Source organism: Streptomyces sp. NPDC033221, assembly GCF_055577005.1.
On the sequence record NZ_JBVIQN010000041.1, the window covers coordinates 1 to 57,671 of the forward strand.

Sequence of the window (57,671 nt, forward strand, 5' to 3'; positions counted from 1 at the left end):
AAGAAGACAGATAACCAACCAAACCCCCCCCCCCCCCCCCCCCCCCCCCCCCCCCCCCCCCCCCCCCCCCCCCCCCCCCCCCCCCCCCCCCCCCCCCCCCCCACCGGTGGACGTACGGGCCCGAACACGCCACGCCCGCGTGTTCGGGCCCGTACGTCGTCAGGGCCCCGTGGCGCCGGTGAGCCTGCGCTCACAGCGAACAGTTGACAATGCGGGATGGCGCCCGCCGACCAGCGCGTTAGGGTCCGTAGATACGAGGGCAGGGGAGTAGCCGTAACGGCGCCGGCGGAGCACGCCGCGCCCTCCCCGCGCCCCAGAAGACGACGCTGAGACGGCCCTGGGCCGTCCGACAACGAGCAGGTGGACACGTGACGATCCCGATGCCTTCCGCCGCCGCTGAGCCGACCTTCGGTGGCCTCGGCGACCAGGTCTACAACCGGCTGCTCGGCGAGCGGATCATCTTCCTCGGCCAGCCGGTCGACGACGACATCGCCAACAAGATCACCGCGCAGCTGCTGCTCCTCGCCGCTGACCCGGACAAGGACATCTTCCTTTACATCAACAGCCCGGGCGGCTCGATCTCGGCCGGCATGGCGATCTACGACACCATGCAGTACATCAAGAACGACGTGGTCACCATCGCCATGGGCCTCGCCGCCTCGATGGGCCAGTTCCTGCTGAGTGCCGGCACCCCGGGCAAGCGCTTCGCGCTGCCGAACGCCGAGATCCTCATCCACCAGCCCTCCGCGGGCCTGGCGGGCTCCGCGTCGGACATCAAGATCCACGCCGAGCGGCTGCTGCACACCAAGAAGCGCATGGCCGAGCTGACCGCCCAGCACACCGGTCAGACCGTCGAGCAGATCACCCGCGACTCCGACCGGGACCGCTGGTTCGACCCGCAGGAGGCCAAGGCGTACGGCCTCATCGACGACGTGATGACCACGGCGGCCGGCGTTCCGGGCGGAGGCGGCACCGGGGCCTGAGCCCCGGACGACTCGCCACCCAGCCGACTCCAGCCCCTTTGACCGCCACCAGGACGGTGAACCTCCAGATGAACAACTTCCCCGGCCGTAGCCTCTACGAGCGCCCGGACGCCCCGCAGGCAGAGTTCCAGGGCCAGCCCGCCGAGTCCCGCTACATCGTTCCGCGCTTCGTCGAGCGCACCTCGCAGGGCGTGCGCGAGTACGACCCGTACGCGAAGCTCTTCGAAGAGCGCGTGATCTTCCTCGGCGTGCAGATCGACGACGCGTCGGCCAACGACGTCATGGCGCAGCTGCTGTGCCTGGAGTCGATGGACCCCGACCGGGACATCTCGATCTACATCAACTCGCCCGGCGGCTCCTTCACGGCGCTGACCGCGATCTACGACACGATGCAGTTCGTCAAGCCCGACGTCCAGACGGTCTGCATGGGCCAGGCGGCCTCCGCCGCGGCCGTGCTGCTCGCCGCCGGCACCCCCGGCAAGCGGATGGCGCTGCCCAACGCCCGCGTGCTGATCCACCAGCCGTACAGCGAGACCGGCCGCGGCCAGGTGTCCGACCTGGAGATCGCCGCCAACGAGATCCTCCGCATGCGGACGCAGCTGGAGGACATGCTGGCCAAGCACTCCACCACGCCGATCGAGAAGATCCGCGACGACATCGAGCGCGACAAGATCCTGACCGCCGAGGAGTCCCTCGCGTACGGTCTGGTCGACCAGATCGTCTCGACCCGTAAGACGGCCGCCTCGGTCTGATCGCGTACCGTCCAGAAGTGAGCCGGACACAACGCCCCCTTGGACCGGGTTGACCGAGTCGGTCCAAGGGGGGCCCGTACGGGGGGCCCGGCAAGGTACCGTCGATAGGCAAGCACCCGGGTCCGCGGAGCAATGCGGATCCCAGGCGAAGGGGAAGCACCTCGTGGCACGCATCGGTGACGGCGGCGACCTGCTCAAGTGCTCGTTCTGCGGGAAGAGTCAGAAGCAGGTGAAGAAGCTCATCGCGGGACCTGGTGTGTACATCTGCGACGAGTGCATCGACCTCTGCAACGAGATCATCGAGGAGGAGCTCGCCGAGACCTCCGAGGTCCGCTGGGAAGAACTGCCCAAGCCCCGGGAGATCTACGAGTTCCTGGAGAGCTACGTCGTAGGCCAGGAGCCCGCCAAGAAGGCGCTCTCGGTCGCCGTCTACAACCACTACAAGCGGGTCCAGGCGGGTGAGAACGGTGGCGCGCGCGGCGGCGACGACGGCATCGAACTCGGCAAGTCCAACATCCTGCTGCTCGGCCCCACCGGCTCCGGCAAGACGCTGCTCGCGCAGACGCTCGCCCGGATGCTCAACGTCCCGTTCGCCTTCGCCGACGCGACGGCGCTGACGGAGGCCGGCTATGTCGGCGAGGACGTCGAGAACATCCTCCTCAAGCTGATCCAGGCCGCGGACTTCGACATCAAGAAGGCCGAGACCGGCATCATCTACATCGACGAGATCGACAAGGTCGCCCGCAAGAGCGAAAACCCGTCGATCACCCGTGACGTCTCCGGCGAGGGCGTCCAGCAGGCCCTGCTGAAGATCCTGGAGGGCACCACCGCCTCGGTGCCCCCGCAGGGCGGCCGCAAGCATCCGCACCAGGAATTCATCCAGATCGACACGACGAACGTGCTGTTCATCGTGGGCGGTGCGTTCGCCGGCCTGGAGAAGATCATCGAGGCCCGGTCCGGCGCCAAGGGCATCGGCTTCGGCGCCAACATCCGCTCCAAGCGGGAGATCGAGTCCAAGGACCAGCTCCAGGACGTCATGCCCGAGGACCTGGTGAAGTTCGGGATGATCCCGGAGTTCATCGGCCGGCTGCCCGTGCTGACCTCGGTGCACAACCTGGACCGCGAGGCGCTTCTGCAGATCCTGCTGGAGCCGCGCAACGCGCTCGTCAAGCAGTACCAGCGCCTGTTCGAACTGGACGGCGTGGAGCTGGACTTCGACCGTCCGGCCCTGGAGGCCATCGCCGACCAGGCCATCCTGCGCGGCACCGGCGCGCGCGGCCTGCGCGCCATCATGGAGGAGGTCCTCCAGTCGGTGATGTACGAAGTCCCGTCCCGCAAGGACGTGGCCCGCGTCGTCATCACCGAGGACGTCGTTCACTCCAACGTGAATCCCACGCTGGTGCCCCGCAACCGCGGCGGCGAGTCCGGCGAGCACCACGAGAAGAGCGCATAAGCCGCCCGTTCCCCCCGCACGGACGGCTGGGGCCGCCCCGCGACCACCGGTCGCGAGGCGGCCCTCGTGTTTGCCCCCGGCCCCCGGCTACTGCGCGGTACGGGTCTCGCCGCGTACGACGGCGGTGGTGTCCGCGTACTGCGCCAGGTTGATGTCCGAGGAGGAGCGCAGCGCGCCGTTCATGTACAGCAGCACCGCGGCGGTCGAGCCGTCGGCCCAGCCGCACACCGGCGCGTAGCCGAACTTCGCGTTCTTCACGACCTCACAGTCGATCGTGACGCCGCCGGCCTTGCCGGGCCGGAACGTCTCGCGCTGCCGCACCACGGTCGTCTCGCCGTCGCTGGTCACCCCGGTGAACATGCCGTCCACCACACGGTCCGGATCGGGGATGGTGCCGTAGCCACCGGAGATCATCAGGGCGGTGCCGCGGCTGTCGCGGGCGCCCCGGTAGCGGCCGATCTCCTGCGTCATCCCGGGCGGCGGCGAGCCCAGCCTCAGGCCCTCGCGCTGCAGCGCCGCCTTGTCCTTCTCCAGCGTGTACGCGCCGTCGTCGACCGTCCTGGGCGTCGTCAGCCGCATCCGCTCCCCGCCGTCCTCCTCGGACGGCTTCGCGTCGGACGAGCCGGGGCGGCCGGAACCGGTCGTGGGCGCGGGGGAGTTACCGCCGCCGCGGGCCCGCACGGGATCGCCGTTGTCACCGCCCGAGGTGAGCATCACGACCCCGCCGATGATGGCGCCCACCAGCACGACACCGGCGGCCACCCCCGCGATGATCTTCCCGGTGCTGCTGCCACCGGGCGGCCCGGGCGGCCCCGGGGGACCGGGCGGGGGGAACTGCGGCGGCTGCATGGGCTGCTGCGGGGCCTGCGGCTGCTGCGGAGCGCCGTACCCGTACGGGCCGGGCGGCGGTCCCTGAGGGGAACCTTGGGGCGGTCCCTGGGGCGGCCCCTGGGGCGGTCCGAAACCCCCGCCCTGCTGCGGCGGCTGCCCACTCCCCCCGTACGGCCCCTGCGGCGGCTGCCCGCTGCTCCCGTACGGGCCCGGCGGCGGTTGGCTGAAGCTCATTGCGTGTCCCCCCTGGGACGGTCGGTACGGTCGCGGCGGTTACTTCTCGTGGCGCACCGCGTCACGGATCTGGCGGGTCTTCTCGGAGAACTCCTGGGCCGAGAAGGCGGCGCCGGTGGACTTGCCGGGCGACTCCACCCCGCTGTTGATGGCGATGCCGACCGCGCTGGAGTCGCCCCATACGCACCACGTCACCGTGCTCGTCGCGGTGAGGCCGCTCTGCGACAGGGTGGCCTTGACCGCCTTGCACTTCATGACCGAGCCGTCGAAGCCGTCCGGTGAGAACTCCGTCACCGGGGTGACGGTCTCCACCTTGGCACCCCGGGTGTTGCTCTTCTCCGACTTCTCCTCGATCCCGGCGATCATCTTGTTCACCGTGCTCTTGGGGTCGGCGACCTTGCCGTAGACACCGGTGAGGGTCAGCGGCTGCCCCTTGCCGTTCGCGTAGGTGCCCTGGACGCCGGTGCCCTCGGTGATGCCCAGGGCCTTGGTCTTCGGGTCGGCGGACTCGTCCTTCTTCGTGTCCTTGCCCTCCGCCTTCTTGAACGTACCGTCGAGCAGCTCGGACGGCATGGAGATCGTGTACGGCTGCACGTCCCCGCCCGGCCCGAAGGCGTAGTACGCGCCCACGCCGATGCCCGCCACGGCCGCCACCGCCAGGATGCCGAGGGTGATCTTCACGCCCTTGCCCTTGCCGCCGTTCTGCGGCTGCTGCCCGTAACCGGGCTGCTGGCCGTAGGGCGCCTGCGGCTGCTGGGGATAGCCGGGCTGGGGAGCCTGCTGCGGGTAGCCGTACGGCTGCTGCGGGGGAACCTGGCCGCCCTGCTGCGGGTAGCCGCCGTACCCGGGCTGCCCGACCGGCTGCTGCGGCGGCTGCCCGTACGGAGCGGGCTGCTGCGGCGGCTGGCCGTACGGGCCGGGAGGCGGCTGGTGGTAGCTCATTGGGCGGGTTCCCCTCGTGGCAACTGACGGCGCCCGATGACGCCCGTCACAGTTGATGTCTGTGCGTCGCCAACATCCTGTACGACGCCACTGTCAGCCGGTCCTCCGGGGGCCAAACCGATTCGAGACTGCGACATCCGCGCCCGTACACTGAGCGTCGTGACCGAGAACACTCAGCAGAGCCCCCGAGACGGCGGGCCGAACAGCAGCCCCACTGAACTGCCGACCCAGTACGCGCCGGCCGAGGTAGAGGGGCCGCTGTACGAGCGCTGGGTGGAGCGGGGGTACTTCGAAGCGGACGAGAAGAGCGACAAGCCGCCGTACACGATCGTCATTCCCCCGCCGAACGTCACCGGATCGCTCCACCTCGGGCACGCCTTCGAGCACACCCTCATCGACGCCCTCACCCGCCGGAAGCGGATGCAGGGCTACGAGACGCTGTGGCAGCCCGGTATGGACCACGCCGGCATCGCCACCCAGAACGTCGTCGAGCGCGAGCTGGCCAAGGAGGGCGTCTCGCGCCACGACCTGGGCCGGGAGGCGTTCGTCGAGCGGGTGTGGCGCTGGAAGGGCGAGTCCGGCGGGCAGATCTCCGGGCAGATGAAGCGCCTGGGTGACGGCGTCGCGTGGTCGCGCGAGCGGTTCACGATGGACGAGGGCCTGTCCAAGGCCGTCCAGACGATCTTCAAGCGGCTCTACGACGACGAGCTGATCTACCGCGCCGAGCGCATCATCAACTGGTGCCCGCGCTGCCTGACCGCCATCTCGGACATCGAGGTGGAGTACCAGGACGACGAGGGCGAGCTGGTCTCGATCCGGTACGGCGAGGGGGAGGCGTCCATCGTCGTCGCCACCACCCGCGCCGAGACGATGCTCGGTGACACCGCTGTCGCGGTCCACCCCGAGGACGAGCGCTACCGCCACCTGGTCGGCACGGAGATCGAGCTGCCGCTGACCGGCCGCCGTATCCCGGTCGTCGCCGACGAGCACGTCGACCCGGAGTTCGGCACCGGCGCGGTCAAGGTCACCCCGGCCCACGACCCGAACGACTTCGAGATCGGCCGCCGGCACGACCTGCCCAACCTCGCGGTGCTGGACGAGCGCGGCGTGATCACCGCGCACGGCCCCTTCGAGGGCCTGGACCGCTTCGAGGCCCGCTCCGCGATCGTCGCCGCGCTGCGCGCCGAGGGCCGCATCGTGGCCGAGAAGCGCCCGTACACCCACTCGGTCGGCCACTGCTCGCGCTGCAAGACCACCATCGAGCCCCGGCTGTCCATGCAGTGGTGGGTCAAGGTCGGCCCGCTCGCGCAGGCCGCCGGTGACGCGGTCCGCGACGGCAAGGTGGACATCCATCCCAAGGAGATGGAGTCCCGCTACTTCGGCTGGGTCGACAACCTCCACGACTGGTGCATCTCGCGCCAGCTGTGGTGGGGCCACCGCATCCCGGTCTGGTACGGCCCGAACGGCGAGGTCGTCTGCGTCGGCCCGGACGACGAGGTGCCGACGGGCGACGGCTGGACGCAGGACACGGACGTCCTGGACACCTGGTTCTCGTCCGGCCTGTGGCCGTTCTCCACCCTCGGCTGGCCGGAGAAGACCGCGGGCGTCGAGAAGTTCTACCCGAACTCGGTGCTGGTCACCGGCTACGACATCCTCTTCTTCTGGGTCGCCCGGATGATGATGTTCGGCCTGTACGCGATGGACGGCACCCCGCCGTTCAAGACCATCGCCCTGCACGGCATGGTCCGCGACGAGCGCGGCAAGAAGATGTCGAAGTCCTTCGGCAACGCGGTCAACCCGCTGGACTGGATGGACAAGTACGGCTCGGACGCCGTCCGCTTCACCCTGGCCCGCGGCGCCAACCCGGGTACGGACGTGCCGATCGGCGAGGACTGGGTCCAGGGCTCGCGCAACTTCGCCAACAAGATCTGGAACGCCACCCGCTTCGCACTGATGAACGGCGCGACGGTCGAGGGCGAGCTGCCCCCGGCCGAGCGGATGTCGGCGACCGACCGGTGGATCCTCTCCCGGCTCAACACGGTCGTCGCCGAGGTGGACGCGTACTACGACGATTACCAGTTCGCCAAGCTGTCGGACACCCTCTTCCACTTCGCCTGGGACGAGGTCTTCGACTGGTACGTCGAGCTGTCCAAGACGACCTTCATGGCGGGCGGCCCGGCCGCCGACGCCTCGCGCCGGGTGCTCGGCGAGGTCCTGGACGTCACCCTGCGTCTCCTCCACCCGGTCGTGCCGTTCGTCACGGAGACGCTGTGGACGACGCTGACCGGCCGTGAGTCCCTGGTGATCGCCGAGTGGCCGGCTGACAGCGGCTTCCGTGACGCGGCGGCCGAGCGGGAGATCGAGACCGTTCAGCAGGTCGTCACCGAGGTCCGCCGCTTCCGGTCCGACCAGGGCCTCCAGCCGGGCCAGAAGGTTCCGGCGCAGCTGGAGCTGGCCGGTACGCAGCTCGCCGCCCACGAGGCCGCGATGCGGTCGCTGCTGCGCCTCCAGCCCGCGGGCGAGGACTTCACCGCCACCGCGTCGCTCCCGGTCGCGGGCGCGACGGTGGCGCTGGACCTGTCGGGCGCCATCGACGTGGAGGCCGAGCGCAAGCGGCTGTCGAAGGACCTGGCCGCCGCCGAGAAGGAGAAGGCGCAGGCCAACGGGAAGCTCGGCAACGAGGCGTTCCTGGGCAAGGCCCCGGAACACGTCGTCGCCAAGATCCGTACGCGGCTGGAGACGGCCGAGGCCGACATCGTGCGCATCAGTGCGCAGCTGGAGGCCCTGCCCAAGGCGTGACGCCGGGCGCCGGGGCGGTCCCCGGCGCGTGGCTCTCCGCAGGCCCCTCGTCCTTACAGGCGGGGGGCCTGCGCCGTCCCGAGCCGCGCCGGTCGCCGCGTTCCCGTACCGGCCACAGCAGGACGTACGCCGTCGACACGGCCACGAACGCCAGCCGGATCAGGCCGCGCGCCGAGTCGTCGGGCACCACGAAGACGCTGCCGTACAGGATCAGCAGCGCCAGCCAGCTCCACCAGGGCACCAGTCGTCGCTGGCCGATGACGTCCCACAGCAGCGTGCCGAGCAGTACGGACGCGGTGTAGTACGTGTAGACGCTGGGGTCCAGGACGATACGGGCGTTGGCGCCCAGCAGGACGACCGCGGCCCAGCGTCCCCGCCACACCGCCAGGCAGCCCAGCAGCAGGCCCAGCGCGAACTGCGCCGGACGGTCCCAGCCGGGCGTCTCCGGGTCGGCCACGCCCAGCCAGCGCAGCGCGGATGCCGGATGGTTGGGGATGGCGAACTTGGCCGCCGAGAACGAATGGAGGTCACCGACGAAGAACGGCAGCCAGGCCACCGCGACCAGGCCCGCCATCCACAGCCCCGCGCGCAGCCACTTCTCCTTCGGCAGCGCGAGCAGCAGCGGCACGAAGGCCAGCGCGGTCGGCTTGGAGTCCATCGCGAGGGCCAGGAAGGCACCGGTCAGCGCGGCGTTGCCGCGGGTCACCGACCGTACGGCCAGGGCCGTGAAGAACAGGGCGAGGACGTCGTCCAGGTGCCCGAAGCGGACCGAGACCTCGATCCACATGGGGATGAAGGCCAGCCCGGCTATCAGGACGCGCTGCCGCAGCCGCTGGTGGTTGGTGCCGGTGCCCAGGAAGTGCCAGGCGGCGCTGCGGCCGGCCAGCACCACGATCACCAGGCCGAGCAGCGACATCAGGGCCGCGGCCAGGAACTGGCCGGTGTGCTCGGGGAACGGGTTGAACAGGCCGGCCACCAGGAAGCTGACCGGGCCCATCTGGAGTTCGGGGTGGTGGGCGTAGAGGTTGAGGCCGCCGGTGCCGTCACCGGAGGAGCCCTGGTAGATCAGCTCGCCGCCGGTGCGCAGGTAGTGCCAGGAGAATCCCCCGTTCGGCTCGACCACGACGAACCACAGCACGGTCCACGCGGTGAGCAGCACCAAGTGCATCCGCTGACTGATGGCCGGGACACGCACGTTCTTCAGCTCCTGACCCTGCCCGGCGGCCCGGTGGCCGTACGCCGCCGCCCCCGGGACCCGTTTCTTCCGGATTTCTTCGATCTTCGTGTCGGTCAAGGCTCACAGAGCCCGCCGGGGAAGATGCGGGCAGGGGGGTGGTGCGTTGCCCCGGGACGGCGATCAGAGGCGTGCGTCACGGTGGGCGGCGGCCGCCGGGTTCTCATCCGCCTCTCATCGAGACGGTGGACCATGGGCCCGCAAACGGGAGCGAAACGTACGTATCCAGCCGCATGCGCCGTCCAGCGACGAGGAGCCGCGCCACCCATGAACAAACCCCTGCGCCGTGTCTCGGTCTTCTGCATCCTGCTGATCCTCGCGCTGCTGGCGTGGGTCACCTGGCTGCAGGGCGCCAAGGCATCCACGTTCTCGGACGATCCGCATAATCCACGCGTTTCCATAGCCAAGTACGCGAATCCGCTGGGCAACATCCTCGTCGACGGACAGCCGGTGACCGGCTCCACCGCCACCGACGGCACCCTCAAGAACAAGCGGACGTACCGGAACGGCCCGCTCTACGCCCCCGTCACCGGCTTCACCTCGCAGATCTTCGGCAGCAACCAGCTGGAGAGTCTGTACGGCGACCTCCTCGACGGCTCGGACAGCCGCCTGCAGACCCCGGGCGACGCGCTGACCCGCCAGCGGCCCAAGGGCGGCGACGTGGCCACCACCATCGACTCCAAGGTGCAGAAGGCCGGTTACGACGCACTCGGGAACAAGACCGGTGCGGCGGTCGCCCTCGACCCGGCCACCGGCAAGATCCTCGGCATGGTCAGCACGCCCTCGTACGACCCGGGCAAGTTCGCCGGCTCCGGCAGCGGCGACCAGAAGGCGTGGAAGGACCTGTCGGGCGACAAGAACCACCCGGAGATCAACCGCGCGCTGCGGCAGCCGCTGCCGCCCGGCTCCACCTTCAAGCTCGTCGTCGCGGCGGCCGCGCTGGAGAACGGCCTCTACTCCTCCGTCGACGAGGCCACCGACAGCCCCGACCCGTACGTCCTCCCCCACACGCACACCACGCTGAAGAACGAGAGCGCCTCCGCGCCCTGCAAGAACGCGAACATCCGCACCGCGCTTCAGTACTCCTGCAACACCGTCTTCGCCAAGATGGCCGCCGACCTGGGCCAGGACAAGGTCCGCGCGCAGGCCGAGAAGTTCGGCTTCAACGACGGCAAGCTGGACACCCCGGTACGGGCCGGCAAGAGCCTCTACCCGCAGGGCATGGACAAGGCGCAGACCGCGCTCTCCGGCATCGGCCAGTTCGACGACACCGCGACGCCGCTCCAGATGGCCATGGTCTCCGGTGCCATCGCCAACGGCGGCGAACTCCAGAAGCCGCAGATGGTCGACAAGCTCACCGACAGCGGCGGCAACACCCTCCAGCAGTACGAGCCCGAGAAGTACGGCAAGGCGATCTCGCAGCGCACCGCCGAGCAGCTCCAGTCGTCCATGCGGACCGTGGTCGACGAGGGCACCGGCTCCAAGGCCAAGATCGACGGCCTGACGGTCGGCGGCAAGACCGGCACCGCCCAGCACGGCGTGGACAACGAGGGCACCCCGTACGCCTGGTTCGTCTCCTACGCCAAGGACGCCAAGGGCCACCAGGTGGCCGTCGCCGTCATGGTCGAGGACAGTGACGCGGCCCGCAGCGAGATCTCGGGCGGCGGGCTGGCGGGCCCGGTGGCCAAGGCGATGATGAAGGCGGCGCTGTCGTAGCGGCACCGGCCGCGGGCCGTCGCGGCACCGGCCGCAGGCCGCCACCGACCCGTGTCGGTGGTGGCTCGTAGACTGGAGCCGTGAGCGACGACCGCCCCCGAAACGACGACCCCGACCCGATCCCCGGCCCGGACGGCCAGGCCGACCCCTTCGAGGAGATGGTGGAGGCCGAGACCGGCAGGGATCCCGACCTCGCAGTGATCGAGGCCGGCAGCCGCACCCTGCGCGCGCAGGCCGGTCCGCCCCAGGGGGACGGCATTCCCGCCCGCCCCGAGGACCCTGAGGTGGACCGCGCGCTGCGCGAGGTGGAGGCCGAGCTGGCCGGCCGCTGGGGCGAGACCAAGCTGGACCCCTCGGTACAGCGCATCGAGGCCCTGATGGACGTCCTCGGTTCGCCGCAGCGCGGGTACCCGTCCATCCACATCACCGGCACCAACGGCAAGACCAGCACCGCCCGCATGATCGAGGCCCTGCTGACCGCCTTCGACCTGCGTACCGGCCGGTACACGAGCCCGCACGTGCAGTCCGTCACCGAGCGGATCAGCCTGGACGGCGCCCCCATCCCGGCCGAGCGCTTCATCGAGACGTACCGGGACATCGCGCCGTACGTGCAGATGGTCGACGAGCAGCAGCAGTACCGCCTCTCCTTCTTCGAGGTGCTCACCGCCATGGCGTACGCGGCGTTCGCGGACGCCCCGGTGGACGTCGCCGTCGTCGAGGTCGGCATGGGCGGCACCTGGGACGCCACGAACGTGATCGACGCGGACGTCGCCGTCGTCACGCCCATCTCGCTGGACCACACCGACCGCCTGGGCGATACGCCCGAGCAGATCGCGGGCGAGAAGTCCGGGATCATCAAGAAGGACGCCACCGTCGTCCTGGCGCAGCAGCCGGTGGACGCGGCGTCCGTGATGCTCAAGCACGCGGTCGAGGTAGACGCCACGGTCGCCCGCGAGGGCATGGAGTTCGGCGTGATCGGCCGCGAGGTGGCGGTCGGCGGCCAGCTGCTGACGCTGCGCGGCCTGGGCGGTGAGTACGAAGGCATCTTCCTGCCGCTGTACGGCGCCCACCAGGCGCACAACGCCGCGGTGGCACTCGCCGCGGTGGAGGCGTTCTTCGGCATCGGCTCCGAGCACGCCCGCACCCTGGACATCGACACCATCCGCACCGCGTTCGCCGCGGTGGCCTCGCCCGGCCGCCTGGAGGTCGTACGCAACAGCCCGACCGTCATCCTGGACGCGGCGCACAACCCGGCGGGCGCGCGGGCCGCGTCCGAGGCGGTCACCGAGGCGTTCGGTTTCAGCCGACTCGTCGGGGTCGTCGGCGCGAGCGCGGACAAGGACGTGCGGGGCGTCCTCGAAGCTTTCGAGCCGATCTTCGCCGAGATCGTGGTGACCCGTAACTCCAGCCACCGCGCCATGGACCCGGACGAGCTGGCGGCCGTCGCGGTGGAGGTCTTCGGCACCGAGCGGGTGCAGGTCGAGCCCCGGCTCGACGACGCCCTGGAGGCGGCGATCACCCTCGCGGAGGAGGAGGGCGAGTACTCCGGAGCCGGCGTGCTGGTCACCGGCTCCGTGATCACGGTCGGCGAGGCCCGGCTGCTCCTGGGAAGGAACTGACCATGCGCACGCTGTGTGCGAGCACGCTGATCGGCGAGTTCTTCGTGATCGGGTTCGCCGGTCTGGTCGCGATGCAGACCTCGGGGCACTCCACGGCCACGGTCTGGACGGTCAGCGGTGTCGCGATGGTGCTGTGCGTCCTGCTGTGCGGCGTACTCACCCGCCCCGGCGGCGTGCAGCTCGGCTGGGCCCTCCAGGTGGCGCTGATCGCCAGCGGCTTCGTGGTGGGCACGATGTTCTTCCTCGGGGCGGTCTTCGCCGCGCTGTGGTGGGCGTCGGTGCACTTCGGCCGCAAGATCGACGAGGCGAAGGCCCGCTGGGCGGCCCAGGCCGAGGAGGGGCCGCAGCCGGGCACGGCGTAGCCACGGCTTCCGGCCCGGACCGGCCCTGGGCACCCGCCGATCGGTCACACGTACGAAAACCGCCCCCGCGTCACCCGTTCGGCCCTCCGGCCGGCTTCGGTACCGCGTACGGCGCAACACCTTCACCCATGTAGCCTCAGGGCACCCGACGTCTGTCGCCCGCACCCCAAGGAGCCCCTCCCGTGAGCCAGCGCACGCTCGTCCTCCTCAAGCCCGACGCGGTCCGCCGCGGCCTGGTCGGTGAGATTCTCGGCCGTATCGAGCGCAAGGCGGGCTGGACGATCAGCGCGCTGGAGCTGCGCACCCTGGACCGCGCGATCCTGGAGCAGCACTACGCCGAGCACGTCGGCCGGGACTTCTACGAGCCGTTGGTGCAGTTCATGTCGTCGGGCCCGGTGGTCAGCCTGGTCGTCGAGGGTGAGCGGGTCATCGAGGGCGTACGGGCGCTGGCCGGACCCACCGACCCGATCAAGGCGCCCGGCGGTTCGATCCGCGGCGACTTCGGGACCATCACCCGGGAGAACCTCGTCCACGCCTCGGACTCGCCGGAGTCGGCGGAGCGTGAAATCAAGATTTTCTTCCCGGGTCTTTCCTGACGTCCGGTCGCCGGAACCCCCGGTGACCAGGGGCGACCGGCCGACCGCCGGTCGCCCTGTCGGTTTTCCGCACTCCCAACGGGGGAACGCTTCGGCGCGACACGACGTCCCCATTGAGGGGGGCGGGTCGGTGTTCCGCCGACAATGGCGAAGGAACCCCGCACCGCGTTCGAGCGGTGGGGACTTCGTGACTACGATGGAGCTTCCGCGCCCCGGCGCACCACACCTGCCGACCTCAAGTAAGCATTCGCTCCAGTTGGGAAGGCCAGACGTATCCTCATGGGGAACAACATGTCGTTCATCGGCCGTGACATGGCTGTCGACCTCGGGACCGCCAACACGCTGGTGTACGTCAGGGGTCGAGGGATCGTTCTCAACGAGCCGTCGGTCGTGGCCATCAACACCAACACCGGCGGCATCCTGGCCGTCGGGGCCGAGGCGAAGAAGATGATCGGCCGCACCCCCGGCAACATCGTCGCGGTGCGTCCCCTGAAGGACGGCGTGATCGCCGACTTCGAGATCACCGAGCGGATGCTCCGCTACTTCATCCTCAAGATCCACAAGCGCCGCTACCTGGCCCGCCCGCGCGTGGTCGTCTGTGTCCCCTCCGGCATCACCGGAGTCGAGCGCCGCGCGGTCATCGAGGCGTCCACCCAGGCCGGCGCCCGCCAGGTGCACATCATCGAGGAGCCGATGGCCGCCGCGATCGGCTCCGGCCTGCCGGTCCACGAGGCCACCGGCAACATGGTCGTGGACATCGGCGGCGGTACGACCGAGGTCGCGGTGATCTCGCTCGGCGGCATCGTCACGGCCCAGTCGATCCGGGTGGCCGGCGACGAGCTGGACAACGCGATCATCCAGCACATCAAGAAGGAGTACAGCCTCCTGCTGGGCGAGCGCACCGCCGAGAGCATCAAGATCACCATCGGTTCGGCGTACGACCTGGAACAGGACGAGCACACCGAGATCCGCGGCCGCGACCTGGTCTCCGGCCTGCCCAAGACCGTCGTGATCTCGGCGGCCGAGGTCCGCAAGGCCATCGAGGAACCGGTCAACTCCATCGTCGACGCGGTCAAGACCACGCTCGACAAGTGCCCGCCGGAGCTGTCCGGCGACGTGATGGACCGCGGCATCGTGCTCACCGGCGGCGGCGCCCTGCTCCGCGGCCTCGACGAGCGCCTGCGCCGCGAGACCGGCATGCCGATCCACATCGCGGAGGACCCCCTCGACTCCGTCGCGCTCGGCAGCGGCAAGTGCGTCGAGGAGTTCGAGGCGCTCCAGCAGGTCCTGGACTCCCAGCCGCGCCGCTGAGGAAGCCGACATTCCGCCGTACGGGCGGCTGATCGTCCGTACGGCGGATCGTTGATATACAGGCACCACGCCCCGACGGGCGAGCACTGCGTATAAAGGCACAACGCACTCCCCAGCGCGACCGGCGCGGGCCCGCAGCCGGCCGGTCCTACGAGGAAGGACACGGCCGCCGCACGTGAGGGACACACGAGAGAGCCGGCTGCTACTGGTGCTGCTGGTCGCGATCGCGTTCGCGCTGATCACGGTGGACATCCGCGGCGGCGAACGGTCCCCGCTCGCCGGTGCCCGGCAGGCCGCCGCCGCGGCGTTCGGGCCGGTCGAGAGCGGCATCGCCACGGTCGTCGACCCGGTGGGCAACGCGATCGGCGCGGTACGCGACTCCGGCGAGCGGCACACCCGTATCAGTGCCCTGGAGCGGGAGAACGCCGCGCTCAAGGCGAAGCTCGGCTCCTCCGACCGCAACCGCAACCGCGCCGCCGAGCTGGACAAGATGCTCAAGACCGCCGGTACCGGCCAGTACGGCATCAAGGGAGCCCAGGTCATCGCCATCGGCGCGGCGCAGGGCTTCTCCTGGACCGTCACCATCGACGCCGGCTCCCAGGACGGCATCGCCCGCGACATGACGGTCCTCAACGGCGACGGCCTGGTCGGCCGGGTCACCACCGTCGGCCGCACCACCGCCACCGTGCTGCTCGCCAACGACCCCGACTTCACCGTCGGCACCCGCATGGAGAAGACCAACGAGATCGGCTTCGCCACCGGCCAGGGCGGCGACTCGCTGCGCGTACGGCTCCTCAACGGCAAGGCCGAGGTGAAGAAGGGCGACCGGCTGGTCACCTTCGGCTCCAGCGCCGACAAGCCCTTCGTGCCCGGCGTCCCGGTCGGACAGGTCGTCAAGGTCGACCCGTCCAACGGCGATCTGACCCGCTCCCTTCAGGTCCGCCCGTTCGTCGGCTTCTCCAAGCTGGACGTCCTCGGCGTCGTGGTCCAGCCGCCCCGCGAGGACCCGCGCGACACGGTCCTGCCGGCCAAGCCCGCCAAACCCAAGCCGACCCCGACGGTCACCGTCACGGCCACCCCCACCCCGAGCGCCTCCCCCAGGAGCTGACCGATGCGCATCAAGAGGACCTTGCTCTCGGCCGCCCTGGTGGTCGTGGCCCTGCTGGTCCAGGTCAGCGTGCTGGCGCGGCTCCAACTGCCCGGTGCCACCCCGGACCTGCTGCTCCTGGTCGTCCTCGGCCTGGCGCTGGTCTACGGCCATGTGACCGGCGCCCTCGTCGGCTTCGGCGCCGGCCTGCTCGCCGACCTCGCCCCGCCCTCCGACCACGCCATCGGCCGGTACGCGCTGGTGCTGTGCGTCATCGGGTACGTGGCCGGGCTGACCAAGCCGGACAGCGGGCAGCACCGCTCGGCGACCATGCCGCTCGTCGTCGTGGTCGGCGCCGCCCTCGGCTCGACCCTGCTGTACGCGGGCGTCGGCTCGCTCGTCGGCGACTCCGCCGCCCGCCATGTGGGCCTGGGCTGGCTGCTGTTCACCGCGACGCTCTACGACCTGCTGCTGGCCCCGTTCGCCGTACCCCTGGTCATGGCGCTGGCCCGCAGGACCGAACACGACCCGCTGGCCACGGACGCCGCCGGCGGGCAGGGCGGCTCCGCCAAGGGCGGCAAGGGCGGTTACGGCTGGCTCAACTCCGGTACCGGCCTGAAGGCCAGCCGCTCGATGCGCACCAACCTCCAGTCCAAGCCGGCCCGGATCGGCGGCCAGCGCGGCGGACTGCTCGGCAGGCCCGCCCGTAACAAGTCCGGACGCATCAAGGGGGTCAAGCGACTGTGACCAACATTCCGGAGACCGGCCGTACCTCGCGCGTCACGATCCGGCTGGTCGCCATCCAGATCCTCGTCTTCTCGCTGCTGCTCACGCTCGGCGGACGGCTGTGGTACCTCCAGATCCGCAACGGCCGGGAGTACGCCGACGAGGCCCGCAACAACCACGTCCAGCAGGTCGTCGAACCGGCCACCCGCGGCTCCATCCTCGACGCCCGCGGCATCCCGCTCGCCGACAACCAGACCCGGCTGGTCGTCTCCGCGAGCCGCACCGACCTGCTGAAGATGAAGGACGACGGCAAGGCCGTGCTCGGCCGCCTCGCCAAGGTCCTCGGCATGACCGAGACCGAGATCCGCAACAAGGTCCGGCTGTGCGACGCCAAGACGCCGCAGCCCTGCTGGAACGGCTCGCCCTTCCAGCCCATCCCGATCACCGACGAGGCCACCACCCAGCAGGCCCTCCAGATCCGCGAACGCTCCGAGGACTTCCCCGGCATCTCCGCCGAGCCCACTGCCGTACGCCGCTACGCCGCGCCCGGCAAGGCCGAGACCGCGCAGGTCCTCGGCTATCTCTCGCCGGTCACCGACGAGGAGATCCAGAAGGCCAAGGACACCCGCTCGCCACTGCTGCGCTCCGACCAGATCGGCCGGTCCGGGCTGGAGCGTACGTACGACAGCCAGCTGCGCGGCAAGGCGGGCGTGACGCGCTACGAGGTCGACAACCTCGGCCGGGTCATCGGGAAGGCCAAGAGCGACAAGGCGGTTCCCGGCTCCAACGTCGTCACGAGCATAGACGCCCGGGTCCAGGCCATAGCGGAGAAGGAACTCGCCCAGGCGATGAAGGACGCCCGCGACACGTTCGACAAGAACACCGGCACCAACTACAAGGCCGACGCGGGCGCCGTGGTCGTCATGGAGAACAAGACCGGCCGCGTCGTCTCCATGGCCTCCAACCCCACGTACGACCCCAACGCCTGGGTCGGCGGCATCAGCGGCAAGGACTACGCGAAGCTGACCGGCAAGGACTCCAACTACCCGCTGCTCAACCGCGCGATCCAGGGACAGGCCGCGCCCGGCTCGATCTTCAAGGTCATCTCCACCTCGGCCGCGGTCAACGCCGGGTACGACTTCGACGGCACCTACCCCTGCACCGCCTCCTTCAACATCGGCGGTCAGGTCTTCAAGAACTTCGAGTCCAAGGGCTACGGACCGATCAACCTCGGCCGCGCGCTGGAGGTCTCCTGCGACACCGTCTTCTACAGCCTCGCCTACCAGCAGTGGCAGAAGGACGGCGGCAACAAGCCCAAGAACCCGGCCGACTGGTTCTACAAGACGGCACACCAGTTCGGCCTCGGCAAGGAGACCGGCATCGACCTCCCCAACGAGGTCACCGGCCGGGTCCCGGACCGCCAGTGGAAGAAGCGGTACTGGGAGGCCAACAAGGACGGCTGGTGCAAGCAGGGCAAGACCGGCGACGATTATGTCTCGAAGATCGCCAGGGAGAACTGCGAGTCCGGCATGAAGATGCGCGCCGGTGACTCCGTCAACTACTCCATCGGCCAGGGCGACACCCAGGTCACCCCGATACAGATGGCGACGATCTACGCGGCGATCGCCAACGGCGGCACGCTCTACAACCCGACCGTGGGCAAGGCCGTCGTCAGCCCGGACGGCAAGCGCATCGAGAACATCGCGCCCAAGTCGCACGGCAAGCTGCCGGTGACGGCCAAGACCCTGTCCCAGATCGACGGCGCGCTGGCCGGTGTCGCCACCCGCGGCACCGCCGCCTGGCGCTTCCAGGGCTGGCCGCAGGACAAGATCCCGATGCACGCCAAGACCGGTACGGCCGAGGTGTACGGCAAGCAGACGACGGGCTGGTTCGCCACGTACACCAAGGACTACACGATCATCATGACCATCTCCCAGGGCGGTACGGGATCGGGATCGGCGGGCCCCGCCGTCCGCAAGATCTACAACGCGCTGTACGGGGTGGACGACAAGGGCAAGATCGACGAGAAGGCCGCGCTGCTGCCGAAACCGCAGACCGGACTGCCCAAGATCCTCGGCGACGGCACGATCCAGGCACAGCCCATCAAGCCCGTCGCCGCCACACCGCCGCCCGCCGCGGCCGGAAGGCGGGAACAGTGACCAGCTCGCACACGGCGAACGGCTTCACCGTCCGCCGCTACAGCCCCGACCGCGGCGCCTGGGGCAAGCTGACCGCGCGCGACTCGGTCGTCCGCCGGCTGGACTGGGTCATGCTGCTGTGCTGCCTGGCACTGTCCCTGATCGGCGCGGTCCTGGTCTTCTCCGCGACCCGCAACCGCACCGAGCTGAACCACGGCGACGAGTACGGCTTCCTGCTGCGCCACCTGCTGAACACCGGCATCGGCCTGGCCCTGGCGGCCGGCGCGATCTGGCTCGGCCACCGCACCCTGCGCGGCGCCGTACCGATCCTCTACGGCGTCTCGCTGCTGCTGGCCCTGCTCGTCCTCACCCCGCTGGGCGCCACGATCAACGGCTCCCGCTCCTGGCTGGCCATCCCCGGCGGACTCTCCCTCCAGCCCGCCGAATTCGCCAAGATCACGATCACGCTGGGGATGGCGGTGATCCTCGCGGGCCGGGTCGACGCGGGCGACCGCCCGCACCCCGACCACCGCACCGTCGTCCAGGCCCTCGGCCTGGCCGCCGTCCCCGTCGGCATCATCATGCTGATGCCCGACCTCGGCTCGGTCATGGTCCTCGGCGCGATCATCCTCGGCGTGCTGCTCGCCTCCGGCGCCTCCAACCGGTGGATCCTCGGACTGCTCGGCGCCGGCGTCATCGGCTGCGCGGCCATCTGGCAGCTCGGCCTCCTGGACGACTACCAGATCGCCCGCTTCGCCGCCTTCGCCAACCCCAGCCTGGACCCGGCGGGCGTCGGCTACAACACCAACCAGGCCCGCATCGCCATCGGCGGCGGCGGGCTCACCGGCTCCGGCCTCTTCCAGGGCAGCCAGACCACCGGCCAGTTCGTCCCGGAGCAGCAGACCGACTTCATCTTCACCGTCGCCGGCGAGGAACTGGGCTTCCTCGGCGCGGGCCTGATCATCGTCCTGCTGGGCGTCGTCCTCTGGCGCGCCTGCCGCATCGCCCGCGAGGCCAGCGAGCTGTACGGCACGATCGTCGCGGCGGGCTGCATCGCCTGGTTCTCCTTCCAGGCGTTCGAGAACATCGGCATGACGCTCGGCATCATGCCCGTCACCGGCCTGCCGCTGCCGTTCGTCTCGTACGGCGGCACGTCCATGTTCGCGGTCTGGATCGCCATAGGGCTGCTCCAGTCCATCCACGTACAACGGCCGGTGTCGGCCTGACGCCGGCCCCGGCCGTACGTCAGCGGGCGGCGCTGTAGGAGCTGTAGGCGACGAGCGCGGCGAGCACCGCGGCGCTCACCACCGTGGCGAGCACGGCCCAGAGAGCAACCTTCCCCGCCCGCATACGCCCCTGCGGCCGGGACCGCTCGGCCCGCGGCTCGCGGGGCGCCCTCCGGGAAGTCCCCAGGGGAGTCCCCGGGACGGCGCTGACGGCGGTATCCGCCAGTAACCGGCGGCAGGCGGCGGCCAGTTCCCCCATGCCGATGTCCAGCCGCAGCACAGTCTCCGCCCGAGCGGGAGCACTCGTACCACCCTCAAGAATGCGCCCCGCCCGCACGAGCACCTCCCCGCGAGTCCCCGTGACCGACAGACTGATCCACCGCTGGACATGCCCGCCCCGTATGACCACACCCCCGGCCCGGTCCCGGTAAACCGTGTGCTCCTGCCACAGCACACCGGCCAACTGGCGTGCGGTGTCCGTCAGGTTCGCGAGCATCGTTCCTCCCCCTGCGGTGACGTGCGCGAGTCAAGAAGCGCACTGTATCGGGGGGAGGAGGCGGGGGTGGATCGGGGGCCGGGCGCGGTCGGACCGCTGCCGGGCGACCGAGCCGGACCGGGGACAGGCGGGGAGGCGAGCAACCGGCCGAAGGCGGCGCGGCCCTGTGTCCGCCCCGGGGCGCCCGGGGCGGACACCGGCATGCGATGTCAGGACTGCTGGAGCCGCAGCAGGGAGGCCGCCAGCTGGTCCACCTCCTCGGGGGTGTTGTAGAGGGCCAGGGAGGCGCGTACGGCGCTGTCCAGGCCGTAGTGGGCCAAGGCGGGCTGTGCGCAGTGGTGGCCGGAGCGGACGGCGATGCCCTCCATGTCCAGGGCCTGCGCCACCGCCGTCGAGTCGTGGCCCGCGAGGGTGAAGGCCAGTACGCCGATGCGGTCCGGGGCCTCACCCAGGACGCGCAGGCCGGGTACGGCCGCCAGCGCCTGCTGTGCGTAGGCCAGCAGGTCGGTCTCGTAGGCGGCGATGGCGTCGTGGTCGAAGGCCGACAGCCAGTCGAGCGCCGCGAGCAGGCCGACCACGCCGGAGATGTGACCCGTACCGGCCTCGAACAGGTGCGGTGCGGGCGCGAACGTCGTGCGGTCGAAGGAAACGGACTCGATCATGTTCCCGCCGCCCTGCCACGGCGCCATGGACGCCAGCAGTTCGGGCTTGGCGTACAGGGCGCCGATGCCCGTGGGCGCGAACAGCTTGTGACCGGAAAAGGCGTAGAAGTCGGCGTCCAGAGCCTGCACGTCGACCGGGAAGTGAGCCACCGCCTGCGCGCCGTCCACCAGCACCTTGGCGCCGTAGCGATGCGCCAGCGCCGTCATCTCCGCCACCGGCGGGACGGTGCCCAGCACGTTGGAGGCATGGCTGACGGCCACCAGCCGGGTACGGGAGGAGAGCAGGTCGGCGTAGGCGAACTGGTCGATCTGCCCGTCCGGCAGCAGCGGCACCGGCACCACCCGGGCATGCGTCTCGGCGGCGAGCTGCTGCCAGGGGACGATGTCGGAGTGGTGCTCCAGTACGGGGACGAGGATGTCGTCGCCCGGACCGATGTTGGCCCGCCCCCAGGTCTGCGCGACCAGGTTGATCGCCTCGGTGGTGCCACGGACGAAGACGATCTCCTCGGGGGAGGGGGCGCCCAGGAAGTCCGCGACGGCGGACCGGCCCGCTTCGTACAGGGCGGTGGCGTCGCGGGCCATGGTGTGGGCGCCGCGGTGGATGTTGGAGTTGGCCGAACCGTAGAAGGCGGCCAGGGCCTCGATCACCTGGCGCGGCTTCTGGGTGGTGGCGCCGTTGTCGAGCCAGACGAGCTGCCGGCCGTTGACCAGCCGGTGCAGGATCGGGAAGTCGCGGCGCGCCATCTCCGGGGAGAAGGCGCCGCGTTGGGTTCCGGTCTGGGCGCCGGTCTGGGCGCCAGGCAGCTGCTGGCCGGTGGAAGGGGCGGCGGCGGGGACGGAAGTGGGGGCGGTGGTGGGGACCGCGCCGGGGGCTGGGGCTGCGGGGGTGGTGGGGACGGCGGAGATGGCGTCGGTGGTGGGGAACGGGATGGTGGTGGGGATGGCGTCCGCGCCCGGGATCGCGCTCGTGCCCGGGACGGTGCCGGTACTGGTGCCGGTGCCTGCGCCGAGGTACTGATCCGCGCCGGGTACCGCGGATGCCGTACCCGGCAGGGCACGTGACGTGGCGCCGCCCGTGGCGGAGTCCGCGCTCGGGACCTGTTGCGCTCCCGGCAGGCCCGCCATGGCCGCGGCCGGTACGACGGTCGCCCCCGCGCCCGGAGTCGCGCCCATGCCCGGTGCGGTGCTCGGGACGGTGGCGGCGTCCGCTGCCGTGCCCGTACTCGCGACCGGGGCCGTACCGGTGGCAGGGGCCGCCGCGGTGTTCGCGGCCGTGGCCGCCGCGCCGGTCTTCGTCCCCTTGCCGAGGAGCGCGCTCAGCGGTGCCGTGAGCCCCGTGACCTCAGGAGTAGTCATGGTACTTGGACACCTCGACGTTCTGGAGGACGGCGAGGGCGTCCTCGACCAGGACGGCGGTGTTGAAGTACGCCGTGACCAGGTACGAGGTGATGGCCTTCTGGTCGACGCCCATGTTCCGTACGGACAGGCCGGGTTCCGCCTCGTCGGGCACCGAGCTGGGGCGCAGGCCCACCACGCCCTGTTCGGCCTCGCCCACCCGCATCAGCAGGATCTCCGTCGTGCCGGCACCGTTGATCGTCACCTTGTCGGACGGCAGCAGCGGCACTCCGCGCCAGGTCAGCAGCGGACTGCCGAACCGGGTGTCGGTCACCGGGGGCACACCCCGGCGGGTACATTCGCGGCCGAACGCGGCGATGGCACGGGGGTGCGCGAGGAAGTACGCGGGCTGCTTCCACACCTTGGCCAGCAGCTCGTCCAGGTCGTCGGGCGTCGGGGCGCCGGTGCGCGGCTGGACCCGCATGCCCGGGGCGACCTGGTTGAACAGGCCGAACTCCGGGTGGTTGAGCATCATCGACTCCTGCCGCTCACGCAGCGCGTGGACGGTCAGGTTGCTCTGCGCGCGGGTCTGGTCGATGGGCTGGTTGTAGAGGTCGGCGACGCGGGTGTGGACGCGCAGCACGGTCTGGGCGAGGCTCATGTGGTACTCGCGCGGCGTGTCCTCGTACTCCACGTACGTGCCCGGCAGCACCGGTTCGCCGACGTGCCCGGAGGCCAGTTCGACCGGCGCCTCGGCGCCCGGCGTCGGCATCTCGCCGGAGCAGTAGGACTCCATCGAGGCGCGCAACGACTCGTCGCGGTCGGCCAGTTCGGCCAGCTTGGCGCGGCTGATGCACAGCGCGACGCCGGGGGTCAGGGTGCGTACCCGGTACGGCTGCGACTCGCCCTTGGCCCAGGCCTCCAGGTCGAAGAACTGGCCGTCGCCGACGATCTCCAGCAGCGCGTCCTCGCCGTAACGGCCGGTCACCCGCTTCTCGGCGCGGCCGCGTACGAGCACCCAGAGCCGGTCGGCGTTGTCGCCCTCGGAGCACAGTAACTGGCCTGCCTCGAAGGTGACTTCGTCGCAGGTCTCGGCCAGCTCGCGCAGCTGCCCCTCGTCGGCCTGCCGCAGGAACGGCAGTTCCCTGAGGTCCTCGGGGACGATGCGGTGGCTGTCGCCCTCGGAGAAGGTGCTGATCCGGTCGTCGCCGAGGATGAACGTACGGCGGCGGTTGACGCGGTAGACGCCGGCCTCGACGTCCACCCACGGCAGGGCGCGCAGCAGGTAGCGCGGGGTGATGCCGCGCATCTGCGGCGTGGTCTTGGTGGCGGTGGCGAGTTGCCGTGCCGCATCGGGACTGAGGCTCTGGCGGCCGTTGGGAGTGGTCATCGTTCCTCCTTGGGAAAGGGCGCGCGGACGCACCGCGGCCCTCGTGGCCACCGCGGTCCGCACGGGATGAGGGGACCGATCGTCCGAGCGGCAACTGCCGACGGCAAGACGGCGTATTTCCGCAACAGGCCGGAAAGGAGCTATCCGGCATTCGCAGGTGTTCATACAGAGATGAACTGTTTTTGCCCCGGGTGCCGCGTGGCCAGCCCGGAACCCGCCGGCCGTCCGACGCGCGACCGCGCGAACGTCCGGTCGGGGACTGCCTCAGCGGCTCACACGCGGCTAGATTCGATCCATGGCGGACACCGTGCGGGAAATCGAGCGGAAGTACGAGGCCGACGACAGCACCGAACTGCCCGTCCTGACCGGCGTCGCCGGGGTCGAGGCCATCGCGGAACAGGGCACGGTCGTCCTGTCCGCCACCTACTACGACACCGCGGACCAACGGCTCGCCGCCGACGGCGTCACCCTGCGGCGGCGCACCGGCGGCGGCGACGCGGGCTGGCACCTGAAGCTGCCGGTCGCGCCCGGCGTGCGGGACGAGGTGCGGATGCCCCTGGCCGACCGGCTGCCGCGGAAGCTCGCGGCACTGGTGCGCTCGCGGGTGCGCGGCGCGCGCCTGGCGCCGGTCGCGCAGCTGCGGACCCGGCGCACGCTGCGGGTCCTGGAGGACGCCCGGGGGGAGCCGCTGGCCGAGGTGGCGGTCGATGAGGTGGTGGCGCACCGGGTGGATGGGTCGGCGATCCCGTACGAGGCTGAGGTGGTGTGTGCTGCGGATGTTGCGTACGGGGTGGATGGGGCCGAGGGGGGCGTGCCGGGCGGGGCGCGGGGCGGCGAGCGGGAGCAGGCGCCGCCGGGCCGGGTGACGGTCGGTGTCCGCTGGCGCGAGATCGAGGTGGAGCTGGTGGGGGACGGCACCCCCGGGCTCCTGGACGCCGTGGAAGAAGTCCTCGCGGCCGCGGGAGTGCGACCGGCGGCCTCGGCGTCCAAGCTGGCCCGCGCGCTGGCGGAGACGGCGCCGGACGGCGCGGCGGAGCAGTCGGGGAAGACGGGGAAGTCGAGGAAGGGCCGCAGGGGCGGAGCCAAGGGCGGCAAGGGCGTGAAGAGCGGCCAATCGACCGGGAAAGCCGCTGCCGCTCCCCGTACCTCCGGCGACGCCGTCCTCGCCTACGCCCGCGACCAGGTCCGCACCCTCGTCGAGCTGGACCCGGCGGTCCGGCGTGACGTACCCGACTCGGTGCACCAGATGCGCGTCGCCACCCGCCGTCTGCGCAGTGTCTTCCGCTCGTACGGCGCGGTGCTGGACCGGTCCGTGACGGATCCGATCGGTGACGAACTGAAGTGGCTGGCGGGTGAGTTGGGGGTGGACCGGGACCGCGAGGTGCTGGCGGAGCGGTTGCGTGCCGCGCTGGCCGGGCTGCCGCGTGAGCTGCGGCTGGGGCCGGTGGCCGCGCGGCTGCGTCTGTGGGCGCAGCGGCGTCGCCTCGGTTCCCGGCAGGCGCTGCTCGCGGTCCTGGACGGGGCGCGGCACCTGGCGCTGCTGGAGAGCCTGCACGCCTTCCTGGCGGACCCGCCGCTGCGGGCGGCCGCGGCCCGACCTCCGGCGCGGACGATGGCGAAGGCCGTGCTCAAGGACTACCGGCGGCTCGACGGCCGGATGGCGGTCGCGCTGGGGGCGGCGCCCGGCGCGGAGCGGGACGAGGCGCTGCACGCGGCCCGTAAGGCGGCCAAGCGGGTGCGGTATGCGGCGGAGGCGGCGGCGCCGGCGCTGGGCCGTCCGGCGAAGAAGTTCGCCAAGCGCATGAAGCGGGTGCAGCAGCTGCTGGGCGATCACCAGGACAGCGTGGTGGCGCGGGAGGCGCTGCGCGATCTCGCCGTACAGGCGCACGGCGCGGGGGAGGGCGGGTTCAGCTTCGGGCTGCTGTACGGGCGGGAGGAAGCGGCGGCGGCCGCCCGGGAGCGGGAGCTGCCCGGGGTGTGGCGGCAGGCGTCGAAGCCGGGGCACCGCAGGAAGCTGCGCGGGTGACGCGCCGGGCGTGCGGCGGCGACGGCGACGGCCGGACGTGCCGCCGTACGCGCCGGTGACCCACCGTGCCGCCGTGCGCGCCGGTCACCCACCGTCCCGAATCCGTCACCCCTTGCCCACCAGGGCGGTGTCCGTCAACAGGGCCGCGTTCCCGGGGTACGCTGGATGGTCACCCCTGCCAGCTCACGAAAGACGCCGCGATGCCTGTCGAGACGGTCTTCCCGCGCCTGGAAGCGCTTCTCCCGCATGTCCAGAAGCCCATCCAGTACGTCGGTGGAGAGCTCAACTCCACCGTCAAAGACTGGGATTCCTGCGATGTGCGCTGGTCGCTCATGTACCCGGACGCCTACGAGGTCGGGCTGCCCAACCAGGGCGTCATGATCCTGTACGAGGTCCTCAACGAGCGCGAGGGCGTGCTCGCCGAACGCACGTACAGCGTCTGGCCGGACCTCGAAGCCCTGATGCGTGAGCACCAGGTGCCGCAGTTCACGGTCGACGCGCACCGCCCGGTGAGCGCCTTCGACGTGCTCGGCGTCTCCTTCTCCACCGAGCTGGGTTACACCAACCTGCTCACCGCCCTGGACCTCTCGGGCATCCCGATCGAGGCCAAGGACCGTACGGAGGACCACCCGCTGATCCTCGCGGGCGGCCACGCGGCGTTCAACCCGGAGCCGATCGCCGACTTCCTGGACTGCGCGGTGGTCGGCGACGGCGAGCAGGCCGTGCTGGAGATCACCGACATCATCCGCGCCTGGAAGGCCGAGGGCCGTCCGGGCGGGCGTGACGAGCTGCTGTTCCGTCTCGCGAAGACCGGCAGCGTGTACGTCCCCAAGTTCTACGACGTGGAGTACCTGGCCGACGGGCGCATCTCGCGCGTCGTGCCGAACCGCTCCGGCGTCCCGTGGCGGGTGTCCAAGCACACCGTCATGGACCTGGACGAGTGGCCCTACCCGAAGCAGCCGCTCGTCCCGCTGGCCGAGACCGTCCACGAACGGATGTCGGTCGAGATCTTCCGTGGCTGCACCCGCGGCTGCCGTTTCTGCCAGGCCGGCATGATCACGCGTCCCGTACGGGAGCGAAGCATCACCGGCATCGGCGACATGGTGGACAAGGGCCTCAAGGCCACGGGATTCGAGGAGGTCGGCCTGCTGTCGCTGTCCTCCGCGGACCACACCGAGATCGGCGACATCGCCAAGGGCCTCGCCGACCGGTACGAGGAAGACAAGATCGGTCTTTCGCTGCCGTCGACCCGTGTCGACGCCTTCAACGTCGATCTTGCCAACGAGCTGACGCGCAACGGCCGCCGCTCGGGACTGACCTTCGCGCCCGAGGGCGGCAGCGAGCGGATGCGCAAGGTCATCAACAAGATGGTCTCGGAAGAGGACCTGATCCGTACGGTCTCCACGGCCTACGGCAACGGCTGGCGGCAGGTGAAGCTGTACTTCATGTGCGGCCTGCCCACCGAGACCGACGAGGACGTCCTGCAGATCGGCGACATGGCGGTCAACGTCATCGCCAAGGGCCGCCAGGTCGCCAACTCCAACGACATCCGCTGCACGGTCTCCATCGGCGGCTTCGTGCCCAAGCCGCACACGCCGTTCCAGTGGGCGCCGCAGCTGTCCGCCGAGGAGACCGACGCGCGCCTGGAGAAGCTGCGCGACAAGATCCGCGGCGACAAGAAGTACGGCCGCTCCATCGGCTTCCGCTACCACGACGGCAAGCCCGGCATCGTCGAGGGCCTGCTCTCGCGCGGCGACCGCCGCGTCGGCTCGGTCATCCGCGCCGTCTACGAGGGCGGCGGCCGCTTCGACGGCTGGCGCGAGCACTTCTCGTACGACCGCTGGATGAAGGCCGCCGAGGAGACGCTGCCCGGGTACGGCGTGGACGTCGCCTGGTACACCACCCGTGAGCGTACGTACGAGGAGGTCCTGCCCTGGGACCACCTCGACTCCGGTCTGGACAAGGACTGGCTCTGGGAGGACTGGCAGGACGCCCTCGACGAGACCGAGGTCGAGGACTGCCGCTGGACGCCGTGCTTCGACTGCGGTGTGTGTCCTCAGATGGACACCGAGATCCAGATCGGCCCGACGGGCAAGAAGCTGCTGCCGTTGTCCGTCGTCAAGTAAGCGTTCCGGTACGTGCCCCCGGCCCGGCCCCCGCAGTGATGCGGCGGCCGGGCCGCGGCATGTGCGTGACCGTGCTCATTACGGGCGCGAGGGGGGAGAAGCCGCATGGAGCCCACGGGTGGGCCGTTGCTGACCAAGGGGCACGAACGGGACCGGGAGCCCGGTCGGCGCGAGGAGTCCGGTCGGCGTCAGGAGGACGGCCGCCGGGTGCCTGAGCGGCATGAGCCGGGCGAAGGCTGTCTGACGCGGGTGGTCCGGCTGCCGGTGCGGATCGTGGTGCTGGTGCTCGTGGTGCCGGTGCGCATGGTGTGGGACGTGCTCGCCGTCTGCGGCCGGGCCCTGCACCGTGGCGTGCTGCGCCCGGTGGGCCGCGGTTTCGCCTGGCTGGGCAACGTCCTGATCGTCGCGCCGCTGACCTGGGTGTACCGCGCGGTCCTCACGCCGGTCGGGCACGGCATCGCCTGGGCGGCACAGGCCTTCGGTGCGGCGCTGCGCTGGCTGGCCAAGGCGCTGTTCTACTGGCCGTGGGCCGCTCTGTGGCGGTATGTACTGGTGCCGGTCGGGGTGGCCGTCGGGACGGCCGTCGCCTGGCTGGGGCACTACCTGCTCGTGGTGCCGGCGGTGTGGGTGTACCGCCGCGTTCTCACTCCGGCCGGGCACGCCGTGCTGTGGTTCGGCGGCGGGGTCGCCTGGCTGGTCCGAGGGCTGGGAGCGGGGATGGCCTGGCTCGGGCGGCATCTGCTGGTGCTGCCTGCCCAGTGGTTCTACCGGCAGGTGATGACACCCGTCGGACACGGCATCGCCTGGGTGGTCCGTGGCATCGGGGCCGCCGTCGTCGCGCTCGTACGGTGGACGATCGTCATTCCGGCGGTCGCGGTGTGGCGGTACGTCCTCGCCCCGGTGGGCCGGGCCGTCGGCGCCGCGGTGACCGTCGTGGTGCGCGAGACCGGTGCCGCGTTCGGGCACTGCTGGCGGGTGGCCGGGTACGTCTCCCGGGCCGTCGGCCGGTTCCTCGGCACACTCCTGCGATGGGTCTTCGTCGAGCCGTTCCGCTGGGCGTACCGCACGGTCCTCACTCCGGTGGGCCATGCCGTACGGGACGGCCTGTGGCGCCCGGTGCGGCGCGCGGCGGGGGAGGCGGGCCGGTCCGTGCGGCGCGCGCTGGCCGCCGCCCGGCAGTCCGTACGGCAGACCCGTGCCGAGGTCCGGCGGGCCCTGTTCGGGGCGCCGGAGCAGCCGGAGCGCGCCGCGGTGCCGGAGCCCCGGCGGGAACCGGCGGTACCGCGGGCACGTACTCTAGGTAAGACGTCCGGGCGCGACGTGTCCTCGCCCACGCGGGGGCCCGGACTGGGCGACGCCGGGTAGGCGTCATCCGGGACAGTCCCCCTTGTGGGGTGATGTCCGGTAGCGCCCTCTCACCAAGGAGAAGTAACACTGGGCAAGCGACAGCCCGAAGGCCCGCCGCCCGCACCGGCGGTGCAGCGCATCCGACTGCGCTACACCAAGCGCGGCCGCCTCCGGTTCACCAGCCACCGCGACTTCCAGCGCGCTTTCGAGCGGGCGCTGCGCCGCGCCGAGGTCCCCATGGCCTATTCGGCGGGCTTCACCCCGCACCCCAAGGTGTCGTACGCCAACGCCGCGCCGACCGGTACGGGCAGCGAGGCCGAGTACCTGGAGATCCAGCTCGCCGAGCACCGCGACCCGGTCACGCTCAAGGAGCTGCTGAACGAGTCGCTGCCGGCCGGTCTGGACATCACCGACGCGGTGGAGGCCCGCACCTCCGGCCTCGCCGACCGGCTGCAGGCCTCGGTGTGGGAGCTGCGCCTCGAAGGCGTCGAGCCCGCCGAGGCGGCCCGGGCCGTCGAGATGTTCCTCGCCGCCGAAGAAGTGCAGGTCGAACGCCGTACGAAGAACGGCATGCGGTCCTTCGACGCGCGCGGCGCGGTCACCCGGCTCGAAGCCGTCGCCCCTGAGGGCGATAGGCCGGACGGCAAAGCCTGTGCGATACTGCGGCTGGTTGTTCGGCATCTGACACCTGCCGTACGACCCGACGACGTCCTGTCCGGCCTCCGAGCTGCGGCCGACCTGGCGCCGCCGGTCCCCGCAGCGGTGACCAGGCTGGCGCAGGGGCTGCTCGATGAGGAGACCGGCGCGGTGACCGACCCGCTCGCGCCCGACCGCGACGCTGCCGAGGCCGGCACAACAACGGCCGCCGGCTGAGTGCCGCGAGGCGCCGGACGGTCCTGCTCAGGACCGCCGTCGTCGCGTCGCCGATCAACCAGGGAGCCACCCCGGTCCGGCAGACGCACTGACCAGCAGACTTTCGCCGGTCCTCGATACAGGGACCCGGCGAGCGAGACGACAGCTCCCGTGCGGCGCCCGCGCCCCGGAGGGCGGCACCGCGCAGCAACGGCGGGCCGCGTCCGGATCAAGGCGCGGCGCCCGGGAGCGTGACGGGAGAACCGCCCGAATGCTCGAACCCATTGAGCCCAACGAACCCAGCGGCCCTTCGGAGCACTCCTCCGAGGGCGGCACCCCCAGCGACACGCTGCCGCCGCGCCGCCGGCGCCGCGCCGCCTCCCGGCCGGCCGGCCCGCCCTCGGGGGCGGCCGGCGCCTCCGCCGAGAGCCCGGTGACCGTGGACAGCGGCGCCGGGACCGCCGCCGCGAGCGCCGCACCGGACGACCGGAGCGCCGCCTCCACGGTCGTCTCCGGCGACGACGCCAAGCCGGCGCGCACGCGCCGCCGTGCCACCCGTAAGGCCACCGCCCCCGCGGGCTCCCCGCAGGCAGGCGAGGCCACCCAGGCCGCCGCCGAGGCCCCGGCCGCAGCGCCGGCCCCCCAGGAGACGCAGCCGGCCGCCGAGGACGAGGCGCCGAGCGCCCGCCCCCGCCGCCGCGCCACCCGCCGTTCCTCCGCCCCTGCCGGTTCGCCGGCCGGCGAGGCGCCCGCGGCCACCGAGGCGCAGGCCGCCGACGCGGCCCCCGCGCCCGCCGCCGAGCAGCCCGCGGCCCCGGAGCAGCCCGCCGCGTCCGACGACGCCAAGCCCGCCCGTGCGCGCCGCCGTGCCACCCGTAAGGCCACCGCTCCGGCCGGTTCGCCGCAGGCCGCCGCCGAGCAGCCCGCCGTGGCCGCCGAGGCGCAGGCCGACGGAGTGGACGAGACCGAAGAGGCCGAAGACACCGAAGAGACCACGGAGGCGCCGGCCGCGGCCGCGCCCGCCGAGGACACCAAGCCGGCCCGTGCGCGCCGCCGCGCCACCCGTAAGGCCGCCGCCCCCGCGGGCTCCCCGCAGGCGGGCGACGCCGCAGAGAGCGCCCAGCCCGCCGAGCCGGCCGCCGCCGCGTCCGGCTCCGGTGACGCGCCGCGCCGCCGCTCGCGCCGCCGCACCGAACGTACGGCCGAGGCCGCGCAGCAGGAGCAGGCCACCGCCGAGCAGCCGCGCGCCGAGGCCGCGCCGGAGGAGCCCGCCCGCGGGTCCCGCCGCCGCGGCGAACGTCGTCCGCCGACGGCCGTGTTCCAGGCGCCGGTCTTCACCGAGCCGATGTTCCAGACGCCGGAGACTGCGGCGGCCGCCGCTGCCGCCGCGGCCGAGCAGGCCGCCGAGGAGCCCGCCGCCGAGCAGGAAGAGCAGCCCGCGTCCGGCGGCCGCCGCCGTCGCCGCCGGGGCGCCGCCGCCGAGCCCGAGCAGCAGCCCGCGGCCGAGCAGGCGCCCGCCCCGAAGGCGGAGAAGGCCAAGCCCGTCCAGGAAGCGCAGGACGTCCAGGACGACACCGACGACTCCGACGACGACTCCGACGACGAGCGTGGCGAGGCCGCGCAGGGCGACGACGAGTCGGGCGACCGCCCGTCCCGCCGCCGCCGTCGTGGTGGCCGTCGCCGCCGTCGCGGTGAGTCTGCCGACGACGGTGACGAGCAGCCCGGCGAGGGCCGGCAGTCCGACGCCGGGCAGCCCGCCGCCGAGGAGGAGCAGGCCGAGCAGGCCGCGCCCGCCGAGGAGGAGGACGACGACGACCAGCAGGGCGGCGGCTCCAGCAGCAGCCGCCGGCGCCGGCGCCGCCGCCGTCGCAGCGGCGACCTCGGTGACGGGGACGCCGGCCAGCAGGGTGGCGACGACCCGGAGCGCACGGTCGTCAAGGTCCGCGAGCCCCGCAAGAAGGACGAGCCGTCCGACGAGGTCCAGTCCATCAAGGGCTCGACGCGCCTGGAGGCCAAGAAGCAGCGCCGCCGCGAGGGCCGCGAGCAGGGCCGCCGCCGGGTGCCGATCATCACCGAGGCGGAGTTCCTGGCGCGCCGCGAGGCCGTCGAGCGCGTGATGGTCGTCCGCCAGAGCGGCGAGCGCACCCAGATCGGCGTCCTGGAGGACGATGTGCTCGTCGAGCACTTCGTCAACAAGGAGCAGGCGACCTCGTACGTCGGCAACGTCTACCTCGGCAAGGTGCAGAACGTCCTGCCCTCGATGGAGGCCGCCTTCGTCGACATCGGCAAGGGCCGCAACGCCGTGCTGTACGCGGGCGAGGTCAACTTCGAGGCGCTCGGCATGGCCAACGGACCGCGCCGCATCGAGACCGCGCTGAAGTCCGGCCAGTCCGTGCTGGTGCAGGTCACCAAGGACCCGATCGGCCACAAGGGCGCCCGCCTGACCAGCCAGGTCTCGCTGCCCGGCCGCTACCTGGTGTACGTGCCCGAGGGCTCGATGACCGGCATCAGCCGCAAGCTGCCGGACACCGAGCGGTCGCGCCTGAAGCAGATCCTGAAGAAGATCGTCCCCGAGGACGCGGGCGTCATCGTCCGTACCGCCGCGGAGGGCGCCAGCGAGGACGAGCTGCGCCGCGACGTGGAGCGCCTGCAGGCGCAGTGGGAGGACATCCAGAAGAAGGCCAAGGCGGGCTCCACCAGCTCGCCGAGCCTGCTGTACGGCGAGCCGGACATGACCGTCCGGGTGGTCCGCGACATCTTCAACGAGGACTTCTCCAAGGTCATCGTCAGCGGTGACGAGGCGTGGGAGACCATCCACGGCTATGTCTCGCACGTGGCGCCGGACCTGGCCGACCGCCTCCAGAAGTGGACCTCGGACGTCGACGTCTTCGCGACGTACCGCATCGACGAGCAGCTGATGAAGGCGCTGGACCGCAAGGTCTGGCTGCCCTCCGGCGGCTCGCTGGTGATCGACAAGACCGAAGCCATGATCGTCATCGACGTCAACACCGGGAAGTTCACCGGTCAGGGCGGCAACCTCGAAGAGACCGTGACCAGGAACAACCTGGAGGCGGCCGAGGAGATCGTGCGCCAGCTGCGGCTGCGCGACCTGGGCGGCATCGTCGTCATCGACTTCATCGACATGGTGCTGGAGTCCAACCGGGACCTGGTGCTGCGGCGGATGCTGGAGTGCCTGGGCCGTGACCGTACGAAGCACCAGGTCGCCGAGGTCACCTCGCTGGGCCTGGTCCAGATGACCCGCAAGCGGGTCGGCCAGGGCCTGCTGGAGTCCTTCTCCGAGCCGTGCGTGCACTGCAACGGCCGCGGCGTCATCGTCCACATGGACCAGCCGTCCTCGGCCGGTGGCGGCGGTGGCGGCAAGCGCAAGAAGAAGGGCAAGTCCGGCGCGTCCGGCCAGGACCACCAGCAGCACGACCACCAGCACCACGACGAGCACCAGGACGCGGAGAGCGCGCGGGCCGGTGAGCACCCGGAGCTGGAGCCCGTCGCGGTGACCGAGGCGGAACTGCAGCCCGCGGTGGCCGACACCGACGAGTGGTTCGGCAGCCCGGCGGAGGCCGAGGCGGCAGCCGGTGGCGTACGCGGCCGTGGCCGCCGTCGCGCCAGCCGCAAGGTGTCCGCCCCGGCGGGCGCCCCCAAGGCGTCCGAGGCCGCCGCGATCGTGGTGGAGGCCGCCGAGCCCGCGCCGGCCCCGGCCGCCGAGCCGGAGCCCGCCGTGGAGCCGGAACCGGCCGCGGAGCCCGCGCCGGCCCGTCCGCGTCGCCGTGCGACCCGTAAGGCGTCGGCCCCCGCGGGCTCGCCCAAGGTCGCCGAGGAGGCTCCGGCGGCGGAAGCCGCGCCCGAGCCCGTCGTCGAGCCGGTCACCGAAGCGGCCGCCGAGGCGCCCACGGACGCCGTCCCCGCGGACGACGCCGTGCGCACGGGCGACGCCGAGGTCACCGAGGAGGCCGCCGAGGAGGCGCCCGCCAAGAAGACCGCGGCGAAGAAGGCGGCCAAGAAGGCCCCCGCGAAGAAGACGGCGGCCAAGAAGACGGCCACCACCAAGAAGGCGGCGGCGAAGAAGACCACCACCGCCAAGAAGGCCACGGCGGAGAAGGCTCCGGCCGCCAAGAAGGCCACCACCAAGAAGACCGCCGCGAAGAAGGCCACGACGAAGAAGGCGGCGGCCAAGAAGACCGCTGCCGCCGAGCAGGCCCCGGCCGCGTCGGTGTCGGCTTCGACGGAGGACTGAGCAGGACGGACCGCGCCCCGGGCCTACGCGCCCGGGGCCGGTTTGACCCCCCGGTCAAGGCCCCGTAACCTTGACCGTCGGCGTCTGTAGCACGCCAAACCCCTGAGCAAACACCTCCCGGTCCGCCGGGGGAGGCCGCTCATCCACTCGGATGTCACGGGATCGTCATGAACCCGTGCGAGCGGCTGGCATCAGTGGTCCCTATCTAGCGAGAGAGTGAGATCCGCGTGTACGCAATCGTGCGTAGCGGCGGCCGCCAGCACAAGGTTGCTGTCGGTGACGTCGTCGAGGTTGACAAGATTTCTGCCGGCAAGGTGGGCGACGCGGTCGAGCTCTCGACGCTGCTCGTCGTCGACGGCGAGTCGGTTACCAGCGACCCGTGGGTGCTGGCCGGGGTGAAGGTCCAGGCGGAGATTGTGGACCACCACAAGGGCGCCAAGATCGACATCCTGAAGTACAAGAACAAGACCGGCTACCGCAAGCGGATCGGTCACCGCCAGCAGTACACGGCGATCAAGATCACCGGCATCGACTCGCCGGCGAAGTAAGGGACTGAGGAGACATGGCACACAAGAAGGGCGCATCGTCCACTCGGAACGGTCGCGATTCCAATGCTCAGCGGCTCGGCGTGAAGCGCTTCGGCGGTCAGGCCGTCCTCGCCGGTGAGATCCTGGTCCGCCAGCGCGGCACCCACTTCCACCCGGGCACGGGCGTCGGCCGTGGCGGCGACGACACCCTGTTCGCCCTGGCCGAGGGTGCGGTGCAGTTCGGCACCCACCGTGGCCGCAAGGTCGTGAACATCGTCCCGATCGCCGAGTGACCCACCACTTCGGCATCGAGCGATAGCTCAGCAGCACCACTCCGAGGGCGGACCGCCTCTCCCCGCAGTACGCGGGAAGGCCGGTCCGCCCTTGGCGTGTTAGTACAGAGACATTCCCGTCGTATCTGGAGGCATTCCCACCATGACCACCTTCGTGGACCGCGTCGAGCTGCATGTCGCCGCGGGTAACGGAGGCCACGGCGTGGCCTCCGTGATGCGCGAGAAGTTCAAGCCGCTCGGCGGCCCGGACGGCGGCAACGGCGGCCGCGGCGGCGACGTGATCCTGGTCGTCGACCAGGACGTCACCACGCTCCTGGAATACCACCACCACCCGCACCGCAAGGCCACCAACGGTCAGCCCGGCGCCGGTGACCACCGCGCCGGCAAGAACGGCCAGGACCTGGTCCTGCCGGTCCCGGACGGCACCGTCGTCCTGGACCGCGCGGGCAACGTGCTCGCCGACCTGGTCGGCCAGGGCACCACCTTCGTCGCCGGGCAGGGCGGCCGCGGCGGCCTCGGCAACGCCGCGCTGGCCTCCGCCCGCCGCAAGGCTCCCGGCTTCGCGCTGCTCGGCGAGCCCGGCGAGGCCCGCGACATCGTGCTGGAGCTCAAGACCGTCGCGGACGTCGCGCTGGTCGGCTACCCGAGCGCCGGCAAGTCCTCGCTGATCTCGGTGCTCTCCGCGGCCAAGCCGAAGATCGCGGACTACCCGTTCACCACCCTGGTGCCCAACCTCGGCGTGGTGACGGCCGGTTCCACCGTCTACACCATCGCGGACGTCCCCGGCCTGATCCCCGGCGCCAGCCAGGGCAAGGGCCTGGGCCTGGAGTTCCTGCGGCACGTGGAGCGCTGCGAGGTGCTCGTCCACGTCCTGGACACCGCGACCCTGGAGTCCGACCGCGACCCGGTCTCCGACCTGGACATCATCGAGGCGGAGCTGGCGCAGTACGGCGGCCTGGACAACCGGCCGCGGGTGGTCGTCCTCAACAAGATCGACATCCCGGACGGGCAGGACCTCGCCGACATGATCCGCCCCGACCTGGAGGAGCGCGGCTACCGCGTCTTCGAGGTCTCGGCCGTCGCGCGCACCGGCCTCAAGGAGCTGTCGTACGCGCTGGCCGGCATCGTCGCCGAGGCCCGCGCCGCCAAGCCCGTACAGGAAGCCACCCGTATCGTCATCCGCCCCAAGGCCGTGGACGACACGGGCTTCACGGTCACGCCGGAGGGCGAGAACTTCTTCCGCGTCCGGGGCGAGAAGCCGGAGCGCTGGGTGCGCCAGACCGACTTCAACAACGACGAGGCCGTCGGCTACCTCGCCGACCGCCTCAACCGCCTCGGCGTCGAGGACCAGCTGCGCAAGGTCGGCGCGCACGCCGGTGACGGCATCGCGATCGGCCCCGAGGACAACGCGGTCGTCTTCGACTGGGAGCCGATGATGGCGGCGGGCGCCGAGATGCTCGGCCGCCGCGGCGAGGACCACCGCATGGACGCGCCGCGTCCGGCCGCGGTGCGCCGCCGCGACCGCGAGGCGGCGCGGGACGACGCGGAGGACGAGTACCAGGACTTCCGTCCGTTCTGACGCACGACAGACGCGTACGCGGAAGGCCCCCGGGAGCACCGGGGGCCTTCTCCGCTGCCGGGGCCGCCCGACGCCCGCGGAGCTCCCGCGGGCGTCGGGCCGCCCGGCTGCCGTAGATTTGCGGACGTACGGAGACACCCGTACGGAACCTCCCGTACACGGGACGTCCGGTACGGGGCGGTGACAGGCGAGCACAGGGGTAGGCAGTGGCAGGCGCAAGGCAGGACGTGACGGACGCCCGCAGGATCGTGGTCAAGGTCGGTTCGTCCTCGCTGACCACGGCGAGCGGCGGCCTGGACGCGGACCGGGTGGACGCGCTGGTGGACGTGCTGGCCAAGCACCAGGACAAGGAGATCGTGCTGGTCTCCTCCGGTGCCATCGCGGCCGGTCTGGCGCCGCTCGGCCTGGACCGGCGGCCCCGCGACCTGGCCCGGCAGCAGGCCGCCGCCAGCGTCGGCCAGGGCCTGCTGGTCGCCCGCTACACCGCCTCCTTCGCACGGTACGGCCGCCGCGTCGGCCAGGTCCTGCTGACCTCGGACGACACCAGCCGCCGCGCCCACTACCGCAACGCCTTCCGGACCCTGGACCAGCTGCTGGCCATGGGTGCCGTACCGATCGTCAACGAGAACGACACCGTCGCCACCGACGAGATCCGCTTCGGCGACAACGACCGGCTGGCCGCCCTGGTCGCCCACCTCGTACGCGCCGACCTGCTCGTGCTGCTCTCGGACGTGGACGGGCTCTACGACGGCGACCCCAGCACCCCCGGCACCTCCCGGATAGCCGAGGTGAGCGGCCCCGCCGACCTGGAGGGCATCTCGATCGGCAGCGCGGGCCGGGCCGGCGTCGGCACCGGCGGCATGGTCACCAAGGTCGAGGCGGCCCGGATCGCCGCCGCGGCCGGCATCCCGGTCGTCCTGACCTCTGCCGTGCACGCCGCCGACGCCCTGGCCGGCGGCCCCACCGGCACCCACTTCCTGCGCACCGGCCGCCGCTCGGCCGACCGGCTGCTGTGGCTCGCGCACGCCTCCACCCCGCGCGGCGCGCTGGTGCTGGACGACGGCGCCGTCGAAGCCGTCGTCGAACGGCACTCCTCGCTGCTGCCCGCCGGCATCGCCTCGGTCGAAGGGGAGTTCAGCGCCGGCGACCCGGTCGAACTGCGGGACACGACGGGCCGCGCCGTCGCCCGCGGCCTGGTCAACTTCGACGCGCGGGAGATCCCGCGGCTGATCGGCCGTTCCACCCACGACCTCGCCCGCGAGCTGGGACCCGCGTACGAACGCGAGGTCGTGCACCGTGACGATCTGGTCGTACTGCACCACTGACGGTCGTCACAACAGGGAAACAAGTGGCAGGAAAGGTCCAAAGACCAGCCTTTCCACGGAGACCTTCTCGAAAACGCCCCCGCGACGGCCCGCGGGCTGGTCAACTTTGTTGCGGGGACGGCGTCAGGGGAGGGCCGTCCGCCGCGCGCGAGCGCGCGCCGAGTGACAGCAGTGCCGGCCCCCTGCCGGGCGACCGCCCGCGGCCGGGGCCCGGAGCAGCGCGACCCGCGGTGACCCGGGCGGTCCGCACGCGGCGGCGCAGCCGGCGGCGGTCCGGGGCCGGCGAAGGACGACAGCACCGATCGGCTCCGCCCCCGTACGGACGAGCGGAGCGATACGCATAACAGGAGGCCGCCGGTGAGACGAGGGCGCTCAGGGGCGCTGCCCCGAGGGACGGCGGAGCGCACACTGACCAGCGTCGGGGCCGCCGGACCGGCCGGCGGTGCCGCGGCCGGGGACCGCGCGGGCCCGGGCCGGGCGACGTCCGAGCGGCCGGGCTCCGGGCGGCGCGAGGCGTCCCGGCTGTGGCACGTCACCCTCAGCGTCTCGGGGGCCGAGGCCCCCGTCCAGGAGGTCCGGCGGGCACTCGAACAGCTCGCCCACGATCACCCCTTCCTGCTGACCAGCCGCTACGCGACCGATCACGCCGAGATCCGCTACTGGGAAGAGGCCCGCGATCTGCACGACGCGGCGGCGGTCGCGCTGCGGCTGTGGGGCGAGCACCGCTCCTCGGCCGGCCTGCCGCCGTGGGAGATCGTGGGTCTGGAGGTCATCGACCGGGAGACGTATCACCAGCGCGTCGCCGAGGGCTACGGGCCGCCACCTGCCTCCCCGGTGGGTGTGCACCCGTACTGACACCGGTACGGGTGGTGGGAGCATCGCCCGTACCGACGGGGGGCGGGCCGCGGCGTCCCGCCAGCTGGAACGCGGCGCGGCGGTGCGCCCCCGCCCGGCTAGGCTTTCCGCCATGACCAGCGAATCAGCGCACTCCTCACCCGTCATCGAGACCGCCCGGCGCGCCAAGGAAGCGGCGGCCGTCCTGGCGCCGCAGCCGCGCACCGCGCGCGACGGCGCGCTGCTCGCCATCGCCGACGCCCTGGTGGCCCGCACCGAAGAGATCGTCGCCGCCAACGCGGGGGACGTCGCCAAGGCACGGGCCGCGGGCACCGGCGAGTCCCTGGTGGACCGGCTCACCCTGACCCCGGAGCGGGTCACGGCGATGGCCGCCGACGTCCGGGACGTGGTGGCCCTGCCCGACCCGGTGGGCGAGGTGCTGCGCGGCTCCACCCTGCCCAACGGCCTCGACCTGCGGCAGGTCCGCGTCCCGCTGGGCGTCGTCGGGATCATCTACGAGGCGCGGCCGAACGTGACCGTGGACGCCGCCGCGCTGTGCCTGAAGGCGGGCAACGCGGTGCTGCTGCGCGGCTCGTCCTCCGCCTACGCCTCGAACAGCGCGCTGGTGGAGGTGCTGCGGGACGCGGTGGCGAGCGTCGGACTGCCCGCCGACGTGGTCCAGCTGGTGCCGGGGGAGAGCCGCGACTCGGTGCGCGAGCTGATGCGGGCGCGCGGTCTGGTCGACGTGCTGATCCCGCGCGGCGGCGCCTCGCTGATCCGTACGGTCGTCGAGGAGTCCACGGTCCCGGTGATCGAGACCGGCACCGGCAACTGCCATGTGTACGTGGACGAGCACGCCGACATCGACATGGCGCTGGACATCCTGATCAACTCCAAGGCGCAGCGGCCCAGCGTCTGCAACGCCGCCGAGACGGTCCTGGTGCACGCCGGCATCGCCGAGACGTTCCTGCCGCGGGCGCTGGAGGCGCTCACCCAGGCCGGAGTGATCGTGCACGGCGACACGGCGTGGCAGCAGGCCGGCCCCGGCCTGGTCGCGCCCGCCACGGACGAGGACTGGGCGGCCGAGTACCTCTCGTACGACATTGCCGCGGCCGTCGTGCAGGACCTGGACGCGGCGGTCGCGCACATCCGCCGCTGGTCCTCCGGCCACACCGAGGCGATCGTCACCACCTCGCAGGCCGCGGCCCGCCGCTTCACCCAGCTCGTGGACTCCACGACGGTCGCGGTCAACGCCTCCACCCGCTTCACCGACGGCAGCCAGTTCGGGTTCGGCGCCGAGATCGGCATCTCGACGCAGAAGCTGCACGCCCGCGGCCCGATGGGGCTGCCGGAGCTGACCTCGACGAAGTACATCGTCACGGGCGACGGCCACACGCGCTGACGGTACGGGCGGGGTGCGCGCCACGCGCTGACGGTACGGGCGCCGGGCGCGCCCGCCCGCGGCCGAATTCCCGTGCTCCCCGCCCACAATCGACCGACCGGGGCTAGTCTGGACGGGTGCCGGACGACGTGGGGGGCAAGCCGTTCCCGGACGGCGAGGAGCCCGACGAGCACAGTCAGCCGAGCCACGGGGAAGCGGACGAGGACTTCGCCTCCGTGGTCCTCGACGAGGACTTCGTGCGGTCCGCGCGCTTCCACGAACCCACCGCGGCCGAACGGATGCTGGCCGCCGCACAGGCGCGCGCCGAGGCCGACGCGGCCCGCGCCCGCCCGGGGTACGGCACGGATCCGGACGCCGAGGACCCCGGCGCCCCGGGCGGCCGGCACCGCGCCACGGGCCGCCGTTACGGCCGCGGCGCCGACGATGCCCGGGGCGGGGGCCAGGACCCGGACGCGTACGGCCCCCATGGCCCCCATGGCCCGTACGGCCCGTACGGCGGCGCCCTGCGCCCGTACCGCGGCAGTGTCCGCTGGCACCGCCCGGTGGCCTGGGTGCTCGCCGTCCTGATGGGCATCGGCCTCGTCGCGCTGGCCTTCTCCGCGGTCTACCGCGGCGCATCCGGGGGGCGCACGCAGAATCCGACACCCCCGCCCGCGACCAGCGGCGTGGACGGCGTACCGCCCGTCCGCTCCAGCATGCTGCCCTCGGCGTCCGCCTCGGCCGAGTCGACGCCGCCGCCTGCGCCGGCCACGCCACGCGTGCACTGAGCACCTGCGGAAGCGCGGAGCGGGCCCCGAGTGCCGACGCGGGCGCCACGAGTGGGTGACACAGCTCCGGAAAACCCGCCGAACTTGTCCCGTACCAGGGCGTTTACCGGCGCCTCCGCAGACCTACTCTTGTGGTATGGCCGGTGCTGGTGACCCTCCCGAAGGGACCCCCGAGGGCGCCGCGGGAGGCGGAGAGGACGAATACCGATCCGTCGTCTTCGACGAATCGTTCGTACGAGCTGCACGCCTTCAGGAGTACTCGGCGAGGGAGCGCATGGAGGACCACGCACGGGCCGTGCGCACCCGGCATGCCTGGTCACGGCTCGGTGGCGCCCGGCAGGCCGTACTCCTCGCCCTGCTGATCGTCATCGCCTTCGGCACCGCGATCTACATGGGCATCCGCCACCCCTACCGGCCACCCGAGCCGATGGCGGCGCAGCCCCTGCGGTCCACGGTCGTGCCGCTGGCACCGGCCGGCGCCGTGCCGGGCGGGAAACCGGCCGACCTCTTCGCGCGCAGCCCCGCGGCGCAGTACCGCCTCGGCGCGGCGGGCGTCAACCTGCCCTCCGTGGAGCGGACCGAGCACTTCTCCGACGGCCAGGTCGTCTCCGCCCTGACCCTCGCCAAGGACTACATCGTGCGCTCCTCGATCGACCCGGCCACCCTGACGGGCGGGTCCGTACGGCCGGTCGGGCTGCTCCTCACCCCCAGTCAACTCGACCAGTTCGACCGGAGTCTGGCGCACCCGGCCGACGACGGCCGGCACGCGGCCACCGGCTGGCTGATGCGCTTCGACCCGCGCCAGGTGGAGCTGGCCGACCCCAACGTCCGGGTGAGCGGCACCCTTTCGGCCACCGAGGTCAGCTCGGACGCGCTGGAGGTGAGCGCCGACTTCACCTTCGCCTACGCCGTGCGCCCGGCCGACGCCCGGGGCTCGGCGGAGCAACAGGCCTCCACCGCCTCGCTGTTCACCGTCCGCCGCGAGCTGCGCTTCCGTATCGGGCGCGACGACCTGGACAACCACCGCCTGGAGGTGCTGCAGAGCAACCTCCAGGCAGGGCCGATGTCCTGCTCAGCCGACGCGTCGGGCACCCTGCGTCCGCTGCTCGCGGGGCAGCGGGCCGGGAGCGCCGGGCCGGCGTCCACCGACCCGTACGCCCGCGGCCGTACGAACACGGGGCTGTGCGGAAAGCTGGCGGCTACTTCCCAGCCGGCCCCGGCCCGTCCGGCCCGTTAGCGCCGTCCGAACCGTTCGCACCGCCGGAGCCGCCCGAATCGCCGGAGCCGCCCGTGCCACCGGAGCCGCCCGGCCGGGAGCCGCCGCGGAAGACCGTGTCCCGCAGCTTGCCGCCGAGGTCACCGGCGCCGCCGGCTATGTCGCGCACCAGGCCCATCAGCGGGTCCTTGCTCGTGCGCACCGACTCGGCGTAGTGCGCGGCGGACTCACGGAAGGACTCGGAGACCGAGGTGTCCTTGTCCTCCTCCCGGCGCGGGTAGTGGCCGTCCATGATGCGCTGGTAGTCGCGGCTGGCCGCCCACTTCTTCAGCTCGGCTGCCCGCACGGTGGTGAACGGGTGGCTGCGCGGCAGCATGTTCAGCACCTTCAGCACGGAGTCGCGCAGGTCGCCGCCGGCTTCGTAGTCCTCGGCCTGCTTGAGGAACGCGTCCACGTTCATCTCGTGCAGGTGGTTGCCGCCGGCGAGCTTCATCAGACCGCGCATGGACGCCTGCAGATCCTGCCCGACCAGCAGACCGGCCCGGTCCGCCGACAGCTCCGACTTGCGGAACCACTCCCGCAGCGCCGTCACGATCGCCATGACCGCGACATTGCCCAGCGGAATCCAGGCGATCTTCAGCGCGAGGTTCGTCAGGAACAGCAGGATCGTGCGGTACACCGCGTGACCGGACAGCGCGTGGCCGACCTCGTGGCCGATGACCGCGCGCATCTCCTCCTCGTCGAGCAGTTCCACCAGGCCGGTGGTCAGCACGATGATGGGCTCGTCCAGACCGATGCACATGGCGTTCGGCTGCGGGTCCTGGTTCACGTACATCGGCGGGACCTTCTCCAGGTCCAGTATGTAACAGGCGTCCCGCAGCATGTCGTTGAGATGCGCGAACTGCTGGTCGCTGACGCGCACCGAGTCCGACAGGAACAGCAGCCGCAGGCTGCGCTCCGGCAACAGACCGCTGAGCGTCTTGAAGACGGTGTCGAACCCGCTCAGCTTGCGCAGGGCCACGAGCGCGGAACGGTCCGCCGGGTGCTCGTAGGCGCGGGACGAGATCCCGGGGAACCGCCTGCGGTCCCGGCTCGGTACGCGCTCGCTGCCGCCTGGGCTCTCCGTCATTGGGGCCTCCCCCTGTTCGACTGCGGGTGATTCAGACTAGAGGACGCCACTGACAGCCATTTGGATGCCCAGGCGTACGCTGGCGAGCGCACCAGGGCCCGCAGATGCCCACATGCCCGTACAAAGGGAGCGCTTCAGTCATGCCGAACACGAGCGTGCTGCTCGCCGCCGCGGCGGAGACCTCGAAGAACGACGGCCCGGGATGGATCCTGCGCACCGTCCTGATCGTCGGAGTCCTCGGGGCCGTGTTCCTCGCATGGGTCCTGCTGCGCAATTACGGGAAGGACAACAACGACGACGACCGGGACTGACCCCGCCCTTTCCCGGCCGGCCCACCCGCCCGCGGACCCGCGGCGGCTCCCGCGGACGGGCGTGCGAACGCCCTCCCGGCGGAGTCGGCGTGAGACACGGGTGGGCTCGCGCATACGATGTGGCGGAAGTCTCTGTCCGACCCCATCCCGGATTGGTTCTGCCGACGATGAGCCTGCACACCACCGCACAGCACCTGGTCACCCTCGCCGAAGGCGCTCACGAGGGGGGCGGGCACGAGAGCCTGAGCCCGTTCGTCACGGGCGGCGGCGCCCTGATCGCCCTGCTCCTGCTGCTCTGGATCACCACCCGCTTCAACCGGGACCGCTGAGGGCGGGCACCGGGACCCCGGCACCGCGCAGCGCCCAGTAGGGTCTGCACGCATGGGAGAGCAGACAGGGCCCGTGAAGCGGCGGCTCGGAGTGATGGGCGGGACGTTCGACCCGATCCATCACGGACACCTGGTCGCCGCCAGCGAGGTGGCCAGCCAGTTCCACCTCGACGAGGTCATATTCGTCCCGACGGGGGAGCCGTGGCAGAAGTGCCACAAGACGGTGTCGCCGGCCGAGGACCGCTATCTGATGACGGTCATCGCGACCGCGTCCAATCCGCAGTTCTCCGTCAGCCGGATCGACATCGACCGCGGCGGCAAGACGTACACCATCGACACGCTGCGGGAGCTGCACGACCAGCACCGTGACGCGGACCTTTTCTTCATCACCGGCGCCGACGCGCTCGGCCAGATCCTGACCTGGCACGACGCGCCGGAGCTCTTCTCACTCGCCCACTTCATCGGGGTGACCAGGCCCGGGCACATACTCGCCGACCCCGGGCTCCCCGAAGGGGCGGTGTCCCTGGTCGAGGTGCCGGCCCTGGCCATCTCCTCGACCGACTGCCGGGCGCGCGTCGCCCAGGGGGACCCGGTCTGGTACCTGGTACCGGACGGCGTCGTGCGCTACATCGACAAGCGCGAGCTGTACCGCGAGGACCTGACCGGCCACGACGGCCGTTGACATCTGTTGCCGACGGCCGCCGACGACGACCGCCGACGGGGCTCACGGAAAGGGGCACCGGTGAACGACCGACACGACCCGTACGTGCCGCAGGACCCGTATGCCCAGGACCAGCAGGGGCAGCCCGGGTACACCTACGACGCCTACGGGCAGCCGGTGTACCCGGAGGCGCCGCAGCAGGCCGCGTACGACCAGTACGGGCAGCCGGTGGGCCACGACCCGTACGGCGCACCGGTCCAGCAGGACCCGTACAGCCCGTACGGCGCGCAGCAGCACGGCGGGCAGCCGGGTGGCGGGCCGCAGGTCCCGGGGCAGCAGGGGGCCGGACAGGCCGAAGCGGGGCACCAGGGATCAGGGCATCAGGGATACGGGTACGACCCGTACGGCCATCAGCAGGCGCCCCAGCAGGCGCAGTACCCCCAGCAGTACGACCCGTACGACCCGTACGGCCAGTCGCAGCAGACCCAGCAGCCCCAGCAGTTTCACCAGCCTCAGCAGCATGGTCTGTCGCCGCAACAGACGCAGCAGCAGCAACAGCAGGGCTGGATCCCGCAGCAGTCCGCACAGCCCTCGTACGAGCAGGTCTCCTACCAGGAGCCGGAGCACCAGCCGTACGGGCAGCCCGCCCAGGAGAGCGGTACGCGGACGCCGCGCGACGGGACCGCGGGCACCACGGACCGGACGCCGGGCCCGGGACCCGGCGCGGGCCCCGGGGGCGCCCCGGACACGGACTACCGCACCGAACAGTTCTCGTTCATAGAAGAGCCCACCGAGGACTCCGAGGACGTCATCGACTGGCTCAAGTTCACCGAGAGCCGTACCGAGCGCCGTGAGGAGGCCAAGCGGCGCGGCCGCAGCCGCAAGGTCATGCTGATCGTGCTGCTGGTCCTGTTGCTCCTCGGGGGCGTCGGTTACTTGTGGTGGGCGGGGAAGCTGCCCGGCCTCTCGGGCGCCGGGGCGGGCACGGAGGCCGGAGGCGCCGGGGCGAAGCGCGACGTGCTCGTGGTGCACCTGAAGGACCCCAAGGGCAACAGCTCCACCGCGCTCCTCGTGGACAACGAGAGCGCCCACAAGGGCACCACCGTGCTGCTCCCGAACAGCCTGGTGGTGTCCACCGAGGACGGCGGTTCCACGACGCTGGCCAAGTCGGTCAAGGACCAGGGCATCGACCCCACCAGGGAGTCCCTGAACACCCTCCTCGGCGCCGACATCAAGGCCAGCTGGCGGCTGGACACCCCGTACCTGGAAAACCTGGTCGAGACGACCGGCGGCATCACGCTGGACACCGACGCCACCGTGCCCGGTGCCAAGGAGGGCGACAGCCCGCTCGTCAAGCAGGGCAAGGGGCAGGACCTGAACGGCCAGGCGGCCGTCGCGTACGCCACCTACCAGGCGGCCGGCGAAGCGCAGACCAAGCAGCTGGAGCGCTTCGGCCAAGTGATGCAGGCCACGCTGAAGAAGGTCTCCAGCGACGCGGACGGCGCCACGGCCACCGTGAAGTCGCTGCTCCAGGTCCTGGACCCGCCGCTCACCGAGGCCCAGCTGGGCAGCTCGCTCGCACAGCGCGCCGAGCTGGCGAAGGCCGGCGCCTACGGGACCACCCTGCTGCCGGTGCAGCAGGACGGCACGCTCAGCCGGCAGGCGGCGGACGGCGTGGTCAAGGAGGTGCTCGGCGGCACGGTCAAGAAGGCCGACCCCGGCTCGACCCCGCGGATCAGCGTCCAGAACGCCACCGGCAAGAAGGAAGCGACCGACAAGGCACGGATCGCCCTGGTCAACGGCGGGTACTCGTTCGTCGACGGCGGCGCCGCGGCGGCGAAGCCCGCCTCCGAGGTGACGTACGCGGACGCCGCCCGGAAGGCGAAGGCCGAGGAGGCCGCCAAGACGCTGGGGCTGCCGGCCGGCGCGGTCAAGCAGGGCAAGGTCGCCGCGAACGCCGATGTGTCGGTGGTGCTGGGGCAGGACTACAAGGGCTGAGGAGGCCGGGCCGCCGATCCGGCGGCCCGGCGCGGCGGGGCGGTACGGGCCCGTGGCGTCCCGCCCGTAAAGCCAGGTGGGAGTGTCGGCGGTCCGTGAGACCCTTGATGGGTACCTGAAGAGCCTGTGTCATCACTCCGGCCGGACGGCATGTGCCCGGCCGGAGTGATGACACAGGCTCTGACCACCGATCCCGAAAGCTGGATTGTGACCGCCACCGACCGCTCCATCGAGCTCATCCAGGCCGCCTCGCTGGCGGCCGCCGACAAGCTCGCGCACGACATCATCGCGTACGACGTCAGCGACGTGCTCTCGATCACCGACGCGTTCCTGCTGGCCTCGGCCCCCAACGACCGCCAGGTCAAGTCGATCGTCGACGAGATCGAGGAGCGGCTGAACAAGGAACTGGGCGCCAAGCCGGTGCGCCGCGAGGGCGACCGCGAGGCCCGCTGGGTGCTGCTCGACTACGTCGACATCGTCGTCCACGTCCAGCACAGCGAAGAGCGCGTCTTCTACGCCCTCGAACGCCTCTGGAAGGACTGCCCCGAGCTGGACCTCCCCGAGGAGGCCAAGGCCACCCGCGGCAAGGCCGCGGAACACGCCGAGGCCACGACGGCCGAGCAGGACGGAGACCTGAGCTGAACGGCACCAAGGCCGGCCGTGGCCGCCGGATAGTCCTGTGGCGGCACGGCCAGACGGCGTGGAATCTGGAGCGCCGCTTCCAGGGCTCGACGGACATCGAGCTGACCGAGGAGGGCGTGGCGCAGGCGCGGCGCGCCGCCCGGCTGCTCGCGGCCCTCAAGCCGGACGCGATCATCGCCTCCGACCTGCGGCGGGCCGCCGCCACGGCGCGTGAGCTGGCGGCCGTCACCGGCCTGGAGATCACCCACGACGAGGCGCTGCGCGAGACGTACGCGGGCTCCTGGCAGGGCCTGACCCACGAGGAGATCGTGGCGCGGCACGGCGAGCAGTACGCGGCGTGGAAGCGCGGCGAGCCGGTACGGCGCGGCGGTGGCGAGCTGGAGACCGAGGTCGCCGACCGTGCGGCCCCCGTCGTGGAGCGCAGCGCCGACAAGCTGCCGGACGGCGGCACCCTGGTCGTCGTCAGCCACGGCGGCACGATCCGTACGACCATCGGGCGGCTGCTGGGCCTGGAGTCCCACCACTGGGAGGGCCTGGGCGGCCTGTCGAACTGCTGCTGGTCCGTGCTGGGCGAGGGCGCCCGCGGCTGGCGTCTGATGGAGCACAACGCCGGCACCCTGCCGGAGCCGGTGCTCGGCGACGACGACTGAGCGCTCCCGTGGCCGGGCCGGCAGGCCCCGCGGCCCGCTCCTCCGGGCTCCCGGAGGGACCGGATTTCACATTCGGGCAGGTCGCAGGCTAGAGTTCTTCTTGTTCGCGGCGCCGCCGGGGAAAACCCCGGAGGAGCGGAACAAGACCCGGGGCTATAGCTCAGTTGGTAGAGCGCCTGCATGGCATGCAGGAGGTCAGGAGTTCAATTCTCCTTAGCTCCACACCTCGGATGATCCCGTCTCCCACACTGGGAGGCGGGATCATTTCGTACCCGGACGGGTGCACGAACCGGCGCGTACCGGGGCAGACCTCGTCGTCGGGAACCCGCGGCGGGGGACCGCGGGGCCGGTCAGCGGGACTGACCCGGTCGGCGGTCCGTGGCAGAATTCGGACGGCGCCGGCAGGGGAGGAGAGAACGCGATGCCCACGAGCATCATGGAGGAGGTCGACGACCTGCTCGATGTGCCCGCTCCCACGCAGAGCGCCGGCCCGTCGTCCGAGGACGCTCCCCGCCCCGGCCGCCCCCTCCGTCCCGCCGACGGCGCGTACGGCACCGTGCTCCAGTGCCCGTCCTGCGGCTCGCCCCACGTGGCGCAGGTGCTGGGCGACAACGGCGGCATCTCGTTCGTGTGTACGGCCTGCGGCCACAGCTGGAGCTGACTGATGGGCGCTCACAGCAGGAAATGCGACTGGTGCGGCAGCGGGACGCCGATCGTCCGGGACATGGAGCCGGTCAACCCCGACTACCAGTACTGGTGCGAGGAGTGCGCGCGGGCACTGGTCATAAAGGGCGACCCGATCGAGACGTACCGCGAACTCGACGGGGAGCCGATCTACGGGCGGCTGCTCGACGAGCACTGCACACTGAAGCGTTTCTACTCCTTCGCGACCGCCTGAGAGGCGGCGGGGCGCCCGGCAGTGGTCCCTGTGGCGCTTCCTGACGGACTCCCGGCTTTGGCCGAGGATGTCGCCGTACCTGCCGATGGGCCGGTGTAGCGGCCATCAATCCTATCGGTCCCATCGGTGTGAAATTTTCCGTTGAAGGCGGAACTCCGTTCGAAGTGCGGGGCGTTGACGGGGTGAAGCTGCCGCCGGAGACGGCCGGCGGCACGGGGGAAGCGTTACGGGGGCAACACCGTGAGCGACATGACGATCCAGCCTGTCCCGGAGGCGCCGGCGGACCGTCCGTCCGGCGCGCCGCACAAGCGGGAGGCCGCGGCCGGACTGACACCCTTCGCCGACGAGCTGCGCATCCCGCCCGTCCTGCGGCCCGGCCGCAAGGAGGCGCTGCGCGGCATCGACATCGACCAGACCACCACCTGGGTCCGGCTGCACTCCGAGCTGCCGCCGACGAAGGTGTGGGCGTACGAGGGCCACTACCCGGGCCCGACGATCGAGGTGCGCCGTGGCCGGCGGCTGCGCGTCAACTGGAACAACCAGCTCACCGGCGGCCATCCGGTCACCGCCGCCGAGGCGAAGCCCTTACCGGGCGCGCCCTTGCCCACCGACGAGCCGGGCCGCGCGAACAGCACCCTCGTGGACGGCGTCGCCGGCCTCCCGCCCTGGACGGTCACCCATCTGCACGGCGCGGTGACCGGCGGCGGCAACGACGGCTGGTCGGAGAACGCCGTCTCGCCCGGCGACTCCCAGCTCTCGGAGTATCCCAACGACCACCGTGCGACGTGCTGGTGGTACCACGACCACGCCATGGACATCACGCGGTGGAACGTCTTCGCGGGCCTTGCAGGGATGTATCTGGTCCGCGACGACGAGGAGGACATGCTGCAGCTGCCCTCCGGGAGGCGGGAGATACCGCTCGTCATCCAGGACCGCAACCTCGACACGGACGGGGACGGCCGCCTGACGGGCCGTCTGCTGCACAAGACGCAGGTCGTGGCCCAGGACAAGGACGGCAAGAACGTTTCGCTGCCCTTCACCGGCCCGTACACCCTCGTCAACGGGACCATCTGGCCCCATGCGAACGTCGCGGCCTGCTGGTACCGCTTCCGCGTGCTGAACGCGGCGAACAGCCGCACCTTCCGGCTCCGGCTGGTGGACGACGCGACGGGGGCGCCGGTGACGGGTGCGGTGTGGCAGATCGGCTCGGACGGCGGCCTGCTGCCGCGGCCGGTCCCGGTGGAGGGCCCGCTGTCGGTGGCGTCCGCCGAGCGGATGGACCTGCTCATCGACTTCGGGCGGCTGCGCGGCCGTACGCTCCGGTTCGTCAACGCCGCGCCCGGGGTGACGTATCCGGACGTGCTGCAGTTCCGGGTGGGCGCCACCCAGGTGCGCGATCCGTTCGTGCTCCCGCAGGTGATCTCCTCTTCCTTCGAGCGGCTCACCCACGGCTCGGCGCCCGACCACGAGCACCGGCTCGTCGTCCTCACCCCGCCCGGGCCGGTCGGCAACTTCCACCCGGAGATGTGGGAGATGCAGGAGATCCCCACCCCGCCCGTGCAGGAGCCCACCGAAGGGATCGTCCAGATCCGCGGCGCCAACGGAAAGGTCCGGACGTACCGCCGTACGGCCCGGATGTTCGACGACACGCTGGGCCACCTGGTCCGGCACGGCGACTGGGAGCAGTGGAGCTTCCTGAATCTGGGCGGCGCCGGCACCCACCCGATGCACATCCACCTCGTCGACTTCCAGGTCCTGGACCGGCACCGCTATCCGGCGGACCCGGACAGCCCGTACGACAACGAGCTCGGCGGCACCCGCGCCCCGCTCGAATTCGGCGGCGCGGCCCCGATATCCCCGGGCGACCAGGGCTGGAAGGACGTCATACAGGTCCCGCCGGGCCAGCTGGTGGACGTACTCGCCCGCTTCCAGGGCGCCAAGGGCCGGTTCATGTACCACTGCCATCTGCTGGAGCACGAGGACATGGGCATGATGCGGCCGTTCGTCGTCATGCCGCGTGAGGTGCTGAAATTCCATCACCACCAGCCGGGTGGACACGGCCACGGCACACGCTGAGGTGCGCTGCCGGGGCGGTGGCTCGGCGCGCCGACAGCGGCTCAGCGGCCCGGCGCCGGCTCAGCTGCCCCGGCAGCTGCTCAGCGGCTCAGCGCCCCGGCGTGACCGGTCCCCGGCCGCTGCCGGACGTGGCCGTACCGCGCTCCGCGTCCGGCAGTGCCCCGTCCCCGTCCGCCCCACGCGCACCGTCCCGCCACACCAGTACGGCGGTCAGCGCCAGGAAGACCAGCCCTGCGATCGGGTAGATCCCGGACAGCAGCATCTGGCCGCCGTTCTGGTGGAGTTCCTCGTGGTGGTGGTAGCGGTGCGGCACGAACCACAGCGCGAACGAACAGAAGAGGAGGCCCAGCGCGAGCGTCCCCGCCCGCCACCGCCGGCCGGCCCGGCCGCCGAAGCCGCCGCGGCCGATCGCCTCCGAGCCGAGCAGGATCAGCATCGGTACGCCCCACACCCAGTGGTGCGACCAGGAGATCGGGCTGACCAGCAGTGCGGTCACGGCACAGGCCACGGCCGCCCAGGCCCGGCGGCCGCGCAGCAGCGCGCCGACCGCGACGGCCAGCCCGAAGACGGCCACGACGGCCGCGGCCGCCAGCCACCACAGGCCGGGGTCATGGGTGTGCAGCAGCCGGGCCAGCGCGCCGCGCAGCGACTGGTTGGCGGTGATCTCCACCTCGCCGACCCGGTCGGCGGCGAAGATGATCTCCGTCCAGAAGCGCCGGGAGTCGTGCGGCAGGACGAGCGCGGACAGCAGCGCGGTGCCCAGGAAGGTGAGGCAGGCCACGGCGGCCTGCCGCAGCCAGGGGTTCCACGCCTCCCGCGGCCCGGCGCCCGCCCGCAGCCGCTGCCAGGCCCGTACGAGCCCGGCCAGCGCGAGGAAGACCGCGAACAGGGCCGGGGTGAGCTTGACGCCGGCCGCCAGCCCGATGCCGATCCCGGCCCACCGGTTGGTGTCCTTACGGGTCAGGTCCCACAGGACCAGCACGGCGAGCAGCAGGTTGATCTGCCCGTAGCGCAGTGTCGTCCACACCGGCTCGCACCAGACCAGCAGCGCGGCCACACCCAGCGCCGCGGCGAGCGGCGGCACCCGCTTCGGCCGCCCCGCGAGCCGCAGGCCGAGATGGGCGACGGCGACCAGCAGCAGGAGGTTGCCGAGGGTGGCGAGCGTCCGCATCTCCGGTACGCCGACCAGCGTCAGCGGCGTGAACAGCAGTGCCGCGAAGGGCGGATAGGTGTTGGGCAGGTTCGCGGAGGTCGCGACCATGTCGTACAGGTCCTCGCCGGTGCGGGCCGTCCAGCCCTCGGCGCGGTAGACCATCAGATCGATCATCGTCACGTGCGCCAGCCGCTGCGCGACCCAGAAGGCCGCGAAGGACAGCACACAGCCGACGGCCGCCACCAGCAGCGGACGGCGGCGGACGAAGCTCCTCAGCGGGGAGGGACCGCCGGGTGCAGCGGACTGTTCCGGCTCCAGCGCGGACACGGCGTACAGCTCCCCAGGACGAATCGGGCACGGCCCGCCGACAGTACATCGAGCCGTCCCCGGGGGGCCGAGGGCAATCGATTTGGCAGAAGGCGGGGAGGGCCGTGTAATGTAGGCGATGCCGCAGCGGGGAGCCGCAAGGAAAAGAACCGCGGCGGACCACAGCAAGGGGCTATAGCTCAGTTGGTAGAGCGCCTGCATGGCATGCAGGAGGTCAGGAGTTCAATTCTCCTTAGCTCCACAGAAGAGCCGCTCGTGAGGTGACTCACGGAGGTTCACGAGATCCCGTCCGATCTGACCGATCGGACGGGATTTTTCGTTTCCCGAAGACATGGCGGCGCGGTGCGGCGAACTGGCGCGGCCCGCCGGGGTCAGGGGCGTTTCCGTGGCGGCTGGGCCACGTCGTAGCGGCGCCGGTTGTCGCCGATCTCCTTCCGGTGGGCGGTGGCCCACTCCCCGAACGCGACGACGGAGGCCGGCAGCGTCGTGCCGAGCCCGGTCAGCGCGTGATCGACGCGGGGCGGTACGCAGGCGTGGACGGTACGGGTCAACAGGCCGTCGCGTTCCAGCTGTCGCAGCGTCAGCGTGAGCATCCGCTGGGAAATGCCGGTGACGGCGCGGTGCAACACGTACTGCCGGAGAGGCGTCGTCGAGGCGATGTCGCGCTCCTTCCACGGCTGTGTGGGCGGTCGCCGTCAGGGCTTTTCCAGGCGCAGGGCGAGGGCGGGGCAGCGGCTGACCGCGCGCTGGGCACGGTTGTGGAGCCGGGCCGGAAGGGCGGTGCCGGTGATCAGCGGGTAGCCGTCCGGGTCGAGGCGTACGGCTTCCGGGAGCAGCCTCGCGCACAGACCGTGCCCCTCGCACAGCGTCCAGTCCACCGCCAGCCTGCCCGACGCGGCCGTCTGGCCCGTGGCTCCCGTGCCCGTACCGTCGGCCGCGTCCGCTGTTTCCGGTGCGGGGAGGGGCAGCACGCCGACGGTTTCCCGGCCGCAGCCGCCGCCCAGTACATGCGCGGCGAGATCGTCCGCGAAGGCGTCCAGTGCGGAGAGCACGAACCGTACGGCGCCGTCCGGGTGTTTGCAGGCGCCGCGCCCGCTCACGGTCTGCGCCGCGCGCCGTACGGCTTCCAGTGCTTCTTGGCCGCCGCCTGCCAGGGTGTCCGCCAGCGCGCCGGCCATGGAAGGCAAGCCCAGTCGGCAGGGCCCGCACTGGCCCGATGATTCAGCGGCGAGCCAGCGCGATGCGAGCAGGGTCTCGCCGAGCGGGCACGTGTCGGCGGGCACCGGCAGCACCGCGCCCGCGCCAAGTGCTCCGCCGCCGGCCGCGAGCGCTTCGCGGGTGACCACCGTTCCGTACGCGGTCGCGGCGTCCAGCCAGGCGCCGTGGTAGCCGCCCACCAGGACGCCACCGGGAACCGGGTCGGCGGCGCACGTCTGGAGGACGTACGGGAGCGGCACCCCGCTCGGGGCCTCGACGACGGTGGGGGAGGGCACCGCGCCGGACACGGTCAGGAGCAGGGTGCCGGGTTCGTGGGGCGCCCCGGCCGCGGCGTACCGGTGGGGGCCCAGCCGGGCGGCGACGGCGAGTTGCGCGAACGTCTCGGCGTTGGAGAAGAGCGTGGGCACGCCGCCGAGGCCGGACTCCGCGGCCCGCACCCGCCGCCCCGGCGGCAGCGCCGGACCGCCCTCAGCGGCCCGGATCAGCGCGGACGCCTCGCCGGAGACGAGCCGTTCCGGTACCCGGACGAGCCGGGCGCGCAGCGACCGTCCGCGCCGGCGGTCGCTCAGGCCGCGTTCGGACAGCGCGTCCCGCACCGACCGCTCGGCCGTGTCCTTGGTCACGCCGACCACCAGGGTGCGGGCGCCGAGGGCTTCGGCGGCCAGCAGCGCGCCGTCCAGGACGAGGTGCGGCGCGCGGCACAGCAGGACGGTGTCCTTGCGGCAGGCGGGCTCGCCCTCGCAGCCGTTGACGACGACCGCGGGCCGGAGGCCGGAGCGGCGCGCGTGGTGAGCCACCGCCTCCAGTTTCCGTACGAAAGGGAAGCCCGCGCCGCCGCGCCCGCGCAGCGCGATGGCGCCGGCCAGCTCGGCCAGCCGGTCGGTGGACAGGGACGGCGGCGAGCCGTGGGTGAGCAGGTGGGCCCGGCGGTCGAGGCGCTCGGCCTCGTCGAAGCCCGCGGTCAGCCGGGGCAGGCCGATGACGTGGACGGGCGGGACGTCGGGCAGCGGACCGGTCACGACCGGCTCCTGCCGTGCGAGGCGGGCTGCGCGGGCGCGGGGTGGAGGGCGTGCCGTCCGTACGGTGGCGGCGCGGATGCCGGGTACGGGGCGGGTGAGGCGGACGCCGGGTACGGGACGGGCGGCGCGGATGCCGGGTACGCGGCGGGCGGGGCGGTCGCCGTACGGGCGCGCAGGCGTGCCCGTAGGACGTGCGGGAGGAAGGCGCGCGCCAGGAGGGCCGCGGCGACGGCCGTCAGGCACAGCGCGTACCCGGTGGTGACCCAGCCCGAGGGGGCACGGCCGGACTTGAGGCCGTGTACGAGCGCCAGGCACCAGGCCGGGTACGCGCAGGCGTGCAGGGCGCGCCAGCGTTCCGAGGCGCGGCCGCGGCCGGCGAAGGCGCTGCGGAGCGCGCCGGTCGCGGCGGCCAGCACCATCAGGTAGCCGGCCACCGCACCGAAGCCGATCAGCGTTTCGGCGTCGGGGGCGGGCGTCCCGGTGAACGGCAGCAGCGCGTTCAGGGCGTACGCGTGCTCCTCGGCGACCTTGACCGCGATGTGCAGGACCAGGAATCCGAGCGAGGCGGTGCTCAGGGCCCGGTGGACTCCCTGGGCGAGCAGCCGGCTGCGGGGCAGCAGCACCGTACGGCCCGCGGCGACCAGTCCCCAGACGACAGCGGCCGTGAGGGAGACGAGGGTCAGCACGCCGCCCGTGAAGTCGAGGAAACCGCGTAACGGCTCGGTGCCGGAGAGCAGGAGGAGGCCGAGGGCGGCGACGGCTCCGGCGGCGAGTGCGGCACGGCGGCGCGGCCGGGGGCGGCGCGGGGCCGGGGCCGTCGCCGGGCCCGGCGGGGCCGTGTGGCGCGGGCCGTCCCGGGGGCCAGGGCGGCGCAGGCCGTAGGCCGGGCGGGACGAGCCCGGGAGACGGACGGGGAGGCGGGGTAAGCCGGGGAGACGCGGGCCGGGGGCGGCGCGGCTCTTGCGGTGGGGACGCATGGGGGAAAAGTAGGGGGACACCGGGCGGGGGCGGTGGGCTTTCCGTAAGCGGAGTGGAGCGGGGCGGTGCGCTGCTACCGTCGGGCGCCGGTTCTGTTCGAAGGAGCCGGGCCGCGCGCTGCCGGAGGCGCTGCGGACGCCCGCATCGGAGGCTCCCGCCCGTCGGCGCGCGACGCTCCTTCCGCAGTTGGACGGCTCTCAGCGGGCCCAGCGCCCCCTGCGGTACCCTGACGCCATGCGTGCCGTACGCCTTCTGCTTAGCGGGCCGCGCTGATCAGTACCGACCGGTGAGCTTCCGGTCGGCATCGGCGCGGCGTCCCCTCCTGTGCGAGGGGCCTTTTTGTTTCCGCAGAGATCGCACTTTTCGCAGTAGCCGCAGGCAGAGACGACCGATGGAGCTTTGAGGACGATGACCGAGACGACTTCGGCTGCCGAGGTGGCAGCGCCGCACCGCTACACGGCAGCGCTGGCCGCCGACATCGAGGGGCGCTGGCAGGACTTCTGGGAGGCCGAGGGGACGTACGAGGCCCCGAACCCGAAGGGCGACCTCGCGGGCGACCCGGAGCTGGTGGCCAAGCCCAAGAAGTTCGTCATGGACATGTTCCCGTACCCCTCGGGTGCGGGGCTGCACGTGGGTCACCCGCTGGGCTTCATCGCGACCGACGTGCACGCCCGCCACCTGCGGATGACCGGCCACAACGTGCTGCACACCCTGGGCTTCGACGCCTTCGGCCTGCCGGCCGAGCAGTACGCCGTGCAGACCGGCACCCACCCGCGGGTCTCCACCGAGGCCAACATCGTCAACATGCGGCGCCAGCTGCGCCGGCTGGGCCTGGGCCACGACCTGCGCCGCTCGGTCGAGACGATCGACCCGGACTACTACAAGTGGACCCAGTGGATCTTCATCCAGGTCTTCAACTCCTGGTACGACGCCGACGCGGAGAAGGCGCGCCCCATCGGCGAGCTGGTGGCGCAGTTCGAGGCCGGAGAGCGTGAGACCCCGGACGGGCGCCCCTGGAACGCGCTGAGCGCCGCCGAGCGCGCCGAGGTCCTGGGCGAGTACCGCCTGGCGTACGCCTCGGACGCGCCGGTCAACTGGTGCCCCGGCCTGGGCACCGTGCTGGCCAACGAGGAGGTCACCGCCGAGGGCCGGTCCGAGCGCGGGAACTACCCGGTCTTCAAGGCCAAGCTGCGCCAGTGGAACATGCGCATCACCGCCTACGCGGACCGTCTGCTGGCGGACCTGGACGGGCTGGACTGGCCGGACGCCATCAAGCTGCAGCAGCGCAACTGGATCGGCCGCTCCGAGGGCGCGCGCGTCGACTTCCCCGTCGGCGACAAGAAGATCACCGTCTTCACCACCCGCCAGGACACCCTGTTCGGCGCCACCTACATGGTGCTGGCGCCCGAGCACGAGCTGGTCTCCGGTGAGCAGTCGATCGTCCCGGACGCCTGGCCCGAGGGCACCCACGACGTCTGGACCGGCGGGTACGGCACCCCGGCCGAGGCCGTCGCCGCGTACCGCAAGCAGGCCGCGGCCAAGTCCGACGTCGAGCGGCAGGCCGAGGCCAAGGACAAGACCGGCGTCTTCACCGGCGCGTACGCGACCAACCCGGTCAGCGGCGAGCGCGTCCCGGTCTTCATCGCGGACTACGTGCTGATGGGTTACGGCACCGGCGCGATCATGGCCGTCCCGGCGCACGACAGCCGCGACTTCGCCTTCGCGCGCGCCTTCGAGCTGCCCATGCGCTGCGTCGTGGAGCCGTCGGACGGCCGTGACCAGGACCCGGCCGCCTGGGACGATGCCTTCGACTCGTACGAAGCGAAGATCGTCAACTCGTCGGG

General features: G+C 71.9%; 47 protein-coding genes and 2 tRNA genes (1 of these 49 running past the window's edge). 38 read left to right on the plus strand and 11 right to left on the minus strand.

From position 1 onward, the window contains the following. Positions 1–380: 380 nt before the first annotated feature. The 3 genes from ACZ53K_RS36415 (at position 381) to clpX (ending at position 3,188) form a co-directional block, all read left to right on the plus strand. The gene (locus ACZ53K_RS36415) at positions 381–983 is read left to right on the plus strand and encodes an ATP-dependent Clp protease proteolytic subunit (RefSeq protein WP_030643979.1); all 603 of its coding nucleotides are present in this window, start codon (positions 381–383) and stop codon (positions 981–983) included. Positions 984–1,051: 68 nt separating this feature from the next. Continuing rightward, the gene (locus tag ACZ53K_RS36420; protein WP_468845654.1) at positions 1,052–1,735 is read left to right on the plus strand and encodes an ATP-dependent Clp protease proteolytic subunit; all 684 of its coding nucleotides are present in this window, start codon (positions 1,052–1,054) and stop codon (positions 1,733–1,735) included. A gap of 163 nt (positions 1,736–1,898) precedes the next feature. Continuing rightward, positions 1,899–3,188, plus strand: a complete 1,290-nt coding sequence (gene clpX / locus ACZ53K_RS36425) for an ATP-dependent Clp protease ATP-binding subunit ClpX (RefSeq protein ID WP_073761420.1) — start codon at positions 1,899–1,901, stop codon at positions 3,186–3,188. An 87-nt stretch (positions 3,189–3,275) separates the two neighbouring features. Here clpX and ACZ53K_RS36430 read toward each other — a convergent pair whose 3' ends face one another. Together ACZ53K_RS36430 and ACZ53K_RS36435 are read right to left on the minus strand one after the other, a co-directional pair. Continuing rightward, the gene (locus ACZ53K_RS36430; RefSeq protein ID WP_468845531.1) at positions 3,276–4,253 is read right to left on the minus strand and encodes a hypothetical protein; all 978 of its coding nucleotides are present in this window, start codon (positions 4,251–4,253) and stop codon (positions 3,276–3,278) included. 39 nt (positions 4,254–4,292) lie between these two features. Then, complete coding sequence (locus ACZ53K_RS36435; RefSeq protein WP_468845534.1) at positions 4,293–5,195, minus strand: hypothetical protein; 903 nt, start codon at positions 5,193–5,195, stop codon at positions 4,293–4,295. A gap of 159 nt (positions 5,196–5,354) precedes the next feature. Between ACZ53K_RS36435 and ACZ53K_RS36440 the strand changes: the two genes are divergently transcribed. Next, entirely contained in the window at positions 5,355–7,994 is a 2,640-nt protein-coding gene (locus ACZ53K_RS36440; protein ID WP_468845537.1) for a valine--tRNA ligase, read from the plus strand. Here ACZ53K_RS36440 and ACZ53K_RS36445 read toward each other — a convergent pair. Beyond that, positions 7,960–9,162, minus strand: coding sequence for a hypothetical protein (locus tag ACZ53K_RS36445; protein WP_468845656.1), 1,203 nt, complete (start codon positions 9,160–9,162; stop codon positions 7,960–7,962). The two genes, ACZ53K_RS36440 and ACZ53K_RS36445, sit on opposite strands and share 35 nt — an antisense overlap. Positions 9,163–9,495: 333 nt before the next feature. On the opposite strand from ACZ53K_RS36445, the gene ACZ53K_RS36450 reads away from it, so the two are divergent. From ACZ53K_RS36450 to rodA, 9 genes are all read left to right on the plus strand, one after another. Continuing rightward, entirely contained in the window at positions 9,496–10,944 is a 1,449-nt protein-coding gene (locus ACZ53K_RS36450) for a peptidoglycan D,D-transpeptidase FtsI family protein (RefSeq protein WP_468845540.1), read from the plus strand. Positions 10,945–11,024: 80 nt separating this feature from the next. After that, the gene (gene folC / locus ACZ53K_RS36455) at positions 11,025–12,563 is read left to right on the plus strand and encodes a bifunctional tetrahydrofolate synthase/dihydrofolate synthase (RefSeq protein ID WP_468845543.1); all 1,539 of its coding nucleotides are present in this window, start codon (positions 11,025–11,027) and stop codon (positions 12,561–12,563) included. A gap of 2 nt (positions 12,564–12,565) precedes the next feature. Further along, positions 12,566–12,925, plus strand: a complete 360-nt coding sequence (locus ACZ53K_RS36460) for a DUF4233 domain-containing protein (RefSeq protein ID WP_361144235.1) — start codon at positions 12,566–12,568, stop codon at positions 12,923–12,925. Positions 12,926–13,107: 182 nt separating this feature from the next. Then, positions 13,108–13,521, plus strand: coding sequence for a nucleoside-diphosphate kinase (gene ndk, locus ACZ53K_RS36465; RefSeq protein WP_468845545.1), 414 nt, complete (start codon positions 13,108–13,110; stop codon positions 13,519–13,521). 291 nt (positions 13,522–13,812) lie between these two features. Then, entirely contained in the window at positions 13,813–14,832 is a 1,020-nt protein-coding gene (locus tag ACZ53K_RS36470) for a rod shape-determining protein (protein ID WP_003985182.1), read from the plus strand. Positions 14,833–15,007: 175 nt separating this feature from the next. Continuing rightward, entirely contained in the window at positions 15,008–15,940 is a 933-nt protein-coding gene (gene mreC / locus ACZ53K_RS36475; RefSeq protein WP_468845548.1) for a rod shape-determining protein MreC, read from the plus strand. A gap of 3 nt (positions 15,941–15,943) precedes the next feature. Beyond that, positions 15,944–16,666 carry a rod shape-determining protein MreD gene (gene mreD, locus ACZ53K_RS36480; RefSeq protein ID WP_468845550.1) on the plus strand — a complete coding sequence of 241 codons (723 nt, stop codon included), beginning with the start codon at positions 15,944–15,946 and terminating at the stop codon, positions 16,664–16,666. Beyond that, positions 16,663–18,804 (plus strand): penicillin-binding protein 2, encoded by a 2,142-nt coding sequence (mrdA, locus tag ACZ53K_RS36485; RefSeq protein WP_468845552.1) that lies wholly within the window; start codon positions 16,663–16,665, stop codon positions 18,802–18,804. The genes mreD and mrdA overlap by 4 nt, the downstream gene beginning before the upstream one ends. Then, positions 18,801–20,009, plus strand: coding sequence for a rod shape-determining protein RodA (rodA, locus tag ACZ53K_RS36490; protein ID WP_468845554.1), 1,209 nt, complete (start codon positions 18,801–18,803; stop codon positions 20,007–20,009). The genes mrdA and rodA overlap by 4 nt, the downstream gene beginning before the upstream one ends. A gap of 19 nt (positions 20,010–20,028) precedes the next feature. On the opposite strand, the gene ACZ53K_RS36495 is transcribed toward rodA, so the two are convergent. The 3 genes from ACZ53K_RS36495 to ACZ53K_RS36505 all read right to left on the minus strand — a co-directional run bounded on the left by ACZ53K_RS36495 (position 20,029) and on the right by ACZ53K_RS36505 (position 23,892). Beyond that, on the minus strand, positions 20,029–20,505 hold the full coding sequence (locus ACZ53K_RS36495; RefSeq protein WP_468845556.1) for a hypothetical protein: 477 nt from the start codon (positions 20,503–20,505) through the stop codon (positions 20,029–20,031). 209 nt (positions 20,506–20,714) lie between these two features. Beyond that, positions 20,715–22,523, minus strand: coding sequence for a SufS family cysteine desulfurase (locus ACZ53K_RS36500; RefSeq protein WP_468845558.1), 1,809 nt, complete (start codon positions 22,521–22,523; stop codon positions 20,715–20,717). Continuing rightward, the gene (locus ACZ53K_RS36505) at positions 22,510–23,892 is read right to left on the minus strand and encodes a family 2B encapsulin nanocompartment shell protein (RefSeq protein ID WP_468845561.1); all 1,383 of its coding nucleotides are present in this window, start codon (positions 23,890–23,892) and stop codon (positions 22,510–22,512) included. Before ACZ53K_RS36505 ends, ACZ53K_RS36500 begins: the two co-directional genes overlap by 14 nt. 295 nt (positions 23,893–24,187) lie before the next feature. On the opposite strand from ACZ53K_RS36505, the gene ACZ53K_RS36510 reads away from it, so the two are divergent. The 13 genes from ACZ53K_RS36510 (at position 24,188) to ACZ53K_RS36570 (ending at position 42,459) form a co-directional block, all read left to right on the plus strand. Next, entirely contained in the window at positions 24,188–25,918 is a 1,731-nt protein-coding gene (locus ACZ53K_RS36510) for a CYTH and CHAD domain-containing protein (protein WP_468845563.1), read from the plus strand. A gap of 200 nt (positions 25,919–26,118) precedes the next feature. Beyond that, on the plus strand, positions 26,119–28,044 hold the full coding sequence (locus ACZ53K_RS36515; RefSeq protein WP_468845566.1) for a TIGR03960 family B12-binding radical SAM protein: 1,926 nt from the start codon (positions 26,119–26,121) through the stop codon (positions 28,042–28,044). Between the two features lie 105 nt (positions 28,045–28,149). Then, entirely contained in the window at positions 28,150–29,409 is a 1,260-nt protein-coding gene (locus ACZ53K_RS36520) for a hypothetical protein (protein ID WP_468845569.1), read from the plus strand. A gap of 111 nt (positions 29,410–29,520) precedes the next feature. Next, positions 29,521–30,264: a TIGR03936 family radical SAM-associated protein gene (locus ACZ53K_RS36525; protein WP_468845572.1), complete on the plus strand. Its 744-nt coding sequence runs from the start codon at positions 29,521–29,523 to the stop codon at positions 30,262–30,264. A gap of 250 nt (positions 30,265–30,514) precedes the next feature. Next, positions 30,515–34,495 (plus strand): Rne/Rng family ribonuclease, encoded by a 3,981-nt coding sequence (locus ACZ53K_RS36530; RefSeq protein WP_468845574.1) that lies wholly within the window; start codon positions 30,515–30,517, stop codon positions 34,493–34,495. A 227-nt stretch (positions 34,496–34,722) separates the two neighbouring features. Further along, positions 34,723–35,043: a 50S ribosomal protein L21 gene (rplU, locus tag ACZ53K_RS36535; protein ID WP_030020525.1), complete on the plus strand. Its 321-nt coding sequence runs from the start codon at positions 34,723–34,725 to the stop codon at positions 35,041–35,043. Positions 35,044–35,057: 14 nt separating this feature from the next. Then, entirely contained in the window at positions 35,058–35,315 is a 258-nt protein-coding gene (gene rpmA / locus ACZ53K_RS36540; protein ID WP_030020524.1) for a 50S ribosomal protein L27, read from the plus strand. 142 nt (positions 35,316–35,457) lie between these two features. Further along, positions 35,458–36,894 carry a GTPase ObgE gene (obgE, locus tag ACZ53K_RS36545; protein ID WP_468845578.1) on the plus strand — a complete coding sequence of 479 codons (1,437 nt, stop codon included), beginning with the start codon at positions 35,458–35,460 and terminating at the stop codon, positions 36,892–36,894. 227 nt (positions 36,895–37,121) lie between these two features. Next, a complete protein-coding gene (proB, locus tag ACZ53K_RS36550; protein ID WP_468845659.1) occupies positions 37,122–38,219 on the plus strand; it encodes a glutamate 5-kinase in 1,098 nt (365 codons plus the stop codon). 357 nt (positions 38,220–38,576) lie between these two features. Then, positions 38,577–39,074 (plus strand): hypothetical protein, encoded by a 498-nt coding sequence (locus tag ACZ53K_RS36555; RefSeq protein ID WP_468845581.1) that lies wholly within the window; start codon positions 38,577–38,579, stop codon positions 39,072–39,074. 112 nt (positions 39,075–39,186) lie between these two features. Then, positions 39,187–40,455 carry a glutamate-5-semialdehyde dehydrogenase gene (locus ACZ53K_RS36560; protein WP_468845583.1) on the plus strand — a complete coding sequence of 423 codons (1,269 nt, stop codon included), beginning with the start codon at positions 39,187–39,189 and terminating at the stop codon, positions 40,453–40,455. 116 nt (positions 40,456–40,571) lie between these two features. Continuing rightward, on the plus strand, positions 40,572–41,222 hold the full coding sequence (locus tag ACZ53K_RS36565) for an SCO2584 family spore wall biosynthesis protein (protein WP_468845585.1): 651 nt from the start codon (positions 40,572–40,574) through the stop codon (positions 41,220–41,222). Between the two features lie 136 nt (positions 41,223–41,358). Beyond that, a complete protein-coding gene (locus tag ACZ53K_RS36570) occupies positions 41,359–42,459 on the plus strand; it encodes an SCO2583 family membrane protein (protein WP_468845588.1) in 1,101 nt (366 codons plus the stop codon). Here ACZ53K_RS36570 and ACZ53K_RS36575 read toward each other — a convergent pair. Next, on the minus strand, positions 42,422–43,567 hold the full coding sequence (locus tag ACZ53K_RS36575) for a M48 family metallopeptidase (protein WP_468845590.1): 1,146 nt from the start codon (positions 43,565–43,567) through the stop codon (positions 42,422–42,424). The genes ACZ53K_RS36570 and ACZ53K_RS36575 overlap by 38 nt on opposite strands. A 140-nt stretch (positions 43,568–43,707) precedes the next feature. On the opposite strand from ACZ53K_RS36575, the gene ACZ53K_RS36580 reads away from it, so the two are divergent. From ACZ53K_RS36580 to phsA, 10 genes are all read left to right on the plus strand, one after another. Further along, a complete protein-coding gene (locus ACZ53K_RS36580) occupies positions 43,708–43,878 on the plus strand; it encodes a hypothetical protein (RefSeq protein WP_468845592.1) in 171 nt (56 codons plus the stop codon). Positions 43,879–44,045: 167 nt separating this feature from the next. Continuing rightward, complete coding sequence (locus ACZ53K_RS36585) at positions 44,046–44,207, plus strand: hypothetical protein (protein WP_468845594.1); 162 nt, start codon at positions 44,046–44,048, stop codon at positions 44,205–44,207. Positions 44,208–44,259: 52 nt separating this feature from the next. Then, positions 44,260–44,889, plus strand: coding sequence for a nicotinate-nucleotide adenylyltransferase (gene nadD, locus ACZ53K_RS36590; RefSeq protein WP_468845597.1), 630 nt, complete (start codon positions 44,260–44,262; stop codon positions 44,887–44,889). Positions 44,890–44,949: 60 nt separating this feature from the next. Continuing rightward, complete coding sequence (locus ACZ53K_RS36595; RefSeq protein WP_468845599.1) at positions 44,950–46,866, plus strand: LCP family protein; 1,917 nt, start codon at positions 44,950–44,952, stop codon at positions 46,864–46,866. Positions 46,867–47,073: 207 nt separating this feature from the next. Continuing rightward, entirely contained in the window at positions 47,074–47,508 is a 435-nt protein-coding gene (rsfS, locus tag ACZ53K_RS36600; RefSeq protein WP_468845662.1) for a ribosome silencing factor, read from the plus strand. Continuing rightward, entirely contained in the window at positions 47,505–48,158 is a 654-nt protein-coding gene (locus ACZ53K_RS36605; protein ID WP_468845664.1) for a histidine phosphatase family protein, read from the plus strand. Before rsfS ends, ACZ53K_RS36605 begins: the two co-directional genes overlap by 4 nt. A gap of 149 nt (positions 48,159–48,307) precedes the next feature. Then, positions 48,308–48,380: transfer RNA gene (locus ACZ53K_RS36610), tRNA-Ala, on the plus strand. Between the two features lie 199 nt (positions 48,381–48,579). Continuing rightward, positions 48,580–48,819, plus strand: a complete 240-nt coding sequence (locus ACZ53K_RS36615) for a hypothetical protein (RefSeq protein ID WP_468845602.1) — start codon at positions 48,580–48,582, stop codon at positions 48,817–48,819. A gap of 3 nt (positions 48,820–48,822) precedes the next feature. After that, entirely contained in the window at positions 48,823–49,056 is a 234-nt protein-coding gene (locus tag ACZ53K_RS36620; RefSeq protein ID WP_073761452.1) for a hypothetical protein, read from the plus strand. 249 nt (positions 49,057–49,305) lie between these two features. Beyond that, positions 49,306–51,132 carry an O-aminophenol oxidase PhsA gene (phsA, locus tag ACZ53K_RS36625; RefSeq protein WP_468845605.1) on the plus strand — a complete coding sequence of 609 codons (1,827 nt, stop codon included), beginning with the start codon at positions 49,306–49,308 and terminating at the stop codon, positions 51,130–51,132. Between the two features lie 88 nt (positions 51,133–51,220). Here the strand turns inward: phsA and ACZ53K_RS36630 are convergent, their stop codons facing one another. Continuing rightward, positions 51,221–52,612, minus strand: coding sequence for a glycosyltransferase 87 family protein (locus tag ACZ53K_RS36630; protein WP_468845608.1), 1,392 nt, complete (start codon positions 52,610–52,612; stop codon positions 51,221–51,223). A 168-nt stretch (positions 52,613–52,780) separates the two neighbouring features. Between ACZ53K_RS36630 and ACZ53K_RS36635 the strand changes: the two genes are divergently transcribed. Then, positions 52,781–52,853, plus strand: a tRNA-Ala gene (locus tag ACZ53K_RS36635). A 130-nt stretch (positions 52,854–52,983) separates the two neighbouring features. On the opposite strand, the gene ACZ53K_RS36640 is transcribed toward ACZ53K_RS36635, so the two are convergent. The 3 genes from ACZ53K_RS36640 to ACZ53K_RS36650 all read right to left on the minus strand — a co-directional run bounded on the left by ACZ53K_RS36640 (position 52,984) and on the right by ACZ53K_RS36650 (position 55,826). Then, positions 52,984–53,241, minus strand: coding sequence for a winged helix-turn-helix transcriptional regulator (locus ACZ53K_RS36640; RefSeq protein WP_468845611.1), 258 nt, complete (start codon positions 53,239–53,241; stop codon positions 52,984–52,986). A gap of 66 nt (positions 53,242–53,307) precedes the next feature. Beyond that, on the minus strand, positions 53,308–54,849 hold the full coding sequence (locus ACZ53K_RS36645) for an NADH-ubiquinone oxidoreductase-F iron-sulfur binding region domain-containing protein (RefSeq protein WP_468845614.1): 1,542 nt from the start codon (positions 54,847–54,849) through the stop codon (positions 53,308–53,310). Continuing rightward, entirely contained in the window at positions 54,846–55,826 is a 981-nt protein-coding gene (locus tag ACZ53K_RS36650) for a hypothetical protein (protein ID WP_468845617.1), read from the minus strand. Before ACZ53K_RS36650 ends, ACZ53K_RS36645 begins: the two co-directional genes overlap by 4 nt. 409 nt (positions 55,827–56,235) lie before the next feature. Between ACZ53K_RS36650 and leuS the strand changes: the two genes are divergently transcribed. Then, positions 56,236–57,671: the 5' end (the start) of a leucine--tRNA ligase gene (gene leuS, locus ACZ53K_RS36655; protein WP_468845619.1), read on the plus strand. The gene runs 1,438 nt beyond the window's last position; only the first 1,436 of its 2,874 coding nucleotides appear in the window; it begins with the start codon at positions 56,236–56,238; its stop codon lies off the right edge, out of view.

Excerpts from the sequence above, each read along its gene's own strand:
- ACZ53K_RS36415 (WP_030643979.1), top strand. The coding sequence starts at position 381 with ATGCCTTCCGCCGCCGCTGAGCCGACCTTCGGTGGCCTCGGCGACCAG.
- ACZ53K_RS36420 (WP_468845654.1), top strand. The coding sequence starts at position 1,052 with ATGAACAACTTCCCCGGCCGTAGCCTCTACGAGCGCCCGGACGCCCCG.
- ACZ53K_RS36430 (WP_468845531.1), bottom strand. The coding sequence starts at position 4,253 with ATGAGCTTCAGCCAACCGCCGCCGGGCCCGTACGGGAGCAGCGGGCAG.
- ACZ53K_RS36435 (WP_468845534.1), bottom strand. The coding sequence starts at position 5,195 with ATGAGCTACCACCAGCCGCCTCCCGGCCCGTACGGCCAGCCGCCGCAG.
- ACZ53K_RS36445 (WP_468845656.1), bottom strand. The coding sequence starts at position 9,162 with ATGCACTTGGTGCTGCTCACCGCGTGGACCGTGCTGTGGTTCGTCGTG.
- ACZ53K_RS36450 (WP_468845540.1), top strand. The coding sequence starts at position 9,496 with ATGAACAAACCCCTGCGCCGTGTCTCGGTCTTCTGCATCCTGCTGATC.
- ACZ53K_RS36460 (WP_361144235.1), top strand. The coding sequence starts at position 12,566 with ATGCGCACGCTGTGTGCGAGCACGCTGATCGGCGAGTTCTTCGTGATC.
- ACZ53K_RS36470 (WP_003985182.1), top strand. The coding sequence starts at position 13,813 with ATGTCGTTCATCGGCCGTGACATGGCTGTCGACCTCGGGACCGCCAAC.
- mreD (WP_468845550.1), top strand. The coding sequence starts at position 15,944 with ATGCGCATCAAGAGGACCTTGCTCTCGGCCGCCCTGGTGGTCGTGGCC.
- ACZ53K_RS36495 (WP_468845556.1), bottom strand. The coding sequence starts at position 20,505 with ATGCTCGCGAACCTGACGGACACCGCACGCCAGTTGGCCGGTGTGCTG.
- ACZ53K_RS36500 (WP_468845558.1), bottom strand. The coding sequence starts at position 22,523 with ATGACTACTCCTGAGGTCACGGGGCTCACGGCACCGCTGAGCGCGCTC.
- ACZ53K_RS36505 (WP_468845561.1), bottom strand. The coding sequence starts at position 23,892 with ATGACCACTCCCAACGGCCGCCAGAGCCTCAGTCCCGATGCGGCACGG.
- ACZ53K_RS36510 (WP_468845563.1), top strand. The coding sequence starts at position 24,188 with ATGGCGGACACCGTGCGGGAAATCGAGCGGAAGTACGAGGCCGACGAC.
- ACZ53K_RS36515 (WP_468845566.1), top strand. The coding sequence starts at position 26,119 with ATGCCTGTCGAGACGGTCTTCCCGCGCCTGGAAGCGCTTCTCCCGCAT.
- ACZ53K_RS36520 (WP_468845569.1), top strand. The coding sequence starts at position 28,150 with ATGGAGCCCACGGGTGGGCCGTTGCTGACCAAGGGGCACGAACGGGAC.
- ACZ53K_RS36530 (WP_468845574.1), top strand. The coding sequence starts at position 30,515 with ATGCTCGAACCCATTGAGCCCAACGAACCCAGCGGCCCTTCGGAGCAC.
- rpmA (WP_030020524.1), top strand. The coding sequence starts at position 35,058 with ATGGCACACAAGAAGGGCGCATCGTCCACTCGGAACGGTCGCGATTCC.
- obgE (WP_468845578.1), top strand. The coding sequence starts at position 35,458 with ATGACCACCTTCGTGGACCGCGTCGAGCTGCATGTCGCCGCGGGTAAC.
- ACZ53K_RS36560 (WP_468845583.1), top strand. The coding sequence starts at position 39,187 with ATGACCAGCGAATCAGCGCACTCCTCACCCGTCATCGAGACCGCCCGG.
- ACZ53K_RS36570 (WP_468845588.1), top strand. The coding sequence starts at position 41,359 with ATGGCCGGTGCTGGTGACCCTCCCGAAGGGACCCCCGAGGGCGCCGCG.
- ACZ53K_RS36575 (WP_468845590.1), bottom strand. The coding sequence starts at position 43,567 with ATGACGGAGAGCCCAGGCGGCAGCGAGCGCGTACCGAGCCGGGACCGC.
- ACZ53K_RS36580 (WP_468845592.1), top strand. The coding sequence starts at position 43,708 with ATGCCGAACACGAGCGTGCTGCTCGCCGCCGCGGCGGAGACCTCGAAG.
- ACZ53K_RS36585 (WP_468845594.1), top strand. The coding sequence starts at position 44,046 with ATGAGCCTGCACACCACCGCACAGCACCTGGTCACCCTCGCCGAAGGC.
- nadD (WP_468845597.1), top strand. The coding sequence starts at position 44,260 with ATGGGAGAGCAGACAGGGCCCGTGAAGCGGCGGCTCGGAGTGATGGGC.
- ACZ53K_RS36615 (WP_468845602.1), top strand. The coding sequence starts at position 48,580 with ATGCCCACGAGCATCATGGAGGAGGTCGACGACCTGCTCGATGTGCCC.
- ACZ53K_RS36620 (WP_073761452.1), top strand. The coding sequence starts at position 48,823 with ATGGGCGCTCACAGCAGGAAATGCGACTGGTGCGGCAGCGGGACGCCG.
- phsA (WP_468845605.1), top strand. The coding sequence starts at position 49,306 with ATGACGATCCAGCCTGTCCCGGAGGCGCCGGCGGACCGTCCGTCCGGC.
- ACZ53K_RS36650 (WP_468845617.1), bottom strand. The coding sequence starts at position 55,826 with ATGCGTCCCCACCGCAAGAGCCGCGCCGCCCCCGGCCCGCGTCTCCCC.